The sequence below is a fragment of the Vibrio qingdaonensis genome (assembly GCF_026191675.1).
Lineage (GTDB): Bacteria > Pseudomonadota > Gammaproteobacteria > Enterobacterales > Vibrionaceae > Vibrio > Vibrio qingdaonensis.
Genome location: NZ_JAKRRY010000011.1, coordinates 1 through 57671, shown reverse-complemented (window position 1 = coordinate 57671; position 57671 = coordinate 1). Strand labels below are relative to the sequence as shown.

The following is a 57671-nucleotide window of genomic DNA, read 5'->3' as shown; positions in this document are numbered from 1 at the left end:
TGCGATGTTCGCCAGTAGTAACCAAGTTGCACAAGGTCCGAATTTGTTTGAGCAACTTTTTGCAATTGATAAGTCAGCGATGTCGGTATTACTGATGGTCTCGTCTATCATCTCGCTAGTAACGCTCGACTTGTCTGGACGCCTTCTCAATAAAATGGGGGCCGGGGCTGTTTGGGTCATTGGTTTAACGGGCTATGCCATTATTGGTGGCGTATTATCTTATCTCGTTATCGGTGACGGGAGTTATTTCTACTTGCCGCTTCTCATGCACTTACTTTTTATGCAATTTTTATCGATGGTGGACATGGTGAAACCCGCTATTGTCGCGAAAGTCACGACGTTACCACCAGCTTCTACTCAAGGTTACCTTCTATTCGCTATTGCTGGTGGTTACGCGGCGGGAACAAGCCTAGGTGGCGTGGTAGGGCAACAGTTTGGAATGGAGCGTATGTTTATGTTTGTGGCAGCTTGTGCTTTGTTAGCTCTAATGTTGGCGATAGCTGTACTTACGCAGATAAACCGTTCTGAAAAGTGATTCGTCGTGAAATTATTCAACGACAAATCACAGAATTCGTTCGTGAGTCTTTGGTTGAAAGCCATTGAAGAAAACACCTCAACGTTCAATAGGAGTCTTCGCCAACATTGAATTTAATTTGACGTCATTGGGTTGTATTGACCTATTGTCGCGTGAGTCAATATAACCTATTTTTGTTTGTGGTATTAGGTTAGATATTGATAATAAAGCGATGTCAAAGTTGGAATGGTAGTTGATTAATGATAATCATTAGTAACTACCATGTTCGTGAGGTCGATATGACACAACAATTTCAAACCGTACTTTTTATTTCTAATGTTACTTTGGGTACGACATTATTTTTGATGTTGCTCAGTATCGTTATCGCGTACCCAATGGCACATCATTTTTCACTGACGACTCAAGTGTTCGCACACATCAGTACTATTCTGATTGCTGCGGTATTGAAGGTCAGCTACGTTGGACGCTGCCTCGCGCAGTATAATCTTGGTCTTGAAGTCCGATAATAACGATGGTTCACGTTTTTGATCTCAAAATTGGCTATTAAGCGAGTGGTACCTATGCTTGAAAGGTGTTGATAGAGGAGTTCTAGAGTTTGAAAGTGAAAATTTTGATGCTGTCGATGATGCTAGCCGTAACGGGATGCACAAATACGCTGCCGACACAGGCAGACTATAAGCCGCAAGACAGTTATCGACATTTTTCGGTTGAAACGATAGGGAAGTATAAGGGCGTTTCTTGGTATGACGATGGTTTTAAGCTCGATAATTACTCTGCAGTTGAATTGGGCGCGGTCACCGCAGAGCGTAAAGTCGAGCAAGCATATGTGTCTCAAAATGTAGTTGAAACATTGCGTTCTGAACTCGAACAATTGCTACGAAAGCAAATGGGAAGCCTCTCTGTAGAATCTTCGACTAAGAGCAATCAAATTCTGGAAATTGCCGTTGATGTACAGAACATTGAAGGCGTGTCTGGTGCTGTGAAGCCAACGGATTTTATTCCAATTGGCGCGGTAATCGATTTAGCTAAGGTCGTTTCGGGAACGCGCGATCGTAACTTACGTTTGATCGTTTCGGTCGAACTTATTGAGAGCGAAAGCCAACGAGTCATCGGAAAACGATTATTTGTCATCAATGATAAGGGTGTGTTAGAGAATCGAGACTCAGAAATAACGGTAAAGTTACTTGAGCCAGATGTTCAGGAAATTTCGGATAACGTTTCTTCGTTTATCAGACATTTACACCAGAGAAAATAGCCCGCTATTATGAAGCGGGCTTTAAAGATGAGTAACGAGCTTCTTCTTGAACGTATTATTGTTCTCGATGGCCTTGAAGTCCGATAATCACACTTACTCGGCGTACCAATACCCCTTATTCACCAGTTCGGTGAGCAAAGACACAGCGCTAGTGCAAGGCGCTGGAAGCTGAATTGTTGTATTGTGGCATAACGCCATAATGAGAGGTGCTAGCTCTTCTGGCACCTTAAGCATGTCGCCATTTACATAGAGCATAGAAGGCTCATCTTCATGGTGTAGTGCGCGCAATCCTGCGACTTTCGTTAGCTCACCTGAATCGCTCAAGTGTTGCGCCATTTCTTCTTGTGTCCATTTTGGCTCAGGTGCAATGATGTTTAAATGATGACGAGATTGACTCAGCATTGTCGCCATAAAATCTTTCACTGCCAGTGGGTCATTGAGTTTCGACGTTAGCATTTCGGTTAGTGACGCTAGATCACCAGCAGTAATGGCACCGTGGTTATCTTGTGTACTCAGCTCGGGCTTGTGCATGTGCACATCGCCGTAGTCATTCGCTAGGATGTAGTCAGCAAAATTACTAATCAGTTCTTGTTCTTTTGGTGAACGGAATCCAACGGAGTAGCTCATTGACGGCTCGAGTGCGTAGCCATCGTGAGGAAAGCCCGGTGGAATATAAAGAATGTCGCCTGGCTCCAAGATTTGGTCGATTTCAGCGTCAAAGGATTCAATCTGACGCAGTGCTTCGTGACGGCAGGTTTCTGTATACTGGCCGATGTCCTTGGCACCCACACGCCAATGGCGCTTACCCATACCTTGGATGATGAACACATCATACTGGTCAATATGAGGACCAACGCCTCCGTCTTTGACCGAGTAGCTAATCATTAAATCGTCGAATAGCCACTGTGGCATCGCTTTGAAAGGCGTAACGAGTTGCGCAGCACCTTCATGCCAGTGATTGGCGGCTTGGACGATGAACGACCAATTACTTTGCCCTAAAGACGCAAATTTATCTTCATTGAACGGGCCATGTTCAGCCTGCCATTCATCATTGAGGTTAGACACAAATCGGGAGTCGACTTCCTCTTCCATGGTCAATCCGGCAAGCTCTTCTGGCGAAAGTGGATCTTGAAAGTGAGCAAAGCCACCTTTAATGATGGTGGGTTTCTTCTGCCAGTAAGTGGAAAGAAATTCTTGGAGCGAGAAAGTTAATTGGTACATGGTTTGAGTTCTACTCTAATGAAATCTGAGCGCATTCTAGCAAGAACTGGCCAAGAGTCATAAAGGCGTTGACACCTTTTATTGGATTATTGCAGGTTAAACGCAATGACAATATTTTTTAACGCTGCTGCTATCTCCCATGGCATTGATAGAAATCACTTCTATACTCAAAAGATAGGGAAGAGTACGTGGTGAAGATGTTGAAAAATAGAGTAATTCTACCAGTGAATTGATGTGGGGCTGTCTGAGCGTCTTAGAGACAAAGTGAAGAGATAGTATACGGTAGGCAACAAGAAAAGGTGGCAAATGAAAATAGGGATTTTAACGTGTGGCTACGTCGATCAGGCGCTTTCGAGTGAACACGGGCAATATTTCGATATGATCAAGGCATCGTTAACTGAGGTAAACCATGCGTTTGAATTTGTAAACTTCAATGTGCTGGATGGGGAATTACCCAGCCTTGACGAGTATCATGGCTTTATTGTCAGTGGCAGTGTGCATAACGCTTATGATGATCTACCGTGGATACACAATCTGATGGATTGGATTCGGGCGTGTGAAGCCAGACGTAAGCCGTTAGTGGGGATTTGTTTCGGTCATCAAGTGATTGCGCGAGCGTTAGGGGGAACGGTAGAACAGTCACCCAAAGGCTGGGGGTTAGGTAGCTACGAAGTGTTTGTCACTGCCCAAAAGAAATGGATGAATTTGTCTATGGACACCATTCGCTTGCTAGTGAGCCACCAAGATCAAGTCACGATTGTTCCGAAAGGGGTTCGAGTGATTGCTAGCAATGAATTTTGCCCCAACTTCATGTTAGTCAAAGACAATCATGTTTTAACAGTGCAAGGGCATCCAGAGTTTAGTACTGAGTTCACAACCAAAGTACTGGAACAACGCAAAAAGCTTGTTACGCCCCACCATTATAAAGATGCCTTTAAACAAATTGATAAGCCCCAAGACTCTGTGCTTATTCTGCATTGGATAGACGCGTTCTTTGTACTAGGAAGTCAAAAGCGTCAAGCGGATCCCCTTGATGAAATGACGACGTAATGATTGTTGTAGCGAGTTGGAAAAGACTAGAGTTATTAATGGCCGGATGACGTTAAAAAACGATTCAGAAATTAATAACTCTATGTACAAATTCTCAGGGGAAGTTACGCGAATTCTTTTTGCAGGTAGGTGACGATATCTGATGATTCGTACATCCACTCAACTTGTCCATCTTTTTCAATTTTCAGGCAAGGCACTTTAACACGACCACCGCCTTCTAGCAGTTGCTCGCGTGCAATGCTGTCATTTTTAGCGTCTTTGAGCTCAATATTGACAGACTGGCGCTTCATTTCACGGCGAACTTTGACACAAAAAGGACACGCTTCAAATTGATAAAGCGATAGTGCTTTAGCTTTTTCGTTGGCTTGTTGCTGAGCTTCGCTCGAACGTTTTACACCACGTGGGGTAAACACAAAATTGAGCACCAAAATGATTTTTCCAAGAACAATACGAATGACTTTCATAACGACCTTTGTTGAGCGGTTTTTATTGTGAGGCGATATTAACATTTTATTTACGCTTCAGACATCTCTTTACTGTAACGCTTATGATTCTTGATGCCTTGATGCCTTGATGCCTTGAAGCTAGAAGGCGTCAAAATTCAAGGCCACGGCATCACCCAACCAATAAGCAAAGGTCGTATGATCTTTGATATCGTCCCCTGTGTCAGCATGAATAAGTACGCTTAACCCTTCTCTGTGTTCATCTAACCAAGGGACCAATAGGTCGAATGATTGATTACTGAATAAAATTTGGCAACTCCACTCAGTGTGGGGACCCACGGTTTTTTGGTGAACTCGTCCGATTTCTAGACCGAATTTTTCACCGGCAGCGTGGCACAGTTTAGAAGCAAAAGGCAGGGTGTCTTTATCGAAATAGACGTGAGCGTGGTAGATTTTATGGTTATTAACGGGTCTTGGTGGCGTGTTTAAATGCATGTTGCGGTTTGTCCATTGTATTTGCCCAACTTAGGGCGATATCAGAGTGGTTAAAGGGAAATGACTCGTTCGTATAAAAGACGACTTAGTACAGAACCCTTTTTTAGCGTGTGCGGTTTACTGTATTGTTATGAGCGACAGTATTGTTATGAGCGACTGTACTGCTATGAGCGACTGAATCTATAAGCGACTAATTTGAGGGTTTTTAGAGACAGTAATGCCGAGTCGCTTCGCTAGCCGTATTAAGTTCGCGCGGTCAGTTTTAAGTACTCGGCTGGCTTGAGCCCAGTTGTAATCTGCTTGAATGAGCGCGTCTGAAATGACTTTTCTCTGGAACTCTTCTGTTGCTTCTCGTAAGCCACTGTTGGTGTTAATACTGATAGGAGACTGAGTATGACTTGTGGTGACAGTGGGCGTTGCTTCATCGTCAAATTGTCCGCAGTCTTCAATACTCACTGATATCACTTTCTTATCAAACATACGCGCCTTTGCCTTAAGCGTTGCACGATTGATGACGTGCTCGAGTTCACGTACATTGCCAGGCCAATTGTAGCGATTGAGATATGCACTCACATTTGGGCTCAGTTTTAATTGCGAAATGCCCAGCTTACGCCGCGCTTGTTCCAGGAAAAAGCCTGTCAGTAACTCAATGTCGCCATTACGTTCTCGAAGGGGGGGAACGGAAATAGGGTACACTGTTAAGCGATGATATAAGTCGGCCCGAAATTTTCCTTGTTCCACTTCCTCTTTTAACTCCCGATTAGTCGCAGCCAGTATACGCACATTTATTTTTTGAATTTCATCTCGACCAACAGGCTGAATTTCATTGTTCTGTAATGCGCGCAGTAATTTACTTTGCGCTGCGAGTGGAAGCTCGCCAATTTCATCAAGAAAAAGGGTGCCGCCGTCAGCGAGCGCAAATTTGCCCTTACGATTTTGGTCTGCACCAGTAAAGGCACCTTTGACATGACCAAATAATTCACTTTCGATGAGATTTTCTGGGATCGCAGCGCAGTTGACGTACACCAACGGGTTTTGTCTGCGTGTCGATTGATGATGAAGAGTACGAGCGACAAGCTCTTTACCGACGCCAGTTTCACCATGGATGAGAATATTAAAATCTGATGGGGCGACTATTTCAATATCAGACTTCATGGCTTGCATGGGCGCGCTGTTGCCAATCATTTCCCCGCCGTCTCTTTCCCAGGCTTCTACGTTGAGCTCTTCAAGTAGCTGCTTGGATTGTTTGGCTTGGTACTCTAGCTGAGAAAAGGTCATCGCCATTTTTAGTGTCGAGGCAGCGATGGCGGATAAAACATCAAGGCTTCGTTGAGGGATATCGTCAAATGCGTTCGTCGATAAGCTGTCTAAGGTTAGTGCACCTAACATTTTATCACCGAAGATCAGCGGGAGCCCCATGCAAGAGTGCATCGGTAAATCGCCATGGTGGTCAATAAGCAAGCCATCAAAAGGGTCGGGTAGGTCACTGTCTGCATCAAAAATAACTGGCGTCGTTGAGGCGCAAATTTGTGAGAACCTTGGGTGCTCGGCAATGACAAATCGTCTTCCCATCGTGTCGCGAGACAATCCTTGCATCGCAAGGGGGACCAAGGTGTCACCTTGTTGAGAAAGCAGGGCGACTGAATCGCAGTGAATGGTTTTACGGATAGTGTTAAGCAGAGTATCAAATCGCTGTTGGTCATTGCTACTACTGGCAAGTCCTATCGTCAACTCGACCAGATTGGATGGAGAGAAATCTTGCATGGAAACCGTCACCTAAAGAGAGTGTTAATTGCATTATAGTGTCTAATTGACTTACGTTAAAGAGGTCATTTGGACATAATTGAAATGAAAATAGTAATAACTATCATTATATAGCGGGCGTTGAACGAGTTGGCACGGTATGTGCTGTATAGGCATGCGCAGTATAGATATGCGCTATATAAGTCATTAGCTGAACGACAACTCGGTATGATTCTCAACTTATACTCATCGTTAATCAGTGACATACATAACTATAAACGGTACTGGTGCCTAACATGTCTATTCTGATTCAAGTAGAGCACTCAGTCCAATTTAGAAAGTCAATCTCGTCAACCATTTTAAAGTAAACCATTATTGTCTTAAGGGAGTCCAAATGCTAACTAATCAACATATTGATATCGTTAAAAGTACTATTCCACTATTAGAATCAGCGGGTCCAGCACTTACTCAGCATTTTTATCAAAGAATGTTCTCTCATAATCCAGAACTCAAAGACATTTTCAATATGACGCACCAGAAAACGGGTCGCCAAAGCGTAGCCTTGTTTGAAGCTATTGCGGCCTATGCGAAAAATATCGAAAACTTAGCGGCGTTAAGTTCCGCAGTTGAACGTATTGCTCATAAACATACGAGTTTCAATATTAAAGCAGAGCATTATCAAATTGTTGGATTACATCTAATTGAAACATTGAGAGAGTTGGCACCCGACGCTTTTACCACTGAGGTTGAAGAGGCTTGGACTGCTGCGTACCTATTTTTAGCCCAGATATTCATCGATCGTGAGTCTGCTTTGTACCTTGAAAGTGAAGCGGCTAATGGCGGTTGGGCTGGTGCTCGTTCGTTCATCGTTTCCGACAAAGTAAAGGAATCGGAAGTGGTGACAAGCTTTGTTCTGACGCCGGAAGATAACCAAGCTGTGATTGCATACAAAGCAGGGCAATACATCGGCATTGAAGTGACACCATCGCAAAGCGAACATATTGAAATTCGTCAGTATTCTTTATCTCAAGCATCCAACAATAATAACTACCGAATTTCAGTGAAAAAAGAAGGAGAGGGCTCTCAATTGGGGTTGGTTTCAAATTATCTGCATGACGAAGTGAACGTTGGAGATAAAGTTAACCTAATGCCTCCTGCGGGTGATTTCTTTTACGTTGAAAAGCAAAGACCGGTTGTATTGATCTCTGCTGGTGTGGGTTGTACACCGATGCAGGCGATATTGCAGCAGTTAGCCGGAACGGAAAAAACAGAGCACGTCACTTATCTACACGCTTGTGAAAATCAAACTCAACATGCATTTCTCGACGAGACTGACAGCGCGATAGTGGGCAGAGGTTGGGCAAGTGAGGTATGGTACAACACGGCAACGTTTGAGCTAAACAAGGCAAACACTCATCAAGGATTAATGGATCTGAAAAACGTCGCCAACCCACTACCGCTTGAAGAGGGGGATTTCTATCTTTGCGGCCCAGTGGTGTTTATGGAAAGTATTGTAAAGCAGTTAGAGGCGCTAGGGGTATCGCGAGAACATATTCATTATGAAGTGTTTGGACCTCATGCTTATTTGTAATCGATAGGCTTGATCTCGACTGCTCGCACCCGCGGCATGTGACAGTAATATTTAAATGGTTTAGCCTTTAGTTAAACCATTTTTCAAACCAGCGTTTCCATCCGGTTGCTGGTGGTCTGTTTGCTTCGAAGTAACGCACTCCAAGATAGTAGCTTTCCGTGAATGCGACCCGCTGTTCATCTATGCCGTTCTCACTAAATTGGCTAATGACCTGACTGGTTTGAGCAGCGTGGTCATTGGCTAAGCTGTAATCCATCCCCAAGCAGCCTTGTACATACAGCCACACATGAGTAATCAGAATAAGCTCGTCAAGAACGGGTAGCTTAAAGATTTGTGCTTGATCTTTGCCTAACTTATCTTCAAAGCTTTGCTGCATGGTATGAATTTGATTAGAATGCGCGTCCAATGAGGTCAGTGACTCAATGTTCAACTTAGTAAATAACCCCAACATGATACCAAGATCAGGTGTTTCAGGTTTATTGGCTTTAGCATGCTCAAATAGCGCATTTTCCCGAGCACAAAGCTCAGAAAAACGCGTAGAGTGAGAGGCAATCACCGCGATCTGTTCAACATTGAGGCTGCGTAGATGCGTCTCTAATGGGCTCATTTCTCTTGAAGCTCCTCAACAAGGACTTCCACAGAACCGTTATCACCATCGACGAATAAAGACGTACCTGTAATCATCACGGATAAATCCATTGTTCGAGCCACTAAACCTGTTAAGGCTTCAATGGATTCATTATTGAAGCGATACACGCTGGCGTTGAGGTAACCAAACTTTCCTTGGTTTTGCTTCCACCACACATCACTTTTCGTATTGAAGCTATAAACTTTGGTTTTCTTGGATAAGCGTGTCGCTTTTTTCACGCGCTCTACATCTGGCTCACCAATTTCAATCCACATTTCGGTTTGGTCATCGAGTGTTTTCTGCCAGATATCCGGTTCGTCGATATCGGATAGGCCTTTTGTAAACTGAAGTTCAGGTGAGGCGTTCAAACAAAATGCCATCAGGCGCGCCATCATTCGTAAATGAGTTTCTGATGGGTGTAATGCAACAGTTAGGTTAAGTGAATCGTAATAGTCACGATTCATATCGGTAAGTGCAACGCGGAACTTGTAGATGGTCGGTTTGATAGCCATAGGGGGGTTACAACACAATTAATGAGAAGACAGGGTATCTTACGTAGCTTAATGGCAAATTGGTACAGAATTGGTAGCTTAATGGCCTAAATGGTAAAAAAATAGCCAGCTTGCGCTGGCTAATAGTATCTGGAGTATCAACAGTAATTAAACTGGCATGATCTCTTCAGCTTGAGGACCTTTTTGACCTTGAGTTACTTTGAACTCAACTTTTTGGCCTTCAGCTAAAGTGCGGAAACCGTCTGCTTTGATGTTGCTGAAGTGAGCGAACACGTCAGGGCCATTCTCTTGTTGAATGAAGCCAAAGCCTTTAGTTTCGTTGAACCACTTAACGGTACCAGTTACTGTGTTAGACATAGTGTAATCCTAAAATTTAGTATTTTCTTTTTTGTTTTGCCGATTCGGCAGCTATAGCGCGAAAAAGTAAATTGCTATTGCGTACAACACGACAAGGAATTGCTTTGAATTCAACGAATGTCTTTTGTAAACAACGTAACTTCATTTCTAGCCAGAAATTAATATAAGCCACTATAGAGTTAAGTCAACGATTCTAAGTGAAGCTTGTATGGAATATTTGAACTTAAGCTAGTTTTTTGATTTCAATTACATGACATTTCATTTCTCTGACAAAATGATTAATTAAAGTAGCGTGGGATAATAAGAAACAAATTTTTAACCTTTTGATATAAAAGAATAAATTTTAGCCAAAAATTAATAAATTTGTAAACTTACTGGAACCAATATAAAGCGGTTTGCTCGGGGCTGGACTAATAGTCCGGCCCCGAGTATGACTAACGATCTATTTTAGGGGAGTATAAAGAATAAGCAGTAATTTGCCCTGCAACAATTGCGGAGAACATAAATAATGCGGATAAACCGATGTTGGGGATCGGCAAAATCGATTGTTCAAACACCGACTGACTGGCACTGACCAATACTCGGCTACCAGGGACCAGTATGATGATGCCTTGGACGATATAAATAGAGCCGGTAAGATCGAGTCGTTTGGCTACCCAAGTCCCGTATAACGTAATGAGCACGGTTGTAATCCATGTACCGACAATCCAGCCACTACTAAAGCCAAGATAAAAAGGGCCCCACATACCAAGAACAGCAACGGGTAACCCTAGCAATATATCTTTTGGGCGAGCATTAAAAATCACACCAATAGACGAGGAGATAAGCAGTAGCCCGAAACCGTGCAGCCATAGAGGGACTTCATTGGTGTAAGACAAAGATTCCGCTTGCCCCCACCACGCTTCACCAATATTGAGTCCCATTATCACGCCAATGAACAACTTTATCAGTGTTAATGCACTTTGCCCTAATAGGGCCGTACCAGAGACCAAATCATTAAACGCTAGACATTCCAATGAGTTGGCAATAGAGAGTCCGGGGACAAAAAGCACCACGGTGGCGATACATAATGCCCAAACGGGAATTGCTGCCCCCGTGCTGGCGATAAACGCGACAAAAATTCCGGTTAACAGTGCAGCCACAAATTCGACGGCGATTGAATTGCGACCCTTCACAACCAACTGAGTGAGCCAAACAATTAAACCAAGTATAACGGAATATCCGACGGCTTCTAAAGTGCTACCAACGAGCATTAAGTAGGCCGGTGGAATGCCCATATTAGCCAATGCAACGACCCACTTTGGATAACCAATCGGTTCCGGAACGGGTTCGTTACTGGGTTGATTAATACGAATGATGGTATTAGCCAGTAGGCCAAGGTTGATGGATGCAGGTTTGAGTCGCTTTAATACCACCGTGTTATTTTTATCGGGAAATTGATAATTAATCGCGGTAGGCGTTGCTTGCACCATGACGTCGATACCATGCTTTTGAGCATAGTATTGCGCGTACTTTTCTACTTTATAAGGAGCACAGCCACTGCGGTGTAATGTATCACCAATTTCAACGATTTTTTTTATGGTATGAGGTGAAGGCATAGGTGCATCGAACTCAGGTTGTAACTATGTTGTTAAGTGGCGTCAAAGGTAGCAGAGCTTAGTGGTTTTGACGAGCGCTATTGAAATAATTTACGAGGATTTTTGCGGGCGATTTGAAATGCTTAATAATCGCACAGAAAGGGGGATGACTTACCGTCGCAGTATGTGACTTCTTGTCATGGATTTTACCCGTTTGTCGCATTGTGCAGCAACATATTAGCGTGATTGATAAAGTAGCGAAATAGCATGAATTATTACAATGGAAAGGCGGCAACTATGCAAGAGATCAGGCAAGCGACTGAGCAAGTAATCATGCCAACATCATTGGCGATGTTCAATACGGCAGAATCGTTATGTGACAGGCGCATTGGGCTTCGTGTCTTAAGCGATTCTCAGTCGAAGTTGTCACGTATTAAATGGGGTTGGTTAATGACCAGGAAGGTAACGTTAGCTGGCTCGTTAGTGATTGCGTCGTTTACTCTTTTCGCGGCAGACAAGCAGGGTGCGTTTGTCGGCGGCGCGTTGGGCAACATGCAAACTTATTCAATAGAAAATACATTTGAAGGTGAGCGTTATAATCATTCTAGTCCTGCAATGGCCGTGTATGCGGGCTACCATTTTACAGACTGGTTTGGTTTAGAAGGGCAGCTGCTTGGCGCAAACACCTCGGTTACTGGCTTATCTTCTGTCACGGGTGCTGTTTCGGTGTCCCCTAAATTCTCTTACTATTTTAACGACAATATAGCGGTATACACCAAGTTAGGGTTATCTGGGTTTCTGATGGGCTGGAATGGTAAGCCCAGTAAAGAAAGTACCAATGATTACTCGATTGGCCTTGGTACTCACGCTGGTATTGGCGTTAACATTGCGATGAACAATAGCGTCAACATGAGATTGGATTATACGCACATGATGCCTAATTTCGAACACGGTAGCGGTGTGAACCTGGGCAACGCTGACATTGGCGTGTTTATGGTGGGTGTCCACTATCAGTTCTGATCGTCGGCTTGGGTAAGTCGGCTATAATGATAGATACAATGGTCAGAGAGGAAAACCGTGTCACCCGTCACGGTTTTTGTTGTTTTGAGGTGATGAGACGTACAATCGTTAAGCACTAAGAATAAAAAACGTGCAAACAAACACTTAAGTGTAAAATAACGCTTTTCATTCTTAGCGATTGTGGCATTATCTATCTCGTACCAACGATGTGCGTGCATCGTATAATGGCTATTACCTCAGCCTTCCAAGCTGATGATGCGGGTTCGATTCCCGCTGCACGCTCCAATCTCTTCTCCTTTCGGCACTAACTCCCAAGCAACTGAAAATAAGACGCTTTAATGCGTGTTTTTTTGTATCTGAAATTTGGCTTTTGACGATAAGCGGACGAATGATCACCTTAAATGTCTATTACCTGATCAAATCGCTATAGATACAAATGTAGTTATTCATGATCTGTAGAGTCAGCAAGGTCTAGAAATTGAAGCGAACTTTACTTTTGTTTATGATGACAAGCGTGGCATGAATACTTCAATTATCTATAACGATTTTAATAAGTAACGAAACTAACCCAAGGAGTGGGGCATGGGAATGTGGCGTAGTTGGGTGACTTGCACTGCAATAGCCGTAGGCATGATTTCGAATGTTCAAGCAGAGACGGTTGACTTATCGATGCTGTTTCCTGACAAAAGCGTGCGCTCGTGTGGTACTTCAAGCCAGCCTTTACGAATTAAGAATAATGAACCTTTGGTACTCATTATTCATGGCTGTCTTGCATCGGAAGGTCAGTTTAAAGCATTGTCAGAAGTCTATGAGCAATTAGGGCAGCAGACGGCTTGTTTTGAATATGACGATAGACGTAGGTTGGATGATGTTGCTGGTGAGCTTATTGAGGCGGTAAACACGCTTAGCCCAGTATTAGGTGAACAACAACTCACCGTTTTAGGTCATAGTCAAGGGGGCTTAATCACTCGACGAGCGTCGACTAACCAGCGATCTGATGGCAAAAAAATCACCCACGACCCTATAGAAATAGCGACGATTTCCGCCCCGTTTAAAGGTATTGAAGCGGCTTCACATTGCGGTATCAGCTGGTTAAGAATCGCTTCTCTCGGGGTTGTTGATGCGATTTGCTATGCCGTGACTGGCGCAAAATATCTCGATATTCCACCACAGGCTGATTTTATCGAAACGCCGGGTGAACTCATACCGCAACTCGACCGTCACCTCATTATTAAAACTGATGAGCTAAATACATGCCGAATTGAAGATGCCAAGGGACAGTGTATTCAAGATGATTACGTGTTCTCACTCGTCGAGCAAACCAAATCCATGGTGGACAGTTCGACGCAAGGTCAGCCAATAACCGTCCATGCAGGGCATGCTGAAATTGTGGGGAGTGAAACCGTTACCCCTTGGAAACTGATTGAGGTGTTACAAAGGTATGATTTGATGGCAAAACCGGATGCCTCAGACGTCGAAGCCTTTACAACATCGGTGAATCAAATTTATCAGCGATTTATCTAGCGTTGCTTTATTGCCTCTCATTACGAAAAAGTAAGCGCCACAGGCACTTACTTTTTTAACGTTTACTGAGTAAAAGCATAATGGGTATTAAGTGAGCCAGATTGGGCTTGTCCAGCCGATATTGCGGTCTTTTTGGAATACGCGTAGATAAACATATGACGCGTTAGATCCTAATGCGCAGGCTTTCAGATCGGCGGTGAACTTATGTCCGTTTACCGACCATTTTTCGAATACTTCTCCATCCACTACCAACTCAACTTTTGACATCGGGTCAGGCGTGATGGCTTCAATGACTAAGTGATGAGTGTCAGCTTTCTGAGCATCATTACCGATCGTCGTTTGGTCGATGTTAAGATTTAGAAACATACGAGGGTGTGTGGTGGCAATGGTGTGCCGAGCTTTCATCGAGTCAAAAATGTCCGCGCGAGTGTGTTGCTTGGCTATCACTCCCGTAATACCGCCATAACCTGGATTACCATCGTGACCATCACTATTGGAGACAAATCCGAATTTTTTACCTCGGTTTAAGAAGTCGACGACCGTATTATTTTTTACATTGTTACGGGCTTTGTGGAGCATCGGGTTTTTCGCATACTCAAAACGTCCCCATTGCGCGGAATAGACTTCGATCATCGTTTCATCTTCGCTACTTGCTTCCCAGTTGGCGAGGTCGAAGCCTTTCTCGAATTTTGCATCTTGGTTGTCGACGTGCTTTGGACTGCGACCATTACAAAAGCGATGTAGGTGCGGAATAGTAATGAATTCACGGCCTTTGTAGATATCCCATATATCGTGAATGATGGTGACATCACGATCGGGGTACTTTTCTTGTGACAAAGAATGCTTAAATAGTGCGACGGTATCACCACGGCGACCATGCAGTTCAAAGCCACAAAAAGTCACAAACTCGCCTTCTTGGTTAAATTTGTCACATTCTTCACCAATGGTTTTCCATGTGGCTTTATCAATGTTGAGGGTTCGATCTTCATTGAAGGTAAAGGTCTGTTCTGACAGGCCAACAAAATCTAGTCGCGCCACTTCTTTAGCGTATGCGTAGGCGTTACGTGGGAACGCGCCACAGTCGTTATCTCGAATGTTTGCCGTCAGGTTAGAGTGAGTATGTGTATCGCCCCAGTAGATGTTGTGTTCTATCTTCTCAACCACTTTAATCACTGAGGGGGCGACACGTAGGTCGGTACCTTCAATAGTGGCAAGATAACAACCTTGTTGCAGGGCGCAGTTTACGTTTCCATATTCGACGTTGGAGACAAGAACTTTGTCATCGTTGTCTAAATTGGTGAACACGATGGTAAGCGGCGCGCAAGTGTAGTCCTTAATTGGGTTTTCAAAACGGTCCACTGCCAGCATGGATAGTTTAAAGTTTTCTCCCTGTTGGGCGATAGTCGGCGTAACAAGTGATAACTCGCTTGCTGCTCCTGGTGTTAATGTGATATCTGGGAAGACATTTAAGCGACGTGTGTTTGTCGACCCGCCAAGTGTCATATCAAAAGTCTTTTCAATGCGACATACGTCGTCGTTAAAGGCGCGAATACCGATACGAGTCGGTGCCGCATCGCCTTTAAGATACAGGCGGTCGACGCCTCCGAACTGAACAAAAAATGCTTGTCCGGTTTGGAATTCGTCAATGAGGGTGATGTGAGCTTCACGAGAGGAGTCGTTCCAGCGATTGATGTGACTAAATTCTGTTTTGACTTTGTGAATTGCCACATCAATTTCTAGAGCTTCTTCATCAGCTAATGCATAGAGATAACTGGGTTTCCAGTAGTCGTAGCACTGTAAATATTCATCAGACAATTGATGCTGGTAGGGCTGAACCGTGATAACAAACTTGGTCCCCGCAGGTAAAGTACATTTTGGCTCAACGTCTAGACGCCATTCATATTCACCATTGACTTCAATCGTCGCTTCTTGCGTTACTCGAAATGTCGCGAGTTCATCGTGATAAGTGTATATTTCCATAATTTCACTTTCTCTATATCTATATCGGAATAGTCGTTATTTCGAAGGGTTTCTATGCTGCTATTTAAATATAAATGTGTGTTAGGGCTGTATGATAAGCGTCATAAATGGCAATAAATAAAGACGAGGTCGCAGGGAGTTAGCGAGGTATTTGATCTTGGAATACAAAGATGGATACAAAGGAAGCCAATAAAACTGTGACATGAAGCAAAGAGCAGAAAGTAGATTCAGTAATATTACCGTATTGGTAAATCGCTAAACAGGTCAGTATTGGCTCCAGAAAATAAGCCGTTAGGCACTGATACCACTGCGATTACATTTATTGGGATATTAAATATGAAAAAGCTAGCCGTCGCGATTGCGATGATTCTTTCCGCTCCTGCTATTGCCGAAACAAATAATGCAGGCGTTGTCACTGAACAGTCTTCAGCCGCCAATATTTCTGAACTTTCTTCTACTGCTGACAAGCCTAATAACCTTTATGATTTTATCGAGAATGATAAATTGTCAGGTGTAGCCTATTCTGGCGCTGAGCTAGGTGGCAATGTACTGTTTGATGACCAAAATAACAGTAACTTTGAGCATACCTACATGTTTAAAGTCGGCGCAGATTTAAGCTATGCGGTGACGGAATCCTTTTCGCTTTTGATTGGCGGTGAAGCTCGTTATGAGTGGGCTGGATATGATAAGAAAGTCGAGTCAGTGAACTATGTCGATCGCTTTGTATTTGGTGCTCAATCAGTGGCGGGTGTGACCACGTTTGGTAAGCAATGTGGTATTGCTGATGTCTATCTTGGCTTCGGTGATATTTCGAAAGAGCACGGCATCGGCGCGGAAGCAGATGAGGCGACGTGTACCGACGAGCAATTAAATCATCACTATTTTGGTGAGAATTTTGATATCGGCGCGGCATGGGAACACTCAAACGATGCGTGGGCTGTTGGTGGCTCGACAACGGTAGGCCCTGTTGTGATTGGTGGTACTTACGTTGATATTTCAAAAGGTGAGAACTCGACGGCAGCACAAGATCGTTCAGAGAAGGTGTATACGGTAGGCGCGGTTGCTGTGCTAGATAAGTTTAACTTTGCGGCTAAATATGATTTTGCTGATGTAGAGGCGATTAGCGCAAACAATGAAGAAACGAAAGGCTATGCGCTAGGTATTGCCTATCAAGCAACCATGAACCTATCGATTTCTTCAACCTACAACTCTGAAGATTATAACTTTACCGAGTCAAGCCGTTCATACATGGAAGATGATTGGTTTACCTTGGGAGCGTCTTATCGCTTGAATGAGCATTTAGAATTTGTGACAGATTACAAATTTGCTTCTGAAGATGATGATAAGTTGTTTTTGCGTGCAAACGTAAGTCTGTAACCTTTTTGTCTTTGACGTTTCATTATGAACCTTTTGCCAGTAGCTCTGCTACTGGCTTTTTTTTGGTAAATAGATCTCTTCAATGCAAGGTAATTGACACTGACCTTTATAAAGACTAATTTTTAATTAAAACTGATAGTTATAATGATATGTGTCTTTATCAATGCACCGTTATAAAGTACGTATCGTACGTAAGCTATAGACTTCTCAGAGATGGTAAAAATCATGACAACTAATTTTGAAGCCTTGTTGATGAACCAATCGAATCGACTTACCGCAAGTCGTCCCAACGAATTTTTAGAGAATTTTGTTGGTATTGTCGAGGATGCTCTAGAGTGGTTTAAGCTCGACAGGTTGACTGTTTTTCCAAACTCAATGATCTTACTCAATGATGGTAAGACCATTTCGGTATCAAGGAAAGGTATCCCAGAATTAGACAAGCAACGATTTCTAAAAGGCAATTATAAAGATTACCTAAGGATTCTACGTTCCAAACAACCGTGGCAGATATTTGATAGCGAAGCGCTGGCAAACCATCCGTTAGATCCGATAAAGGAGCTTTACCGAGAAGGGGCGTGCTGGCACGGGATTATTCGTCTGGAATTGTTTGGACAGACTTGGGGCGCGCTGGCGTTTTCACGCTTTAGTTTGGAGGAACCGCCACTTAGCGAAGAGAATTTTAAACGTTTGAAATTACTGTCCGACATGTGGCTTTGCTTTTGGCAGCACGCGACAATGACCAGAAACCTTAGTTTGGATGATAGTTCTGTTGCCGACGAAAGTGAAAAACTGCTACTGCTGAGCAAGAAGCAGTGCACAGTGCTGACATTATTATCACAAGGCTATACGGCAAAACAGTGCGCTGAAAAACTGTTTCTAAGTTCCCGTACCATTGAGTCACACAAATATCGAATGCTTGATATTCTGGATCTCGACAACCACACCGAATTAGTCCAGTTTGCGTTAAGAAATGGTCTAGGTATCGAATCTACCGATCGGTAGATCGTGATAAAAAGCAGTAGTTATTCCCGTATATGGTTGTCGAAGCAGCCGTTATTATCTGAAATAAGCAAACCGTTCAGATAAGGGTGAAACGATGCAAAAGAATATTCTAGTCATAGGCGCATCATCGGGCATTGGTTATGACTTGTGCGATACGCTTGTTAAGCAAGGGCATACCGTTTATTGCGGTGCGCGTCGTCTAGACCGTTTAGAGGGACTGCGAAAACAGGGGGCCCATGTATTTAAAACGGATGTACGCAATGAAGAAGATCTTCACCATATCATCACGACCATGGCTTCAGAGCAAAATAGTATCGACATTGTGTATGCCAATGCTGGTTTCGCTATAGCAGGCCCAATTGAAGAAACACCAATAGATAAAGTGAAGCAACAATTTGATACTAATGTCTATGGTGCCGCACGTATTGCACGGCAAGTCTTGCCTTATATGAGAACGCAAGGTCATGGACGAATCATATTTACCACCTCTATTGCTAGCCGAGTGTCAACAAGCATGAATGGCTGGTATTCAGCAAGTAAACACGCCGTTAATGGCATGGTTAAGGCGTTGGCTCAAGAAGTCGCTGGTTTTAATATACATGTTATGACCGTTGAACCCGGCTGCGTGAAAACGGAGTTGGACGCTGCTCAGTTAGCGGATATGAAGGCGACGACATCCCTTCCGGTGTACGCTGATATCGTGGACAAATCTCATGGATTTCTTAAGCGTGGTTATGATTCTGGCTCGAATTGTGATTCGACGGTAAAGGCGATGCTAACGGCAGGTTTTAGCAAAAAACCTAAACTCAGCTACCAAAGTACATTAGATTCTAAGCTGATGTTTTGGGTGCAGAAGATTATCGGTGAGCAACGAATAGGACAAATCGTGCTAAAACTCATTATGCGTTAAAACTCAATTAACCATGTTTAAGCGATGACCTCGAATAAACCACGTTATGTTATGCGTTAGGATTCTATCTATAACGCATGACCTTTCTATTGCTCTAACGCCTATTTCAAAGCCTCTCTTTTCCGACTTCGTGCAGTAGTTTTACCGATCAATTTGTCGCCTGAACTCTTTAAAATTAGCTTAAGTAACCGCCTAAGCCTCGTCGCTAGATTGTTATGCCAAAGGCTTACCTTAATCCTTACTTGAGCGACTTATAATGAAAAAACACACACTAGCTTTATTGATATGTACACCTCTCGCCAATGCCAGTGGCTTGCTACTTCAAGAAGCTGTTACAGCGAATGCGGGCACGGCTGGAGCCGGTGATGGCGTCCATACAAGTTCGGCCGCGGCGAGCTGGACTAACCCTGCAGCTATGTCTTTTATGGGGGAACAAGTTACCACGGTGAATGCTATGCTGCTCCATCTGCAAATGGACTATCATGATGACAGCCCGCAGAAAAGTGATGGGGAAGCTAAAACGACCATGCCTTCAGTCGGAGTATTTCACGTTCGTCAAATCAGTGATGACATCCACCTAGGCATGAACTTTGGAATCGTCGGTGGCTCTTCTATTGACTATGGAGACCAGTGGGCTGGAGCACCTTATTTAGACAAAGCCTTTATGAGTGGTATGCAGTTAAATCCTAACCTGAGCTACCAAATTAATGACAATCTATCGCTAGCCGTGGGCGCGCAGCTGAGTTATGGCTTACTAGAAGTCTCGACAAGCGGACTGCAAACCAACTTAGACACAGATTGGGCCTATGGTTTTACCACGGGCATTATGTACAATCAGCAAGACTGGGCGTTAGGTCTTAGTTATCGTTCAAAGTTGGAGCATGACTTTTCTGTTACTGCGATATCAGACGCGCCACCACTTTCTATCCCTTTAGACACCGAGCTATTAGTTCCCGCTATCGTTGATTTAAGCGGTCGATATAACCTTAATTCGACCCTCTCTTTGCTAAGCTCCGTCCAATTCCATCAGTGGAGCGACTTTGCGCAAACGCCATTGTATACCGACAAGACAACAGCCAACGTAGAGAGAAACTGGAATGATGTCTGGAAGTTTGCCGTAGGGGCAGAATATCAAGTCAGTGACAAGTGGGCGCTAAAGGCGGGCTTTTCTTATGAGACCTCTCCTCAAGATGATCCATCGCTACAATGGGTGGATTTACCAGTTGGAGAACAGTACCGATACGCATTGGGCGCCAGTACTCGATGGAACGACAATTTGATTGATATCTTTTATGAATTTGCCGACCTTGGAACCATGCCTATTGAGCGACAAGTTGGGCCTAATGCTGGTCGTGGTGATGGTCTGCCGGATCTTAAAGGTTCTTTCGAAGGCCACATCCATTTTGTCGGCGTAAACGTCAGTTTCTAATCCAATTAAGTGACAGGCTCTTTTAATAGCGCCATTCTGGGCGCTATTTTTTAATCTTCACTCACTGCAACAAGCGGTAATTATTACTGAATAACTTACCGAGTCTTTTGTATAGACTGCGATGGAAACGTTCTTTGTTCAATGAACGGTCAATATCCATCTACTTACAAAGGTGTCCTATGTTTTTCAATCGTTACCTTAAACCTTTTCTAGCGATCGGTGGCCTAGTCACCATGTATGCAGGGATATACGCGATTAATCCTGAGTCAGCGCTACGAGATATGAACAACTTGCCCTATGATGCTAACTATGTCTTTTTATTTAGACATTGGGGAATGATGGTCGGGTTAATGGGGTTCTTCATTGCGGCATCCGCATTTTTGCCCAAGTGGCGAGAGCCGATAATACTTTATTCATTTTTGGAAAAGTTGTTCATGGTGTACTTGTATATCTCAAACTTTTTCAATCCAGAAACCGCTCATCTAAATTCGAGTTTTGTTCCATTTGCCATCACCGATATTACGATTTGCACTTATACAGTAGGGTACTGGCTTGAAAGCAGAAGGCAGAGCCGCCGATCATAAAAGTCATCGACAATCCATCACTCATAAAAAACCTCGGCTTCGACCGAGGTTTTTTATGAGTGACAAGAAAGCGGCGTTATTTCATTGGCCAAACGTACTTGAGCCACGACATCATGCGAATGAGTACTCTTCGTACAATTGAAGTGTGTAGGATGTCCCCATCGTGGTTGAGTACGACAGCTTGTCCTTGAACACCCATTGGTAGCTCATAGTCGTTAAGATCTTCGTCTAGCTCAATGATACCAACAGCAAACCCATGTCGTGCGAGCGTAGAGGCCGATACCAGCGTGCCATTGGCTTGTACTTCGCCCTCGCGCATGGCTGGCAATACGCTTAATAATTTGCCGGTAAACACTTTACCTGGTTGCGAATCTAATATCATTTCGGCGTCTAGCCCTGGCTTTAGTCGGCGTAATGAGTTTTGCCAGAACATGCCCGCAATTTGACGTTTTCCAGTGTCAGGGATAAAAACCATTGATGGACGTAGCGGGAGTGTTGCAGCGCGAAATCCAGGTGCAAGGGCTATCTGCGTTGGTGTTCCATTAGTCGGTGCTCGAACAAAGGTATTTTCTAAGTCAAGTTCCGCTTGTTTCACCACTTCAACCAACTGTGCCACGCGGGTATTTTCTCCATCGATATGCGATTCGGAATCAAGGCGTATTCGTTCTTGCTCTGACTCCGCGGCATGTAATGCCGATAGTGCAATATCCACACTCGCTTTTGCCGCATTATACAGCTCTTTTTGGCGTTCAACTTGACCGTCAGTAAATGGTGAGTTGTCTCCTCCTGTTTGATGCGCCTTGGCATAGCGAGTGTAAGAAGAGAGTGAACGTTGCAAATTTGCTTGCGCTTTGGTGACGGCTGCCTTTGCTTTATCTGTGTTGGCAATAGCAGAGTTAAGGCCTTGGTTTTTCTGAAAGGCAACGCTTTTCGCTTCTTCTAAGGAGGCTTTTGCTTTACGTAGTGCTATTTGTTGCTTTTCATTTTCAAGGGTAAAAAGTAATGCTCCTTTTTTTACAGGGATATTGGCTTTTGCATGGACCTCTTTTACCGTTCCGGTAATTTGCGGAATAATAGGGACAGAAACAAATACTTCTTTTGAAAATTTGGCATAAGGGTGGTTGTAATTCATTGCGATCATGATGGTGCTTAGTATTGCAATACCACCTAAAACGGCGGTTGGTACAGACCACTTATTTAATGGGATTTTAAAGAGTTTGAAAATGGCAATACATATTGCGGTGTAGGTAAGAATAATTAACATATCCATAATAACTAGTCCTTAATGCTGTTTATTTTATTTTCTAAACTCGTCAATTCTGATCGTAGACTTTCCAGTTCTGAATGAAATTGTTGTGTCTGTTGCGCGGTAAATCCCCAACCTGTACCGGGTTTGTATAGCGTTGCCCAAATCCATAGAAATGGCCAGATGGCGTGTAAGGTAAACAAGCTGACCCAACCTGCAACATGGATAGCATCTTGGTGTGGGTGATTGCGTTTGTGAGCGATTTCATATGGGATATCATGAATAACAATGATCCCGTAAAAAAGCGTTAAAAATACAAAAAAAACGAGGAATAGGGCGAAGTAATCTAACATAGAGATACCTAAATTTTTGATATTGAAGTGATGCGAATAGAACTAATTAACTTGGGTAGTAAGTCAGGGGGATTCTAAGTAGGGATAGGGGTGTGAAATACAGTAAAACTACTGAATGATGACAGACTGTTACGGCTGAGGTAATAAAACCAACCAAATAATGACGGCAATCAATTTACAATAAATAACGGCTTTTGCTACGAAAGAAGAGAATGAAGTTTAATCTTGATATGTATCAAAGAGTTATTTAATAATAATTAATAATCAGTAAATATACTGATTACCTAGAAAGTAGCATCTTAAATAATAAGTTCGACTTAAATCTAATCCAAGGTCTGAACTATGTTCCAAAAGAAAACCTTTCTACAACTTGCGGTAGGTGCCGCATTGACGGTGACGTCAATGACTGGCTTTGCAACGACAGATACTTCTCGCCCCAACATTCTGGCTATTTGGGGAGATGACATCGGTATCGATAACTTGAGTGCTTACACCAAAGGGCAGGCAGGTCACTGGACGCCAAATATCGACCGTATTGCTAATGAGGGGGTGTTGTTCACCGATTTTTATGGTGAGAACTCATGTACTGCGGGTCGGGCGGCCTTCATAACAGGTCAGCATCCAATGCGCACTGGCCTGACAAAAGTGGGGATGCCAGGGGCAAAACAAGGCTCTAAATCTGAAGACCCGACGATCGCGACTATGCTGAAAGCAAAAGGCTATATGACGGGTCAGTTTGGTAAAAATCACCTAGGTGATTTGGATGAACATTTACCAACGAATCATGGCTTTGATGAGTTCTTTGGTAATCTTTACCACCTTAATGCTGAAGAAGAACCAGAACACGAAGACTACCCCAAAATGCCATGGTTCAAGCAGAAATTCGGACCACGTGGTGTTATCCATTCCTACGCAGATGGCAAAATCGAAGACACGGGGCCATTGACCAAAAAGCGTATGGAAACCGTGGATGAAGAATTTTTGACCGCCGCACTGGACTTTATTGACCGCGCACACGAAAAGAACACGCCATTTTTCGTATGGTTTAACGCGACTCGCATGCACGTATGGACACACCTTAAAGAAGAGTCTAAAGGGCTCTCTAAGCGCGGTGGTATTTACGGTGATGGCTTGGTAGAGCACGACAATATGGTCGGAGAACTACTGGATAAATTGGACGAACTCAACATTGCCGACAACACGATTGTAAGCTACACCACCGATAACGGTGTTGAAAAGCTTTCTTGGCCTGATGGCGGTACCGCTCGATTCCGCGGTGAGAAAAACTCTTCTTGGGAAGGTGGACACCGCGTGCCTGCCATGATGCGTTGGCCAGATAAGATTCCAGCAGGTTCTATTGCGAATGAGATTGCGGCGCACAATGACTGGATGCCAACCTTTATGGCGGCGACTGGTGACACGTCTATTGTCGAGGATCTTAAGGCCGGCAAGAAAATTCAGGGAACAGAATATAAAGTACATCTTGATGGCTACAATTTACTCCCAGCGTTGAAAACTGGTCAAGCAACCACACAGCATAACTTGGCAACGTGGCCACGTCAGTACTATATCTATGCAACGGATGGCGGTGATATTTCTGCGGTAAGGGTTGGGGATTACAAGGTGATGTTCAGCGTGAACAACTGTCATGGTTTAGAAACGTGGAACTGCTCGTTTGAAGAGCTACGAGCGCCTAAAATGTACAACTTGCGTCAAGACCCTTACGAGATTGCTGATCATGAAGGGATGTATACCAAATGGTATATCGAGCACTTGCCTTACTTATACTTAGGCGCAGCGACGACAGGTCAGTTCTTACAAACTTTCCAGGCGTTCCCGCCACGCCAAGTACCCGGTTCATTTTCAATCGACCAAATCGTTGAAAAAATGAATATTTGGCAACGCGCTCAGTACAAGTAATTCCAATAGATATTTAAGGTTAGCCCGGTGTTGTCACCGGGCTTTTTTGTGCTTAAAAATAACAGAACGTTCTGGCTCGCAAGCAGTAAATTTACCGATTACCAGACTCACCTAGCGCGAGATAATAGCGGCTCGATAAATACAAGGAAGCGCTAGTCACACGGTATGTGAACCCAACGCGAGGCTTCAAAATGTCCCAGAAAACACAGTGTTTTGATCCATCTCCATCACTTAGTCAACCAGTTAAGAGAATGAATATTATGACGAAGCCTATTGGCTCTGCTTGTAATATTGATTGCACTTACTGCTATTACTTAAGTAAAGAAGAATTGTTGGGGCATGAAAAAGGTTGTGGCAGCCAAATGTCACCAGACATGCTTGAACACTACATCAAGTCATACATTGAACAGCAAAATTATCCTGAGATTGTGTTTCATTGGCAGGGTGGAGAGCCGACGTTACTTGGGGTAAATTTTTTTCGTGACGTGGTTCGGCTACAAAAAAAATACCGACCGGAAGGCGTGAAAATTGAGAATAACCTGCAAACCAATGGCACGTTACTGAATGACGAGTGGGGCAAGTTTCTAAGTAAAAACAAGTTTATGGTTGGCATTAGTCTTGATGGGCCAGAGATGATTCACAACACGTATCGCACGAACCGGTCTGGCAGGGGAACGTTCAAACAAACGATGAAGGGTGTTGAAATTCTACATAAACATCAGGTGAACTTTGCAACGCTCACTTGTGTAAACAATATATCAGGTGCAAACCCTCATGAGGTCTATCGCTTTTTACGCGATGTCGTTCGCTCTCCGCAAATGCAGTTTATCCCTATCGTTGAACCCAAGTCTTTTCGTGATACAGCGCCACAGCAATGGCCGGAAGCAGACATATTGTTTCAAGGAATGCCAGAAACCGATCCTAAACACCCTCAATCTATAGTTGAGCCGTGGTGTGTTTCTGATGCTCAGTGGGGGCAGTTTTTGTGCACCATTTTTGATGAGTGGTTAGAGAATGATATTGGTCAGGTGAACGTGCCTTATTTTGAAGCGTGTATCGAGTCATGGATGGGGCGAGTCAATCCATTGTGTGTATTAGCACCAATGTGCGGTAAGGGTCTGGCTATTGAACACAATGGCGACGTATTTTCTTGTGACCATTATGTTTATCCGGATTACAAGCTTGGCAATATCAATGATGCGGCATTAGAAGAGCTGCAGTTTTCTAAAGGGCAGCAAGAGTTTGGGAACGCCAAGGAAGGCACTCTTCCAAAACAGTGTAGAGAATGTAGCTACCAGTTCGCGTGTTTTGGTGAGTGTCCCAAAAATCGCTTTATTAAAACGCTTGAAGGTGAGCAAGGGCTTAATTATTTGTGTGGGGGGTGGAAACAGTTTTTTACTCATATCGACCCGTATATTTCGATGATTGTTGCCACTATGGGTTACCCCGTCCATAAGACAATTAACGCTGATGCTATGAAAGTTCGTTTTAACTAGGTGGAGATGAGGATGAAGAACATCGGTAAAATTTTGATCATAATCCTGTTGTTGCAACTTTCCGGTCACGCTGTGGCACAAGACATTGAGCAACGCTTTCCTCCTCAGCAGGTTGAGAAAATCCTTGCTCTCGCGTTCGAGAATAAGAGTATTCGTTACACGTCATTCGCGACACAGTTCAACTTTTGTCAACAGAAGCCTAAGCACTCTGAGTGTGGTGAACCTTATCAGGTTAAGCGCTCAAATTATCAAATCGCGAAAGGAAACCATGATGTGTTGGAGCAAGTTTATCATCAAGAAATGAGGGCGTTGGTGATGCCAGAAATGGCCTATCCAGATTTAGTCACGTCATTGCGCGAGCTGGCATATCTAGAGCAAAAACCTCAAGCCGATCTTTTATACAAAGATACGTTGCACGCCGTCAATGATTGGTTGGCAATACATGATATGCCGCAAACGACAGAAGTCTATTTTTTACATGCGTTAATGATCAAAGCTGAGGCGCTTAATCAGCAAATCCGGGACGAGGAAACGTTTTAATGTGCCGAAGACAAGCGCGCCTGAAAAGCTTGGTTGTTACGTGGTTTATGGTGCTCGCTTGCGTTGTTGCCTTACCCATCTACGCAACGCCTTCTTTTGAACGTCATGAGTCTGTGCTCGCCGAGCAGTCACAAGATATTACCTTACCGATTGAACAACGTATTGCTGCGACGCAAATGTTGGGCAATTACACAGGAGCGAATGCCATTATTGCGATTGGGCGAGCGTCTAGATCAGCAACGCTAGAGCTACGATTAGCCAGTATTTATGCAACGCAGCGTTGGCAAGGCAGGGCGAAATGGGATGTGGTCGCTCCGCTGCTGAATGATGATGCTCCTGAAGTACAAGCATTGGCTGTTCGTACACTCGCGCCACTTTGGCGTCAGGTGCCGGAGCGCTATCGACAGATATTGAATCCGGCGATCGATGATCAATTGATGAAAGTGCAGGACACAGCTAATGGGCGTCTGGACACGGCGTGGTTTTATCGAATGCGCCAGCAATACACTGAAGCGGAGCAGCTGCTACTGCTTGAAACGGAATTAAATAATCAACCGAATGTAGTGATGGCTTTGGCTGCACTCTACCAAGACACAAAGCAAGAGAGCCGATCGTTAGACGTACTAGAGCAGGGAGTATCGAGTTACCCGGACAGTTCTATGTTGCATCAGCGGCTAGCTCTGACCTATTGGCGGACTCAGCAGTATTCTGCTGCCATTGAGCACATGCAAGTGGCTTACCAGATTGAAATAGAGAGTGCCGCGCATGCTTATTTACTTGGTCTTATGTTGGCAAAACAACAGCCAGAGCAAGCCATAGGGTTGTTTGAGAAAGCCTACGGGCAACAGGCAGAACCTCAATATCTCTATTCACTTTGTGAAACCAAACTCGCGTTAACAGCAGAATCCGCTGCGTGTCTTAATGAGCTGAGTAAATGGTATCCAGAACCGGCATTACGCGCACTAACCGAAAAATATGATCATTCCAAACTATCTCTCGCAGAGGACCGATGATGACTCACGTTCCGTACATGCCTATCACTGAGCTTATTGAGCAGGTTAATGGCAATATTGTTGGTCAGCACCATGTGACCAAAGCAATGGTTATTGGCTTGATTACTGGTGGTCACATTTTGTTAGAGGGGCTGCCGGGCACAGCGAAAACGCGAGCGGTAAAAACATTAGCAGACACGCTAAACTTGTCATTTAGCCGCATTCAGTTTACGCCTGATCTTCTGCCATCGGACATTACTGGCACGCAAGTCTATCAGCATGAAGAGGGCAAACTTGAGTTTCAGCCCGGTCCGATTTTTAACGCCATTGTACTGGCTGATGAAATTAATCGCTCACCTGCCAAAGTGCAAGCTGCATTACTTGAAGCCATGGCAGAAGGAACCGTCACTGTTGCGGGTGATTCAAAACCTCTGCCACAGCCTTTTATGGTGCTGGCGACACAAAATCCTCTTGAGCAAGAGGGGACTTATCCTTTACCTGAAGCACAGATGGACCGATTTATTATGAAGGTGTCTGTGGGCTACCCATCAGCACAGTCAGAAATGGATATTATCCGTTTGGTTCGCGGTGAAGATAAGGATAACGAACAATTACCGCTTGATGACGCGAGTGCTGAGCATTGGCATGAGCGTTACGGGTTAAGTACGCTCGTAGCGGCGCGTGAAGCGGTAAAAAACATCTATGTATCAGACTCGATTGACCAATATATGGTGGATCTTGTCATGGCCACAAGACTACCAGATAGTTATCGACATAGTCACTTAGCCAACTGGATTGAGGTTGGGGTGAGCCCACGAGCATCAATCGCTCTCGATCGTTGCAGTCGTGCTCATGCTTATATTTCTGGGCGGGATTTTGTCTCTCCAGATGATGTCAGAGCGGTTGCGCCTTTCGTTTTAGGGCATCGTCTTACACTCAGTTTCGATGCGGTAGCGGAAGGTATCACAACGGCGCGTGTTGTTGATGAGCTGTTACTTCAAGTCGCATTAAGTTAGCGATGCCAGATTGCAGTGTGGTAAATCGCCCTGAGGTAAACAGTTCTGAGGTAAATAGCGCTAAGGTAAATACTATGGATCCCAGAGTCGCGGTAAGTGTTAGTGATTTGATCATGACTAAGCAATGGAGCCACGCATTTTCTTTGCCGTCTTCAAATAAAGTCGCCAGCCGCTTAGCGGGTAGCCATCCATCGTCGTTAAGAGGAAGAGGGCTAGATTTTGAAGAGTATCGTCATTATCAAGCCGGGGATGATGTGCGTAATATTGATTGGCTGGTGACAATGAAAACGAATCAGCCACACGTTCGAGTACATCAGCAAGAGAAAGATCGAGCCGTGTTGTTTTGTGTCGAACAGGGTACAAGTATGTTCTTTTCGTCGCAGCAAACCATGAAATCGGTGGTGGCTGCCCAATTACTGGCTGCTTGCAGTTGGCAAGTATTGAGGCAAGGCGATCGGATCGGGGCTGTCGTCGTTGATGATGAATCGCTGCATTGGTTTAAACCTAGCCAGTCACAAAACGCACTATTACGTTTGTTTCGAACATTAGAAAGTCTCCACCTTAACCTCGTTTCAAATGCATGTAGGCGTCACTCTTTGCAGGGTAAACCTAATTTAAATCGAGCATTGAATCGTATGCTGCTACAACGTACTCAAGGATCATTAGTGGTGGTCATTAGTGATTTTTTCGATTTTGACGACAACAGTTCTCGGCTTATGACTCAACTCAAACGTCACAATGACGTCGTGTGCTTGGCCGTGCAAGATCCTATGGAGCAAGCGCTCATTGTGAATGACACCTCGTATTTTAGCGACGGTGACTATCAGGTCATGGTGGATAGCACGTACCAAACAAAACTTGAAGCTTTCAACGCCACCCGTCAAGCGCATCAGGACAATATAAAGCAGCAGTTACAGTCGAAAGGTATCCGTTATATTCAGTTGGACACATCGGGTCATCATTTCTACCAGCTAACAGAGCAACTCAGCGGATGCGATCATGTCAAAAAATAACATACTTCTAAAAACGTTAATTGACCCAACACTGCCGCCTAGTGTTGATTTTTATCCTGAAACGGTTGGTTGGAAGTTGGTTTTAGTCATTGTTTTCATTGCTAGCGCAAGCGTGATGGTCCGGTTTTTACGGCGATATCGCTCAAATAGATACCGACGAACAGCACTCAAGGCAATAAGACGTTTATCGAAAGCTGACGCTAAAACTTACCTAATGACCATCAACAGTATTTTGAAGCAGGTCGCTTGTTATCGTTACCCTCATACCTCAGTCGCGTCTTTATATGATGAACAGTGGTTGATGTTTTTAACGAGTCAAACCAAAGATTGTGACTTTACGACACCCATCGCTCGTCTTTGGCAGCGTCGCCTCTATACCCCGCAACCAAACAATGAGTGGACGTCGAGTGATTTAATGCAGCTTGAGTCGATGGCGTGTGATTGGATTAAATATCATCGTTAAGGGAAAGGTATGATTGAGTTGGCAAATCCTTGGTGGTTACTCTTGCTCCCTCTTCCGTACGGGGTGTATCGATGGGCACCAAGCTATCAGACAACAAAACAGGCGCTGTTGGTGCCATTTTTTGAGCGTTTGGTTGAATCGTTAGGTTTAGATGCAACAAAAGGAGCGGTGAGTCTTAAGCCGAGTCGCTGGCAGCATGTTTCTTTGCTGATGACTTGGATGATGCTTGTCCTCGCTGCCGCAAAACCGGTTTGGCTTGATACTCCGCAGACGCATCAATTAATTGGCCGAGATTTGATGCTGGTTGTTGACCTGTCCGGTTCAATGTCGGAACAAGACTTTGTCGATAATACCGGTCACTCACAATCTAGATTGGACGCGGCCAAGTCGGTTTTGCAAACCTTTAGTGAACGTCGGCAAGGTGACCGTCTAGGGCTCATCGTCTTTGGAGACACGCCTTACCTTCAAGCGCCGTTCACCGCCGATCATCAGGCTTGGCTGACGCTGTTAGAGCAAGCTGAAGTCGCAATGGCAGGTGAAAGTACCCATTTAGGTGATGCAGTGGGTCTCGCGATAAAAACCTATCTAGGCCGGGCAACGAATAACATGTCTGAAAAAGTAGTGATTGTTCTAACGGATGGCAATGATACCAACAGTCTTGTTCCGCCAATTGATGCCGCTAAGGTTGCTAAGGCTTATGGGGTCCGGCTGTATATGGTGGCGATGGGTAACCCCAATACAACAGGAGAGCAGGCCATCGACTTTGATACGATGAAAGAAATGTCAGCTCTGACGGATGCCGAAGCCTTTTTGGCCTTGTCATCGAATGAGCTTGATAACATCTACCACACTATTTCCGATCTGGATCCAACGCTCTATCAGAGTTTTAGTTATCAACCCAAGACGAGCTTGCACGAGATACCAGTCATCATTGCGCTACTCAATTATTTGCTATTTATGTGTTACCGATTGATAAAAGGCAGCAAACCGCGCACATCGGCTTCAGTGTTGAACAAAGAGCATAACCTGTGAATATCGTAAACATAGAGATGTGGTTTGAGTCGTTTCACTTTTTACGACCATATTGGTTGCTACTTTTCCTGCCTTTTATTGTGATGGTTTGCTTTCGATGGCAAAAACACGAGCAGGCGAACACCTGGTTGCTTGGGTTACCCTGTCACATAAAAAGAGTGTTGATAATAGGACAGTCTAAATGGCACCGAAATAGGCCATTGATGGGCCTCACGGTACTCGGTGTGTTAACGGTCATTATCGCGGCTGGGCCTAGTTGGTATCGTCAACCATCTCCCTTTGCCGAAGATTCGACCCCGTTAGTTATTGTCTTAGACGTTTCAAGTTCAATGCAACAGACCGATGTCGCGCCTAACCGATTATTTATGGCCAAACAAAAAATCATTCAGCTGCTTCAACAGCGAAGCAGTGGCAAAGTCTCGTTAGTGGTGTTTTCGGGCAGCGCTCACTTAGCCATGCCACCGACATTAGACAGGGAAGTGTTTCACTCATTATTGGCAGCAATTCAGCCACAGATCATGCCAAGGGAAGGGAAATTTGTAGAGTACACGTTGCCCCTTATCGATGCGGAACTCAATAAGTCCTCAACCTCGGGCTCGGTAATATTGATGACTGACGGGATAAGTACGGCTGGACTGAATCACTTTCAGCGTTATTTCTCGACAAATCAGCATCAATTGCTGATTTGGGGAATCGGTAGATCGCACGCCGATAGCACCATGCCGTTGGAGCGGGAAAAGTTGTCGGCATTAGCGGAAAAGGTAGGAGGGCAATGGACGCCTTTTACCATCGAACATCGAGATGTGGATGCGATAGCGTCTCTGTTAGAGCAACACGCTAAATTTAACGGTGGTGAAAGTGAGCCTTGGTACGACTGGGGGTATCACCTTCTATTCCCTTTAATGTTGTTGTACTTATTGTGGTTTCGTCGTGGTTGGTTAGTGCAATGGGGGCTGGTGGTCGTTGTCTGTAGTAGTGTTTACAGCCCTTACAGTTACGCCAGTTTCGGTGAGGTTACGTCGCAGGCATGGCTCAATCTCTGGTTTAGCAAAGATCAGCAAGGACAGCGCCTATTTAGGCAGCAGCACTATGAGCAAGCGGCGAGGGTATTTGAAGATAGTTATTGGAAAGCGATCGCCTTTTACTACGCGGCTGACTATCCAAGTGCTCAGCAGTATTTTTTAAGGATCGATAACGTTGACGCGCAGTTAGGTGCCTCGGCGGCATTAGCTCATCAAAGAGAGTACATTGCGGCGATATCACTTTATCAACAGATATTGACACGCGAACCTGCCAATGTTGTGGCTCTGCATAATCTCGACCTTATGGTGAGTATCATCGAACACATTAACGATTTCTCTGAGGGGCAGCTTAGTAGTGGTGAGATGGAGAGCAGTCAGGAATTAGGTCAACAACCGCAAACAGCAGAAGGGGTGACACAAGAAGTGGACCCATCGTTGTTAATAGAAGAAACACTTAGTGCAAAAGAATTGCTCAGCAATAAGCAGGCTCACGAAAAGTGGATGAAGCGTGTCGATAGTGATTTAGGGGTGTTTCTTGGCTATAAATTTCACCGTCAATTAGAGTTGGGAGCAGCCACGAAGACGCTGACAGAGAGCGCCAATGACTGATTTATTGAATATGTGCGCGCGCGTGTTATTGGTTTGGATATTGATGGCAATGGCTGCTCAGTGCCATGGCAATGAGATAGCCAACTTAAATGAATCGGCAAAGGTGATGGTTTCTGCCAAGCTCGCATCCAATCAACCCGTCGCATTACATCAACAAGTGGTGGTTACCGTTGAGGTAGCGACCGATACTTGGTTTACGAAGGGCACGAAAGTCCATCGTTTCGAGGTTGAAAACGCACTGGTCGCAACGCGTAGCGCGTTTGCGGTGAATTCTACCCAGCGGCGCAATGGGAAAACGTATGCCGTCCAACAGTGGGATATTGTGCTGTACCCGCTAGCGACAGGTGAGCTGCTTATCCCCAGCATTGTGGTTGAGCTGCAAGTGAAATCGGAGCAATCGAATATCTCGGGTTACCTAACAACCACGCCGATTAAGTTTGAGGTAATCAAACCCTCTGCGTTCATGAACCCGGACAATAGTTGGCTGGTTAGCCCGGATGTCACACTTGAACAAACGTGGCAGCGTATTTCTTCGTTATCGGATGAAACCGAATTGTTGGTCGGTGATGCCCTGATTCGTGAAGTGAGTATCGAAGCGTTACAAACCAGCATTATGTTCATGCCTGATAGGTTGATAAAAGAAGGCGCCAATAACGGTTATCAACGCTATCGTCAGCAGATCACGTTATCAGACTCCGAAAATCGAGGGCTGCATATTGCAAGGTTTAAGCGGCAATATACGTATGTGTTTGAACAGCCGGGTCGCTACACGCTACCCACGATTGAGCTTTATCAGTGGCATCCCGATACGAATCAAATGCATGTATTAAAACTTGCTCCTAAAGAGGTTGTTATTAAGCATACATTGGTCAGTTATGTTCGCAGTTATTGGCAGTGGATAATGACGGTGTTGATAGGACTGGTCTTGTCACTTTGCGCCTTGATTACACTCTGGAAACGCTATCAATGCGCTAAAAGGCAACAAAAATTGCCGCTCTTTTGGCTGTACTTGTTAGCTGTAGTGGGGATGGAAGAGGTTGAACTTGAAGTATTACTGTTTAAAAAGCGACATAGCCAAGGTCACTACCAATTCATGAGTATTTCTGCTGACACTCAATATCATCGATTAATTGCACGAATACAGGTCAAGCGATACGCATCAACAGGAGGTTTGATGGTCACTACTTTGTCGCGATTTGAGTGGCTATGGTTGTGGTGGATGGTGAGTAATGGTCTTCGAACGCGTTTAGTTCGGGTCTAAGTTCGCGTTTTAGACGTCGCGTTTAGTCTATTTAAAAACGATGCATTATCGTGTCGTAAAATGACAAGTGCGTGGATTGATTTTTGTTTATGGTGCGATGGCCTATAAAACAAGAAGAGATGATATGAAGAGTGCGACTCACAGTATTCCCCTTATTAGGGCAAATAGTTTGCACGATTTAGGGGAGCTTTTTAAGGAGCAAAATCCTGACATTCACGCTCTGATTGCAAGTATCAGCGCTCCATTGGATGTTCAACAATGCCATCAAGATTTCCTACCTGAAGCGACACTACGTAGTCTTATCAAGGTCTTCGGAGAAAGTTGCTCGCCGCAAGCGTTCATCATAGCTATACAACACGCTTGTAAGACGCGCTATATCCCCAGCGTGATCGCGCAGCTAAGCCAATATGGGCCGATGACGGTTAGGTCGGCGCTGGAACAATTTAATGAAATCATTAGTGACCACTCAAGCGGTGCTCGACTATCTCTCAAGCACTTTAATGGGGATGACTGGTTTGTTCGTGATAAAGAGGGCGTGTGTGAAGATTGGTTTAAATATGCGGAAGTGTTCTCAGTCATCTTTATGGATGAGTTGGTATCAGCGTTATCCGGACGTCGCCATTGGAATAGATACGTGACATTAAGAAGCTCAGACATGGAATCCTTTATTACCTGTCCACAGCTGGCTCATATCCAATTTTTTACGCATCGCTCTGTAACAGGCATCCGTTTAGATGCGTCTATTCTGAATACCGACGCCTTGCTACATCGCTATCCTTCGAACCATGCCGCGCAAGTACTCCGCCCAATACCCATTCAGTTTGTTCCTGCCTTTAAACAGTCACTGCAACCTTATGTACGTATGGGTAAGCTGCCACTGTCACAAGCATCAAGGATTTTATGCTTACATACCCGAACCATTCAAAGACGTCTGCATGCCGTGGGCCTGACATACCGTGATGTTATTGAAGAAATCGTTCTTGAGCGTGCACAAGATCTGTTGCTCAACTCTTGCTTATCCATAACGGCGATCGCCGCGAATATGGGGTATGGTGACTCTGCTAATTTTACTCGATTTTTCAAACGGAAAATGGCCATGACGCCTTCCCAATATCGGTGTCAAAAGAGCGCTAAAGCGGGCGTTAGTCGGGATAGAAGATAAGATTGAGCTGGTGGCACGAAATGACAATTTTCCTCACGTTGAATTCCATATTATGAAGACACACAACGCAAAGAGAGAAATTATCATGACACATCGCTTTAATGAATATCGTTCACCACTTGAGCAATCGCTAAAACATTCGGTTTCTTACTTAGAGTCTTTGGCAGACAGACCGGTAGATAAAGGGACGAGTTCACAAGCATTACGGACGGCAATTGGTGGACGTTTGCCATTAAAACCGACTGACCCATCACAAGTCATCGATGACATGGTGAAGAATGTTGATGCAGGACTTATCGCGTCAGGCGGTGCTCGCTTCTTTGGCTATGCGATCGGCAGTTCATTTCCAGCATCACTCGCTGCAGATTGGTTAGTAAGCGCATGGGATCAAAATGTGCCTTACTACGTGTCGAGCCCAGCAATGTCAGTAGTTGAAGAAACAGCAGCCGACTGGATGGTTGAGTTACTGGGGTTAAGCCAAGGCACCGCGGTAGGCTTTACCTCTGGTGCACAAGAAGCCATTTATACCGGATTAATTACGGCTCGAAATACCTTGCTTGAACGAGCAGGCTGGGATGTGGCGACACAAGGTCTTTTTGATGCGCCAAGGATCAATGTGGTCGTGAGCGACCAAATTCACTCTACCATCAAACGCGCGCTTTCTATGATTGGCATTGGTTTGGAAACCATTATCACAGTGCCGACGGATGATAATTTGCGGATTATTCCAGATAATCTCACTGAAACTATCGGGCTGCTAGAAGGGCCAACCCTTGTCTGTGCACAAGCGGGATGCATTGATTCTGGTGCCTTTGACCCGTTTAATGAACTGGCTGATGCAGTAGAAGCGCACGGTAACGCTTGGCTACATGTTGATGGCGCGATTGGTTTATGGGCGGCGGCAAGCGATAAACAAAAACACTTACTCGCGGGTATTGAACGAGCAGATTCTATTGATACCGATGGGCATAAGTGGTTCAACATGCCTTATGACAGCGGCATGATTGTCGTAAAAGATGCGGCGGCGTTGTCCAAAGCAATGGGCGGCAGCAATATGGGTGATTACTTGAATGACGCAATGGACAAGCCTGATCGTAATGCGATTAATTTTGGTATTTCTGCGTCTCGACGTGCTCGTGGTGTGCCAGTTTACGCGGCGTTTAAATCACTTGGCAAGGAAGGAATCGTTGAGCATATTGACCACTGTACCGATTTAGCAAAACGTATGGCGAACACACTGGCAGACATAGATGGGATTACCGTTCTCAATGATGTGGTGTCTAATCGATTCTCTGCCCAGTTTGGTCATGGCGATGACGAGTATCGTAATGAACTTACCGCGCGTGTGGTCCATAGGTTGCAAGAAGAAGGCACGTTATACCCGTCAACATCAGGATATAAAGGGCTGAAAACCATGTTATTTTCTGTCTTGAGCTGTCATACCTCTGTCGCCGATATTGATTTGTCTGCAGAAAAAATTATTGAAGCCTACTTAACGGAACAAGAGTGTATGAAGGGTTCGATACGTGGGTAAAATGATACGTTGATACGTTGATAGTTAAAAGCCCCAACGCTAGGTTGGGGCGTTTGTGTATCGATGAGGGCACATAGCAACGATTAGTCGATTACGCCTGCGCGTCTGGCTTGGTTCCTTTTACTTTTTCACGCATCGATTGAAGCATGACGTAAAAAACGGGCACCAAACATGTACCGACGATAGTGGCGGCAATCATGCCACCCATTACTGCGTAACCTAAGGAAACACGGCTTGCAGCGCCAGCGCCTGTCGCAATAACCAGTGGGATAACCCCAAGAATGAACGAGAACGCCGTCATGAGTACTGCTCTAAAACGCAATCGAGCGGCTTTCACTGCAGCGTCCGTAATACTCATGCCTCCTTCGCGTAATTGCTTGGCGAACTCCACAATCAAAATGGCGTTTTTACAAGCAAGTCCAATCAGCAGTACTAGACCAATTTGAGTGTAAAGGTTGATATCTGAGCCCATAATCCAGATGTACACAAAGGCGCCTAATATGGCAACCGGGACAGCTAACATAACGGAAACGGGTACGGTCCAGCTCTCATATTGCGCCACTAAGAATAGGTAGGTGAATATGAGTGCCAAACTAAAGATAAACGGGGCGAGGTTGCCCGCTTTGAGTTCTTGGTAAGTTTGTCCTGACCATTCATAGGTATAACCGTTAGGGAAGGTTGTATCAGCAATACGTTTTACCGCTTCAATCGCTTGCCCAGAGCTATAACCAGGGGCAGGGAACGCATTTACTTTTACCGCGCCGTAAAGGTTAAATTGGTTTATATACTCGGGTCCAAGTTTTGGTTCAACCGTCACCAGAGTATTGAGTGGCACCATATTCCCATCTTTATTGCGAATATAGAACTGAGCGATATCAAGCTCAGAATCCCTAAATTCCGTTTCAGCTTGCATGTTGACCCTAAACACTTTACCGAAACGGTTAAAGTCATTGACATACATAGAGCCAAGCATGGTTTGTAATGTGGTAAAGATACTGCTTAGTTGAACGCCTTGAACTTTGGCTTTTTGTCGATCTACGTCAACAAATAGCTGAGGTACATCCGCTTGGTAGGTACTAAACGCCGCGGCAAGTTCTGGCTCTGTTGTGGCTTCAATAGACGTTGCTCGCATGACGCTTGCTAAGCTTGCAGGTGAGCGACCCAATGTATCTTGAATGTAAAATTCAACACCTGACACCGTACCAACACCAGGTAAGGCTGGTAATGAGAAACCAACCGCTTGTGCTTCACTATAACGAGCAAGGACGCCATTAGCACGCTGAACGATCTGTGACTCAACCAGTGATGGGTCTTGTCGCTCATCCCAGTGAGAGAGGATCACCACCATCAAACCTGCATTCGAAGAGACAGCACCCGAAATGATGGAGTAACCACTTGCAGAAATAACGTTCGTTACGCCTTCAATCTGGTTAAGGTCATCCACCATTTTGGTCATGACTTCTTTGGTTCGGTTTATCGACGCCCCGTTTGGTAGTTGTACGTCAACGAAAAATGCTTTTTTGTCTTCGGTGGGTACAAAACCCGATGGTAACGAAGTGGCAAGTAGCCCAGTCGCTCCAATGAGTAGAGCGTATACCACCCCAACTAACATGAGTTTACGAACCATGCCGGAAACGAAGCCGGTATACTTATCGGTTGCTTTATCAAACACCTTGTTAAATTTCGCATGAAAACCCGTTTCATGAGTTTTAGGTGGGCGTAATAAAGAGGCACACAATGCGGGGCTGAGCGTGAGGGCGTTGACCGAGGAAATTAGAACCGCAATACAAATAGTGATGGAAAATTGCGCATACATTTGTCCGGTAATGCCCGGCATGACCGCTGTCGGAGCGAACACCGCAAGCAAAACTAGTGTTGTAGCGACAACTGGACCCGTCACTTCTTGCATCGATTTTGTCGTTGCATCGACAGCATTTAACCCTTCATCCTGCATGAGGCGAGTGGTGTTTTCGACCACAACAATGGCATCATCTACCACAATACCGATGGCGAGGATAAGTGCGAAGAGGGACACTGTGTTTATGCTCATACCCGTTGCAAGTAGGAAGGCGAAGGTACCAATGAGCGACACGGGAATCGCAATCGCAGGAACCAAGGTTTGCCGAATATCTTGCAAGAATATATAGACAACAAAGATAACTAACGATACCGCGATGAGCAGAGTCTCGATCATCTCATCAATGGAGGTTTCGACAAACTGGGTTGTGTCATAGAGAACCTTGTAGTCCATATCTTCTGGAAACTGTTCTCGTAATCGTGACAGTTCTTCATGAACGCCTTTGGCAACTTCTAGCGCGTTAGCACCACTGGCTTGGTATATAAACAAAAGTGCTGACGCTTTGTTATCGAGCATGGCTTCGGCATCGTAGCTTGCTGCACCGAGCTCGATTCTTGATACGTCTTTTAGGTAGACGGCGCTACCATCTGGATTGGAGCGAATAATGATTTCTTCAAATTCTTCTGGATGACTCAGGCGTCCTTTGGTTGAAAGGGTGTATTGGAACTGCTGATCCCTTGGTACTGGAGCTGCCCCAATTCGCCCAGCAGCCACTTGTATATTTTGCTCTTGAATGGCAGCAATGGCTTCTTCTACCGTGATATTTAGACTTGCCATACGAGTAGGGTTGAGCCAAATACGCATCGAATAATCCATACCACCGATAATACTGACTTTTGAAACGCCATTAACGCGGGCAAGGTTGTCCTTAATATTGATGCCCATATAGTTATTGAGAAATAGGTTGTCGAGTGATTCGTTGGGAGAGACTAGGTTTAGCATCATTAGGATGTTCGGGTCTTGTTTCTCAACTTTGACACCGTTGCGTTGAACCTCGGACGGCAGTCGGGGCATGGCTTGCTGCACCCGGTTTTGCACGTTGACCTGAGCCATATCGACATTACTGCCGACTTCAAAGGTCACACTCAAGTTGTAGCTGCCATCGTTAGCGCCTTTGGACTCCATGTAAATCATGTTTTCCACGCCATTCACTTCCGCTTCAATCACTTTTGCGACCGTATCGGCGACGACTTCGGCGCTTGCTCCAGGGTAGGAGGTGGTGACTGATACCATCGGAGGCGAAATGTTAGGAAACTCTGCGACCGGTAATACCGGAATAGAGAGCAAACCCGATAAAGTCAAAACGATTGAAATGACAAACGCAAATTTGGGGCGATGTATGAAGAACTTACTGATCATAGTGGTGCCTTCCTACTTGTCTTCAGAGAACGGTTGCACGGTGTCCATTTCGTGCTCGACTTCGGCGCCTATTCTGGCTTTTTGTAAGCCTTCAGTAATGATGAGTTCACCTTTTTCTAGACCTTTTTCTACTTCCCAATCAATACCATAGCGTTTTCCGAGTTCAACATTTTTGCGCTTAACGATACTGTCTTTATCGACGGTAAGAATATATCGCCCTTGCTGATCTTCTTGCACCGCTTTTTGAGGGACCAGCATAACTTCTTCAACGGCAGGTGCTTCAATAATCGCGGTCACATAAAGCCCGGGAACGATGATATGTTCTTTGTTAGCAAGCTCAGCGCGTACAGCCAACGTGCCGGTACTTGCATCAACACGGTTATCAATAAAGTCAATCATGCCGACTTCATCAAACATGCTGCCATCTGGAAAGCGCAGTTTTATGGGGAGATCTTCGATTTTATAATTTGAAGTCGATGACTTGTGCGCGCGTTGCGCGTTAATTAGCACTTTTTCAGGAAGCTGAAAGTTGACCCAAATTGGCTCCATCTGTACAAGATTCACTAACTCGGTTTGATCGGGGATGATTAAGTCACCAAGAAAGACTTCGGCACGACCAATTCGTCCACTAAACGGCGCGTAGATTTTGGTGTAGCCAAGTTCTAATTTTGCGTTGTCTAATTCGGCGTTAGCACTTTGCAGCGCTGCGGCGGTCTGTAGCTTCTTCGATAAAAGATTGTCGTAATCGGATTGGCTAATGTACTTATCTTGTATTAACCCTTCACCACGCTTGAAGTTTCTAACCGCTGTGTCATAAGCGGCGCGAGATTGCGCAACCAAGGCTTTCGCCGCTTTCAATGCCGCTTGGTATTGCTCAGGGTCAATTTCAAATAACAGTTGGTCTTTTTCTACGTTACTGCCTTCTTCAAAGTTGGTTTTAAGTAAATTACCACGAATTTTTGCCTTAATTTGGATATCTTGCGTGGCTTCTGTACGCCCAACAAACTCTTCGGTTGGCGTAATTTCTTTCACAATGACTTTGAGTACTTTTACGCTTGGTTTAACCGCCTCTGGAGCGGGAGGGGCGGTGTCACACCCAACAAGAATAACAATAGGTATAAAAAGGGCCGAGACTCGAGTAACGAAACGCTTGGCGCTTGGAATGTAAGACATAAACAATCCTTTGTTTGTAATTAGTTAGATAATTATCAATTAAGTCTATATCAAGATGGAAAAAAAACAGGTTCATTTTGCGCGTAATAACCCATATTTGTTAATAAGTTACGTAATAAGAAACGTTACCTCATGCTATATGGTTATTTGTGCTGGTATATCATGCCATAACTCGCGGTTGTATAAGAAATGAGCTATAGGTTGTATTGCAGGATGCATAACAATAACGGATAGAGGTTTCTATGATACAGAAGTATGGTGTAAAACGTCGTTTGGCTGTCCTTACCATGGCGCTGATGGGAGCGACGAGCGCGATAGCCGCTGACAAACCAAACATTCTAGTAATATGGGGTGATGATATTGGGCAGTCGAACGTCAGTGCCTATACATTTGGTTTGATGGGCTACAAAACGCCGAATATTGATAGCATTGCTAAAGAAGGCATGATGTTTACCGATTACTACGCCGAACAGTCATGTACAGCAGGTCGCTCAACGTTTATTACTGGTCAAAGTGTGTTAAGAACAGGGTTGAGTAAAGTTGGCCTGCCCGGTGCAGACATTGGTCTTCAGGCAGAAGATGCCACCATCGCCGAACTACTAAAACCTATGGGGTACATGACGGGGCAATTTGGGAAAAACCATCTGGGCGACAAAGATGAATTCTTGCCCACGGCCCATGGATTTGATGAATTTTTCGGCAATCTTTATCATTTGAATGCTGAGGAAGAGCCAGAAAATATTGATTACCCGAAAGATCCTGAGTTTCGTAAGAAGTTTGGTCCTCGTGGGGTCATTAAATCATCCGCCGATGGAAAAATTGAAGATACGGGACCTTTGACCCGCAAACGTATGGAAACGGTTGATGAAGAAACACTAGAGGTTGCTTTAGACTTTATGGCTCGTGCGGTAAAAGCCGATAAACCATTCTTTGTGTGGTGGAATGCGACGCGAATGCACTTTAGAACCCATGTAAAAGAAGACAACTTGGGTAAAACTGGCATCAGTTATTACGCCGATGCAATGGTTGAGCACGATAGCCAAGTGGGCGAGTTACTTAAGCAAGTGGATGACTTAGGCATTAAAGACAACACCATCGTCTTTTACTCAACCGATAATGGCCCTCATATGAATTCTTGGCCAGATGCTGGCGCAACGCCGTTCCGTGGTGAAAAAAATACCAACTGGGAAGGGGCGTATCGTGTGCCTGCAATGGTTCGCTGGCCGGGCAAAATTGAAGCTGGTACTGTTTCCAACGAAATTATGCATCATATGGACTGGATGCCGACTTTCCTAGCGGCAGCAGGTGATGACCAAATCAAAGAGAAATTACTGAAAGGACACCAAGCGGGCAATAAAACCTTTAAAGTCCATTTGGATGGTTATAACTTTTTACCATATTTAACCGGAGAAGAAGAGAAAGGTCGCCGTTCTGAAATTTTCTATTTCACTGATGATGGCGATCTCGCGGCGCTGCGTTATAACCATTGGAAAGCCGTGTTTATGGAGCAGCGAGCTACAGGCACCATGAAAATATGGGCAGAACCGTTTGTGACACTGCGTTTACCTAAGTTGTTTAATTTACGCATGGATCCTTATGAGACGGCGGATATAACCTCAAATACTTATTATGATTGGCTTCTTGACCACGCTTATATGTTTGTTCCTGCTCAGGCGTACGTAGGAGAGTTTTTGCAAACCTTTAAGGAATTCCCTCCTAGACAAAAAGCGGCAAGCTTTAGTTTGGATCAGGTCATGGACAAGCTACAAGAATCGCCCAATAAATAACGGGTAGATGGGTGTTATGAATAGAAAGAGCTCAATAGAGCTCTTTTTTGATTCAGCTATTCATTTCAGCTAAAAATCTGTTAATGACTTGTCTAGTAAAGAAAAAGTGTCCTATCTTTCAGCGTAGGAGTGAAAGAAATTTACGTTTGTTCCTTCTGTGATGCGTCGCGATAGATAACAAGGAAGGTTATGAAGAAGTGTGGTGGTAAAGTGTTGGATAGCCGTTTTATGGTCAGTACGTTTGGGCTTATATTGTTATTGATGTCGACCAATATTTTGGCGCAGCAGCCTGCTCCTTCAGGGCTTCAAGCAACGTTTGTAGGAAGTGAGTCGTGTGCCGAGTGCCACCAACAAGCGACGCAGGCATGGCAGGGCTCTCATCATGATAGGGCAATGAAGCATGCCGATAACGAGAGTGTACTTGGAGACTTTAACGACCAGACAGTCGAGCATCAAGGAAAGCGCAACCGCTTTTTTCGTAAGGGCGATGAGTTTTGGGTTAACATTGAAGGTCCCGACGGCCAGTTCCATGACTATCAAATTCACTATACGTTTGCCTTTGAGCCGTTACAGCAATATATGGTGCAATTTGCTGATGGACGTGTACAGCTTATCCCCTTTGCTTGGGATTCAAGAGCGAAAGCGCAAGGGGGGCAACGCTGGTTCCACTTATACCCAGATATGACACCAACAGACGAATTCTATTGGATGAACGCCGGACAGAATTGGAACTTTATGTGTGCCGATTGTCATTCCACCAATCTACAAAAGAACTATGAACCTGCGACGAATACCTACAACACGAGTTGGTCGGAGGTTAATGTAGGATGCGAAGCCTGCCATGGCGCGGCGAGTGAACATATAACGTTGGTGAACCTCGTAGGAAAGACACCAGAAACGTTAATTCCGAAGCATTTTGGGTTTGATCGTGATCTGTCCAAACCGGTAAAAGAATGGGTCTACCAGCAAGGCAGTAAAACGTTACAGCCGAAAGAGATAGTGGCGACAAATCAGCTTCAAACGTGCGCGCAGTGCCACAGTCGTCGGACACAATTGAATGAAAGTGGCGATCATGTAAATGGCTCGTTTTTTGACCGGTACCGTCTTAGTTTAATTTCTGCTGAACTTTATTATTCAGACGGACAGATTTATGACGAAGACTATGTTTATGGGTCTTTCTTACAATCTGCAATGGCAGAAAAAGGCGTTACATGTACCAACTGCCATGACCCCCATAGCGCCAGACTCTCCATCCCAGAAGAAGCCGTATGTGGCCAGTGTCACAGTGCCGCAGAGTACACGCCAGAAAAACACACCTTCCACTTAGTAAACAGTGAAGCATCACAATGTACGACTTGTCATATGCCGGAAACCACTTACATGCAGGTTGACCCGCGTCGAGATCATAGTTGGCATGTTCCAAGAGCCGATTTAAGTCAGCATACTAAGACGCACAATGTATGCACGCAATGCCATGATGATAAAACGGACCAATGGGCTGATGAGCAGATAGGGGAGTGGTTCCCAGCCTCACGTTACCGGAATCAACAGCATTTTTCTGTTGCTTTTAATGCCGATACGATAGGGCATCAAGCCGCACCGGATGCATTGGCATACGTTGCTCAAGATGCGACGTTAAGTAACATTATTCGGGCCTCTTCTTTGGAACGAATGAGCGGTAATAGTGGTAAGAACACACTTATCGCACTAGGTCGCGCTGTCAAACATGAAAATGAAATGATCCGACTTGGCGCGATTGCGGGCTCATCTGGGTATAACGGTGTAGACCGATGGCAAATTCTTAATCCTTTGTTAGCGGATCCTGTGCTATCGGTACGCGCTGAAGCCGCAGGAGCACTTGTGCGTTACTGGCGTGAATTCAACCCTGCGCAAAAACAGACGCTAAATAAACCATTGAATGACTATATTGCTATTCAAGAATTCAATTCTGATAGAGGGTTTGGTCGAACCAATCTCGGCAATGTATATCGTGATATTGGTGAGACAGAAAAGGCGATCAACTACTATTTGGGGGCGATAGACATAGAGCCTTACTTTGAAAATAGTTATGTCAACTTGGCAGATTTGTATCGAGGACAAGGTGATGAACGCCTAGCGGTAGCCACTCTAAAACGGGGGATAGTCGCGCAACCTAAATCGAGTGTTTTGCCGTACAGCATGGGTTTGACTTTGTTGAGACAAAAAGAGTATGTCGAAGCAAGAAAATACCTACGACGGGCTGCCGAGCAAGCCAGTAATGATTCGCAGTATTGGTATGTCTACGGATTATCTCTTGAATCAGTGGATGTACTGGCTGCAGGAGAGGCTCTCAATAAAGCGTATCGATTAAGTGGTAATCCCCAGCACTTGTATGCGCAGTGCGACGTCTTAGCGAGAAATGACCAGAAAGGCGCTATAGCAGCGGCTACTGAGCAATGTTTTAATACACTAAGTACTGTTGTTCCTTCTAGTATTGTTGAGCAGTTGAAGGCAAAGTCACAGCGTAAGTAATGGATGTTGCCTGTGTTGGGATTGGCCTACGAAAGATGAACGAAGCATAAAGGCTTATATTCTAGGGTCTAATGGTATCGGGTAAATTATTGGTATCTGTTATGATTGGCTGGTTTTTAGAATTAAATGTTGAACGTTGTGCGCATTACTAAGGGTGGGTTCGTGTTAGATAATCATATTCGGAATTATATTTCACAAAAGTTATCGGCGGTGGGTATTCATAGCGATCCATATGGTATCGAGTTGACCTCAGTGTTTATATTGGCGAGCCTTGCCGTATCGGCCATCTTTTATTTGGTAATACATCATTTAATAGTACGGTCGGTAAAAAACGTATTGCAAAAAACCAACCCCTCATTGAATGACAGTTTAACCAAATACGACTTACTGGGAAAAATAACGTTGCTGATACCCATTATGGTATTGGACGTGTTGATTCCCATCGCTGTGGGTCACTACGATATGCTGGCGAGTGTGTTTGACCGCATTTTGGGTATCTTGGTTTTATTTATGATTGTCTGGATTGTTTTTTCTATTCTAGATGTCCTCAATGACATTGCGACGTTTAGAGGTATTACTCGTCGAATGCCAATAAAGAGTTTTGTTCAGCTGACTAAATTGTTTACGTTCTTTGTCGGCATTGTGGTTTCAATGTCGATGCTAGCGAACGAATCCCCAGTGATATTCTTGTCTGGATTGGGGGTAGCAACAGGTTTCGTCATGCTGGTTTTCAAAGATACGATCTTAGGGTTTGTTGCCGGTATTCAGCTATCGGCAAATCGCATGATCAGCTTGAATGACTGGATTCAAATGAACGCCTATGGTGCCAATGGCACGGTGGAAGAAATTTCGTTGACTACCGTTAAGGTTCGCAACTTTGATAATACAGTGACGATGCTTCCTGCGTACGCGTTAGTGCAAAATGCGTTTATTAACTGGCAAGGAATGTCAGATACCGGTGGGCGACGTATAGAACGCTCGCTGAATGTTGATGTCACTTCGATTCGTTTTATGTCAGATAATGAGATCGAAGAAATGAAAAATATTCGTATTTTGCGGCAGTATATTTATGAAAAGTCACGTGATATTAACGATTACAATGATGGGTTGGATGGCGCCGATGGAATAGGAAATATACGTAGGATGACGAACCTGGGTCTATTTCGTGCTTACATTAATGCCTATTTACGAGTAAACAAAGATATTCATCAATATATGTTGATTATGGTTCGCCAGTTGCAGCCTACGCCACAAGGTATTCCGCTTCAAGTTTACGCGTTTTGTAATAATACTGATTGGGCTATTTATGAAGGCGTTCAGGCTGATTTATTTGACCATATTTATTCAATGATGCCTCACTTTGGACTACGCCCATATCAAGCTTTTACTAGTCATGACGCTGCTCAAATAGGGCCTGGTCAATTCAAGTAAATGCAGGCGACGGACGATTGCTGAATAACAGTCTTTATTGATTCACGACCTCTATTGAATCACTATCTCTACTGAATGAACGTATGAGGCATGGTTTCTAACGCCATGCTTCTACCATTGAACATTAATATTAGTTCTCACGTCTGATTAATGTCGGTAATAGACATGGTATGGGTATTTCATCAGTACTTCTCTGACCCCCTCCTGTTATTGAAGCGTTAAAACATGCTTCACATCAAATTTTTGTTATTGAATTTTACAAATAAAAACATGTTACTTTTTATCATTGGTGTTGTTGTGGTTTTGTAACTCTTTGATTTTTATTTTAATTGTGACTTGTTACTTTCTAACTCTCTGGTGACTGCGTGAATTTGGCTTGTTGCGATTAAATGCTTTAAATTCAAGTGCTTACCTTGATACTTCTTGATTTATGTTTGAAAGTATCATGCTTTTATTCTTTTGTGACCGCTGTCATTTTTACTGACAAATTTAATAGGTAGAGTGCAATGACCTGATGAGGAAACGCATTATTTCGATGATTTATCTTTCTATAGGTTTGTATTCAACGGAAAGGAATAGGGCTTATGACATTACCCAATAATATAATTACCACAACAAAGCTTCGGTTGAATAAAGCCAATCAACTGTGCGTCGGGATATTGACGACATTACTTATTCTTGATGTTTGGTTGGGCGTTCTTGATCGTTATATTTTAAAGCTTCAGCTTGTCTGGGTGGAAGAAATGGCTCGTTACATCATGATATGGGCAATTTTGATGGCCGTTCCATGCTGTACCGCAGGTCGAGAGCATATGGGATTGGAGTTTGTGACAAAACGCTTTCCTGATTTAGTGCAACGTATTATCAAAATAATTGTCGGTGCGATTACGTGTGCTTTCTTTTGCTATATCGCCTATTTGGGTTACGCATTTGCAGAAAAAGGGGCCAGTCAGTTATCCACTGTATTTTCAATGCCAATGTCCTATGCCTACGCTGCGGTCCCGGTGACATTTGCACTATCAGGGTTCCAAGCTTTTCTTGTTTGGTTAGAGGATTTGTACGCATTCAAATTGAGTTTATCTCAAAACATCGTTGCCATTGAAGGAGAGCAGTCATGATTGGATTCATATTTGCAGGGCTTATGTTAATTGGTGCTCCCATAGCAATCGCGCTCGGTATTGCTGGGTTAGCCGGAATGTATGATGTTGGTGGTGCACACTTTACTTCTTTGGCACCAAGTAAAATATTTAATGGTTTGAATATATTCCCATTTCTAGCGATGCCATTTTTCATCCTCGCGGGTGAAATAATGAATCATACAGGCATCACAAATCGTTTAGTGTATTTAGCTGAGGCTTTAGTCGGGCACTTTCGGGGCGGGTTAGCACATTCAAATATGGTTGCATCGGTTTTCTTTTCAGGTATTACGGGCTCCGCCACAGCAGATGCTGCAGCCTTTGGGCGCACATTGGTGCCCGCGATGGTCAAGCAAGGCTATACCAAAGACTACGCCTGTGCTGTTACCGCAGCAGGTTCCATTATTGGGCCTACCATTCCACCATCTGGCTTAATGGTGGTCTACGGTTCACTCATGGGAGTGTCGATAGGTGGCCTATTTGCTACAGGGATCCTACCGGGAATATTAGTCTGCTTGGTGTGTATGGCAATCATTGCATCCATGGGTAAGCGAAAAAATTTACCAAAAATGAGCGAGCGAGCCACGCTTAAAGAAGTACTCGACCACTTTAAAAATTCTGCTTTAGCCTTGTTGATGCCACTTATCATTCTGGGTGGCATTGTGTTTGGCATTGTTACCCCAACGGAAGCGGCGTCTATCGCGGTGGCATATGCACTCGTTATTGGTACGTTTATTTATAGAAACCTGACCATTAATGCCTTATTTCAAATGATTGTACGTACGTCGCAAATATCAGCGGTTATCTACCTGATAATTGGCTCGGCGTCGATTCTTGGCTGGTGGTTGAGCTTTAACCAAATCCCTCAAATGATCGCAGATATGTTCATCGCGCTATCAGATAACCCAAATGTCATCTTGGCGCTGATCATTGCATTGCTTTTGACGGTTGGCATGATTATGGATATCAATGTCATGCTGGTGATTTTAGCCCCTATTTTGGTGCCGCTAACGGCAGAAATCGGCATGGACCCTTTACATGCTGGTATCGTATTCATCTTGGCTTTGAATATCTCGCTGATGACACCGCCAATAGGCGCTTGTTTATTCGTACTCTCATCCGTGACAGGCGCAAAAATTGAAGGTATCTCTAAGGAACTAATGCCGTTCTTAATTGGTCAATTGGTTCTGTTATTTGCCATAGCGTTCTTCCCTGACATTGTCTTATTTATTCCAAGATTACTTGGTTACTAACGCCTTGGATTATTTATCTAGCGGGGGAGTTGCGAGCTTGTTACCCCTCCGCTATATGAACAACAAACATAGACGCTGACGCCCAAACAGCAATGGTAGGCAAACGTCGATAAAAAAGAAATTAGAGTTAATACAACACACCCCCTACACAAAACCAGTTCATAGAAATGGAGTCATTATGAAAACACTAACCAAAACGCTCGTCGCTGCTGCTCTTGCTGCAAGTTTTGTTACTGCCCCTTTTGCCATGGCAGAGAAAGTATTGCGTATCGGCCATGACAACAAAGCTGACATTATGGAAAACCCAGCTCACGCGTTTACTGGCGTATTTAAAAATATCGTCGAAACGGCAACAAACGGGGAGATTAAGGTTCAAGTTTTCCCGAGCAACCAATTGGGTAATGCTAAAGAACATATTCAAATGGTTCGTGATGGACAGTTACAAGGTACGTTATCACCAGTAGGACCGTTAGCGGGCTACTACCCAAGGATCGGTGTGCTGGATGTGCCTTTTGCGTTCGATAATAACGCGTCTACCTATCAAGTGCTCGACGGTCCGTTTGGGCAAACCCTAGCTCGTGATATTGAAGCTGAAATGAAAGATGTGAAAATACTAGGCTTCCCTGATACAGGCGGTTTCTTCTCTGTGACTAACTCAAAGCGCCCAATTGAAACGCTGGAAGATTTTAAAGGTTTGCGCATTCGTACAATGACTTTACCGACGCACCAAAAAATCATTCAGTCACTGGGGGCGGAAGCGTACCCATTATCATGGGGAGAAGTATATTCATCTTTGCAGACAGGTGTTATCGACGGTCAGATGAACCCAGTACCAACAGTCTCATTCGCTAAGTTTAACGAAGTACAACAATACTTAACGTTAACGAATCACCTTTTTGCCCCATATACCTTTATGGTGAATAAAGACTTCTATGATGGTCTAACGGCGGATGAACAAAAAATTGTTGCAGACGCTGTAGAGATTGCATTAAGTGCAAACCGTGGTCTATCGCGTTTGATCGAAGCATCTGATGATCGCGGCTTAGCTGGCCTTAAGAAAAAAATGAAGATTAATTCATTAACGAATGAGCAGCGTGAGGCGATGCGTCAAGCCACTCAACCAGGTGTGAAGAAGTACGTCCGTGAAACTCACGGTGAAAAAGGCGCTGAGTTGCTCGATCTATTCCTGAGTGAAGTCGATAAAGCAAACAACTCAACGTACCTACAATAAATAATTAGCATTAGCCCGACATGATATTGAACAAGCCTTAATTTATGTTAAGGCTTGTTTTTATGTTATTAAAATGTCGGTACTATAGAACGGCTGTGGTTGATTCATTCGTGATGGCGCGCCAACCCTCCCACCTCAAAAATAATCCTTGCATTCATTTATTTTCCATTAGTAGCTAGTAAGACTTAGTACTATTAAGTCCTTAATATGATGCCTTTATTCCTCGCTTAAATATGAATCTCTGTTTTCAGCGCAAATGGAGAAGGCAGTGAAAGGCAGTGGTCAAAAACCAACTCGATTGGTGCGCACGGAGTTGGAGTCGCCAGTGTATTGGCACCATGCCTTCAGTACCCGTTCAAAGGTTAACGACCACTTGGCGTCGACAAAACTGAGCGACCTTTTTGGCGGTGGCGAAGGTTAGCACCGTCTAATTAATACTGTGATGGAATTGAATTTCTCTAATTCATCGTCTAATAACGCGTATTACTCCAAAATTGTCACCATTTATAATTTTGGAGATTTCCATGTCTGTTACAACGCTATGTCGCTCATTCATTTTATTGAGTCTTTCGGTAATCCTTGCCGGATGTTCGAGTGAAGAGAGCTCGTCGACAGTGAAGACGCCTCGACCGGTACGTTTAACGGAAGTCGTGTTACTTGATTCACAAGAGATCCGTCGTTTCCCTGCACAAGTACTGGCTTCCAAGGAGGTTGAATTGTCCTTTAGAGTGGCTGGCGAGGTGGTGGAATTTAATATCAAGCCTTCGCAGATAGTTAGCAAGGGGCAGGTAATCGCTCGCGTAGATGACCGAGATTTTAAAACAGACGTTGAATTAAAGGTGGCAGATTTTGATTTGGCAAATCGAGAATTTGAACGAGCTAAATCAATGCGAGAGAAACAACTGCTCGCACAATCCGACTTTGATAGTGCTCAAGCACGTCTTAATGTCGCAAGTGGTGCGCTTACCCTTGCTAAAGATCGTCTAAAGGACACCATTATTCGCGCGCCTTTTTCTGGAAGAGTAGCGTCGACACAAATCGAAAACCACCAGGTGGTTCAAGCGCAGCAACCGATAGCTCTACTTCAAGATGACCGCAATATCGATATTACTATTCAACTACCTGAGCATATTTTAAGCCGAATTAATCGTATTGGGATGGACAAAACGTATTCGCCAGTTGTGACATTTAACAGCTCTGAGCATGCTTATTCTGCGTCATACAAGCAGCACAAGACATTGGCCACACAAGGTACTCAAAGCTATGAAGTCACATTCACTATGCCGGCGCCCAATGCTGAGTATACGGTCTACCCTGGGATGGGAGCGACCCTTCATCTTAACTTAGGTAAAATCGTTGCCCAACCAAACTCCACGGTACGCTACGTCGTGCCCGCGACCGCTATATTAAATAATGACATGACTGGACAAACACAAGTTTGGGTATACGACTCTGGTCAGGTTTCTGCAGTGGACGTGACCACCGAAAAAATCACCTCGCGTGGCGTGGTCATCTCTGCGAAATTGAAACCAGATTCACGTATTGTGAGCGCTGGTTTAAACAAGCTCTATGACGGCATGTCTGTTGTGTCGATCACTCGCGAAAGGGGCCTGTAATTTATGAATTTAACCAATTACGCGCTCAAAAATAGAGTCATAAGCTTGCTTGTCGTGTTGATTTTGTTGGTGGGAGGCGTATTTTCATTTCGCAGCTTAGGCCAGTTAGAATTTCCCGCGTTTCCAATTCCGCAAGCGCTAGTGAATACCAGCTACCCCGGTGCATCTGCTTTGCAAGTTGAAGAAGAGGTGACACTTCCTATAGAGCGCGCCATATCGGAATTAGAATATGTAAAAGACGTTGAGTCTTTTACCAGTGCGGGGTTGTCACAAATTACGGTAGTGTTAAAGGAAACGGTGCAAGCACAACAGCAGCCTCAGGTATGGGATGAATTGCGCCGTAAGGTTGGTGACGTACAACAACGTTTACCTCCGGGCGTAGTCCCGTCAAGAGTCGTGGACGATTTTAGCGATGTCTTTGGTATTTTGTATAACGTCACAAGTGATGAATACGACTACCGTGAGCTGCAAAGTTACGCTGAATACCTTCAACGTGAATTACTAGTGATTAAAGGTGTGAAGAAAGTCAGTCTGGCTGGGCTGGTTTCAGAGCAGGTTGTCATCGAGATTTCTCAGCAAGATTTGAACACCTTAGGGCTAGAGCCTGCATGGCTCTCACGCCTAGTTCACAATCAAAATATGGTATCAAATGGTGGTGAGCTGCTTGTTGATGGGCAGTCAATTCGGATTCATACAACGGGTGAATTCGACGAAATTGAATCGCTAAGAGCGTTTAAGTTCAGTCCTCCGGGAAGCAGTGAACTGATACAACTTGGCGATATCGCGACCGTAAGCCGTCAGTTCCAAGATACACCCACCACACTGTATCGAAGTAACGGAGAACGTGCGGTTTCTTTAGGCGTTTCGTTTTCAGATGGTGTAAACGTTGTAGAGGTGAGTAATCGCGTCGAAGAAAAATTACAAGAAATTGATTTTAAACGGCCTATTGGTATCGAGCTTGTCAATGTTTATGACCAAGGTGCGGTGGTTGCCGAATCGGTGTCTGACTTTGTGGTGAGCTTGGTTGAGGCGGTCTTGATTGTGATCGTGGTGTTGTTATTTGCAATGGGACTTCGTTCTGGCTTGCTGATGGGCATGATTTTGCTGCTTACTATTCTCGGTACGTTCATTGGGATGAAGCTGTTGGCAATAGAAATTCAAATCATCTCACTGGGTGCATTGATTATTGCGCTCGGTATGCTGGTTGATAACGCGATTGTCATTACCGAAGGCGTGTTAATTGGCCTCAAGCGAGGGCAAAACAAAAGTCAGGCGATTCAAACCATTGTTAAGCAGACGCAGTGGCCACTATTAGGGGCAACATTAATAGGCATTATTGCCTTTGCTCCTATCGGATTGTCAGCGGATGCGACAGGAGACTTTCTGGGATCGCTTTTCCAAGTATTGGCGATTTCGCTGATTCTAAGTTGGCTCCTTGCCATCACCCTGACGCCATTATTTTGTGAAATAATGTTTAAAGAAGAGATAGCTAAAGGAGAGAGCGCGTCTTCTGACCCATATAAGGGCATTATCTTCACGTTGTATCGTTCGATCCTTATGAAAGCACTAACTTATCGCTGGGTATCGGTCGCGATGACGATGGGATTGCTGTGTCTTGCCGTCGTGGGGTTTGGTTCGGTTAAGCAAGCCTTTTTCCCACCTTCAAATACACCGATATTTTATATCGATGTTTGGATGCAACAAGGGACCGATATTCGTGAAACGGAAGAGCAAATTCGCGGCGTGGAGCAACTCGTTGAATCCTTTGATGATGTCGTGAATATTACCACCGTCATGGGGAGCGGCGCGCAGCGATTTATTCTCACTTACGCCCCAGAAAAAGCATACAGCAGTTATGGGCAGCTTATGGTCGAAGCAAAGGACTTAGCGGCCATTCGAGCGATATTGCCAACAATGCAATCAAAATTAGACGCGCTTTATCCAGCGATTGATTTCAAATTTAAACTGATGGACTTAGGGCCATCTCCTGCTGCAAAAGTAGAAGCTCGCTTTTATGGGGCCGACCCTGTGGTACTTAGACAATTGGCCTCGCAGGCAAAGGACATCATGAATGCCGAGCCGAAGGCAACCGCCATTAGGCATTCGTGGAGAGAGCAAACCACCGTCATTGAACCTCAATTGGATAACGTTTCAGCGAGACGCGTAGGGATCACCAAGTCTGACTTGGATGCCACGTTACTGCGTAATTTTAATGGTGAACAAATTGGTTTGTATCGAGATGGTAGCCACATTATGCCTATCACTTTGAGAGCGCCCGACCATGAACGCTATGACGTTGACCGACTACCAGAAATTCAGGTTTGGAGCACCGAGCAAGGACGTTATATCCCGATCACCCAGGTCGTATCTAGTTTTGAATTAACGACCGAAGATTCGTTGATTGTGCGTCGAAATTTCAAGCGTGTTATTTCTGTGATGGCGGATGTTGCACCATTTAGTGATGACACGGCGGAGTCGTTACGACGTGCTGTTGCCTCCGATATCGAAGCGATTCAACTTCCTCCTGGTTACCATTTTGAGTGGGGAGGTGAATATGAAAGCCAAGCAAAAGCAACGTCAAATCTCATGGGTTCGTTACCTACGGGTTACTTTATGATGTTCTTGATTACCGTTTTGTTATTTAACACAATACGGGCCCCAATCGCGATTTGGTTGACCGTGCCTTTAGCTTTGATTGGCGTAACTGCGGGCTTGTTGTTACTGAATATTCCATTTTCATTCACGGCGCTACTGGGCTTACTCAGCCTATCTGGCATGATCGTGAAAAATGGCATTGTTTTGGTTGAGCAAATTAACATTGAAACGCAAGAAGGAAGTGAACTTTCCAGCGCTATCATTGACGCCAGCGTAAGCCGTGTTCGCCCCGTATGTATGGCAGCAATCACGACAATGTTAGGAATGATTCCACTCGTCTTTGATGCCTTTTTTCAATCGATGGCGGTCACCATTATATTTGGACTTGGCTTTGCTACGCTCTTAACGTTACTTGTTCTACCCGTGTTCTATTCATTAATGTATCGAGTTTCCCACTGATAGGTCCTTCCGGGTTGATGCTCATTTCATTGGTCTGAATTGAGTATCAACCGAAATAGACAACAATGGTCACCTGCTTATCAAGGTGATATATCATAAAGTACCGTTTAAACAATTACATATGCAGTTATGTGCTCTACAACGTTAAGTGTGAATACCTAGCCTATCGTTGAAAATAATCCTATATTAAGAGGAGTGAAATTGAGGGTTGAGAATGAAAAATAAGCTGCGAGATTTAGACTTAAATCTGATGAAACTTTTAAAAGCGGTCGTTGAAACGAAAAATACTCACCTAGCGGCAGAACAGTTAAAAATATCACAGACGAGCGTGAGCCGTGGTTTAGCCAAACTGAGAGAAACATTTGGGGACCAACTTTTTTTACGTAAAGCGCATGGCGTTGAACCTTCAGAATTGGCAGAGAAGTTGGCTGAAGCTGCAGATGAAATGTTAAACCCTATCGCGAAGGTGATGGAATCGTATTACCAGTTCGATCCTAAAACGTTTGATGGGAAAGTTTCTATTGTTGCGTACGCCTATTTATTAGATATTGCGGGTGCTGAACTGCTCAAAACATTGCAGTTGGCTTTACCCAACGCTAAGTTTGAACTCGATCATTGGCAGTCACATTCGTTGGTCGATATACTTGACGGCAAAATTGACTATGCTATCCAATTAGGTCAATTTCCATTCCCGCAAGGTGTCTATACACACTTACTTGATGAGCATTGTTTGGGTATTGTTGCTAGAAAGGATCACCCGGTGTTATGTCAATCTAACGATTGGGAAGAAATCTACCAGCTCCCTGTTGTTCAATTGTATCTGGCGGGTATTAACTATAATAAGAGTGCCTTAGAAGAGTTTTATTCTGCTAGAGGTAAACAAGCTAATGTTATATTAAAAACACACAGCCTGAAAGCTGCTGTGTATCAACTCATTAGTTCTGACTCAATCTGTTTTTCTGGTCACTACATGAGTGATTTGGATGATCGCTTACAGTTGTTCACACTCCCTGCTAGCGCACAACAAAACACGCAGATTGTGGGGGGGTATTTACAAACCAGAAGAGGGTACCCACTTCAACAATACTTACATCAGGTACTTCAGACGTTTTTTGATGATTTATCTGAAGGGAAAGCTATTGCTGTTGGGTAAAGTAACCGTTTAATGCGTCACTCTAATCAGTGCGGGTGCGTAAGCCTCCTAATCTAGGAGGCGCCTAATTTATTTATTAATATAGAGAAGTAGGTTAGGTATCCTATTGCGACAATTAATATAGGTATATACTTCATGATTGTTTTTCGCTGATGATATCATTTTTTTGAGGTGCGTAGCGTGGGCCTAAAGCAATCACTATTTCTCTTTGAATTGGTTTGTTAATGTAGTTACTTTCTAGTGATATATCATCTAACCAATAGACATCGGCAAGTAAATGAATGTCATCAATTAACTCTTTACAGCGTTGCGAGCTAAGGGAGGAGACATCCGTTGGAAAGTCCTCTGTCAAATCTATCACAATGATACGCTGATGTTTTTTTAGAATATTCGATACTATATCTTCTAATTTAAGTATCCCTTCTCCACGATGAAAAATAAACACGACATTCTCACCTTCTCCGATGTCATGAATGTGATACTTCCTATCATTTAAATAAATGTCTTTTGACATTACCGAAGTGGATCTTATTGATTTCATGTTGTTATTTATAGTCATGTTATGGGTGGGACTAGTGTGACTTATTATGCTAGTGAGAGCTAAGAATTACAGAAATTCAATTGTGCATGTTTTAGTGCAAATTTGAATTTCTGTAATCCATACTCCAATGTTGCGACTGTCGTTATTATATAGATATGTCGTTGTTCGTAAAACTCATGATGTCAAAAAGCTGGTTGGGATGCTGGGAATCGATATAACATTAAGTGTTTAGTATGATGATAAATAAAGTAATTTATTTTAATGTCGGATTTTTAATTGGGGTGCTCATTTGAAGTTAATCAATTTCATTTTTAAACCGTTTGTTTTACATAAAAGAAGCGATAGTAAACTCTATATTGGAGTGCTTTTAGCCTATGCTTTAGGAATTTATGTAATCGTGAAGTGATAATTATGGTAAGACAATGAGTGATAATTTAAAGAAAGTAAATAAGTTTTTAACCGCCATCGGTTGTAGAGATTTAAAAGCAATATCTTCTGTTTGCCGTGATGACTTCGTCTATGAGGTAGCATCAAAATCGATCGAGTTTAACACCCTTAAGGGAGATGAGGCTTTTCTGTTTTTATCAGTGATGTCAGGTGAGTTTTATCAAGATATGACATTTGATTATCAGATTATACGGAGTGTCGAAACGCTAGAACTGATGGTTGTTGAGTT

49 protein-coding genes and 1 tRNA gene (1 of these 50 running past the window's edge) are annotated in these 57671 nt (G+C 44.2%); 36 read left to right on the top strand and 14 right to left on the bottom strand.

All coding sequences use genetic code 11. The features are described from left to right. From MD535_RS10305 to MD535_RS10295, 3 genes are all read left to right on the top strand, one after another. A protein-coding gene (locus MD535_RS10305) for an MFS transporter (RefSeq protein WP_265674951.1) crosses the window boundary here: on the top strand, positions 1-535 show its final stretch. It extends 644 nt beyond the left edge of the window; 535 of the gene's 1179 nt are visible here — the last part of the coding sequence; the start codon falls outside the window, past its left edge; the stop codon is at positions 533-535. A 278-nt stretch (positions 536-813) separates the two neighbouring features. Then, positions 814-1041 (top strand): hypothetical protein, encoded by a 228-nt coding sequence (locus MD535_RS10300; protein ID WP_390902923.1) that lies wholly within the window; start codon positions 814-816, stop codon positions 1039-1041. 95 nt (positions 1042-1136) lie between these two features. Continuing rightward, positions 1137-1790 (top strand): DUF3313 family protein, encoded by a 654-nt coding sequence (locus MD535_RS10295; RefSeq protein ID WP_265675011.1) that lies wholly within the window; start codon positions 1137-1139, stop codon positions 1788-1790. Positions 1791-1883: 93 nt separating this feature from the next. Here MD535_RS10295 and MD535_RS10290 read toward each other — a convergent pair whose 3' ends face one another. After that, a complete protein-coding gene (locus MD535_RS10290; RefSeq protein ID WP_265674949.1) occupies positions 1884-3011 on the bottom strand; it encodes a ribosomal protein uL16 3-hydroxylase in 1128 nt (375 codons plus the stop codon). A gap of 306 nt (positions 3012-3317) precedes the next feature. On the opposite strand from MD535_RS10290, the gene MD535_RS10285 reads away from it, so the two are divergent. Continuing rightward, entirely contained in the window at positions 3318-4061 is a 744-nt protein-coding gene (locus tag MD535_RS10285) for a type 1 glutamine amidotransferase (RefSeq protein WP_265674948.1), read from the top strand. A 104-nt stretch (positions 4062-4165) separates the two neighbouring features. Here the strand turns inward: MD535_RS10285 and MD535_RS10280 are convergent, their stop codons facing one another. The 3 genes from MD535_RS10280 to norR form a co-directional block, all read right to left on the bottom strand. Beyond that, positions 4166-4525, bottom strand: a complete 360-nt coding sequence (locus tag MD535_RS10280; protein ID WP_265674947.1) for a glutaredoxin family protein — start codon at positions 4523-4525, stop codon at positions 4166-4168. A gap of 120 nt (positions 4526-4645) precedes the next feature. Further along, complete coding sequence (locus MD535_RS10275; RefSeq protein WP_265674946.1) at positions 4646-4999, bottom strand: DOPA 4,5-dioxygenase family protein; 354 nt, start codon at positions 4997-4999, stop codon at positions 4646-4648. Positions 5000-5179: 180 nt separating this feature from the next. Continuing rightward, entirely contained in the window at positions 5180-6763 is a 1584-nt protein-coding gene (gene norR, locus MD535_RS10270) for a nitric oxide reductase transcriptional regulator NorR (RefSeq protein ID WP_265674945.1), read from the bottom strand. A 373-nt stretch (positions 6764-7136) separates the two neighbouring features. Between norR and hmpA the strand changes: the two genes are divergently transcribed. Continuing rightward, a complete protein-coding gene (gene hmpA / locus MD535_RS10265) occupies positions 7137-8333 on the top strand; it encodes an NO-inducible flavohemoprotein (RefSeq protein ID WP_265674944.1) in 1197 nt (398 codons plus the stop codon). Positions 8334-8400: 67 nt separating this feature from the next. On the opposite strand, the gene MD535_RS10260 is transcribed toward hmpA, so the two are convergent. From MD535_RS10260 to MD535_RS10245, 4 genes are all read right to left on the bottom strand, one after another. Further along, positions 8401-8940: a hypothetical protein gene (locus MD535_RS10260; RefSeq protein ID WP_265674943.1), complete on the bottom strand. Its 540-nt coding sequence runs from the start codon at positions 8938-8940 to the stop codon at positions 8401-8403. Further along, the gene (locus tag MD535_RS10255) at positions 8937-9473 is read right to left on the bottom strand and encodes a YaeQ family protein (RefSeq protein WP_265674942.1); all 537 of its coding nucleotides are present in this window, start codon (positions 9471-9473) and stop codon (positions 8937-8939) included. The genes MD535_RS10260 and MD535_RS10255 overlap by 4 nt, the downstream gene beginning before the upstream one ends. A 147-nt stretch (positions 9474-9620) precedes the next feature. Further along, a complete protein-coding gene (locus tag MD535_RS10250; RefSeq protein WP_102469409.1) occupies positions 9621-9830 on the bottom strand; it encodes a cold-shock protein in 210 nt (69 codons plus the stop codon). Between the two features lie 434 nt (positions 9831-10264). Further along, positions 10265-11428 carry a threonine/serine exporter family protein gene (locus MD535_RS10245; protein ID WP_265674941.1) on the bottom strand — a complete coding sequence of 388 codons (1164 nt, stop codon included), beginning with the start codon at positions 11426-11428 and terminating at the stop codon, positions 10265-10267. Between the two features lie 276 nt (positions 11429-11704). On the opposite strand from MD535_RS10245, the gene MD535_RS10240 reads away from it, so the two are divergent. The 3 genes from MD535_RS10240 (at position 11705) to MD535_RS10230 (ending at position 13951) form a co-directional block, all read left to right on the top strand. Continuing rightward, a complete protein-coding gene (locus MD535_RS10240; protein ID WP_265674940.1) occupies positions 11705-12427 on the top strand; it encodes a porin family protein in 723 nt (240 codons plus the stop codon). Positions 12428-12637: 210 nt separating this feature from the next. Then, positions 12638-12712 (top strand) — tRNA-Gly (locus tag MD535_RS10235). Between the two features lie 297 nt (positions 12713-13009). Beyond that, the gene (locus tag MD535_RS10230; protein WP_265674939.1) at positions 13010-13951 is read left to right on the top strand and encodes an esterase/lipase family protein; all 942 of its coding nucleotides are present in this window, start codon (positions 13010-13012) and stop codon (positions 13949-13951) included. Positions 13952-14038: 87 nt separating this feature from the next. On the opposite strand, the gene MD535_RS10225 is transcribed toward MD535_RS10230, so the two are convergent. After that, positions 14039-15931, bottom strand: coding sequence for a DUF3604 domain-containing protein (locus MD535_RS10225; protein WP_265674938.1), 1893 nt, complete (start codon positions 15929-15931; stop codon positions 14039-14041). Between the two features lie 336 nt (positions 15932-16267). On the opposite strand from MD535_RS10225, the gene MD535_RS10220 reads away from it, so the two are divergent. From MD535_RS10220 to MD535_RS10200, 5 genes are all read left to right on the top strand, one after another. Beyond that, a complete protein-coding gene (locus MD535_RS10220; protein ID WP_265674937.1) occupies positions 16268-17308 on the top strand; it encodes a hypothetical protein in 1041 nt (346 codons plus the stop codon). Between the two features lie 225 nt (positions 17309-17533). Beyond that, on the top strand, positions 17534-18310 hold the full coding sequence (locus MD535_RS10215) for a helix-turn-helix transcriptional regulator (protein ID WP_265674936.1): 777 nt from the start codon (positions 17534-17536) through the stop codon (positions 18308-18310). 94 nt (positions 18311-18404) lie between these two features. Next, positions 18405-19220, top strand: a complete 816-nt coding sequence (locus MD535_RS10210; protein WP_265674935.1) for an SDR family NAD(P)-dependent oxidoreductase — start codon at positions 18405-18407, stop codon at positions 19218-19220. A 256-nt stretch (positions 19221-19476) separates the two neighbouring features. Continuing rightward, positions 19477-20649: an OmpP1/FadL family transporter gene (locus MD535_RS10205; RefSeq protein ID WP_265674934.1), complete on the top strand. Its 1173-nt coding sequence runs from the start codon at positions 19477-19479 to the stop codon at positions 20647-20649. A 179-nt stretch (positions 20650-20828) separates the two neighbouring features. Next, on the top strand, positions 20829-21233 hold the full coding sequence (locus MD535_RS10200) for a hypothetical protein (RefSeq protein ID WP_265674933.1): 405 nt from the start codon (positions 20829-20831) through the stop codon (positions 21231-21233). 76 nt (positions 21234-21309) lie between these two features. Here the strand turns inward: MD535_RS10200 and MD535_RS10195 are convergent, their stop codons facing one another. Further along, positions 21310-22503: an HlyD family secretion protein gene (locus tag MD535_RS10195; protein ID WP_265674932.1), complete on the bottom strand. Its 1194-nt coding sequence runs from the start codon at positions 22501-22503 to the stop codon at positions 21310-21312. A gap of 5 nt (positions 22504-22508) precedes the next feature. Continuing rightward, complete coding sequence (locus MD535_RS10190) at positions 22509-22832, bottom strand: DUF3302 domain-containing protein (RefSeq protein WP_265674931.1); 324 nt, start codon at positions 22830-22832, stop codon at positions 22509-22511. A gap of 342 nt (positions 22833-23174) precedes the next feature. On the opposite strand from MD535_RS10190, the gene MD535_RS10185 reads away from it, so the two are divergent. The 12 genes from MD535_RS10185 to MD535_RS10130 all read left to right on the top strand — a co-directional run bounded on the left by MD535_RS10185 (position 23175) and on the right by MD535_RS10130 (position 36892). After that, the gene (locus tag MD535_RS10185) at positions 23175-24752 is read left to right on the top strand and encodes an arylsulfatase (RefSeq protein ID WP_390902919.1); all 1578 of its coding nucleotides are present in this window, start codon (positions 23175-23177) and stop codon (positions 24750-24752) included. A gap of 191 nt (positions 24753-24943) precedes the next feature. After that, the gene (locus tag MD535_RS10180) at positions 24944-26248 is read left to right on the top strand and encodes an anaerobic sulfatase maturase (RefSeq protein WP_313897274.1); all 1305 of its coding nucleotides are present in this window, start codon (positions 24944-24946) and stop codon (positions 26246-26248) included. A gap of 12 nt (positions 26249-26260) precedes the next feature. Further along, positions 26261-26788 carry a hypothetical protein gene (locus MD535_RS10175; RefSeq protein WP_265674929.1) on the top strand — a complete coding sequence of 176 codons (528 nt, stop codon included), beginning with the start codon at positions 26261-26263 and terminating at the stop codon, positions 26786-26788. Further along, complete coding sequence (locus MD535_RS10170) at positions 26788-27801, top strand: tetratricopeptide repeat protein (RefSeq protein ID WP_265674928.1); 1014 nt, start codon at positions 26788-26790, stop codon at positions 27799-27801. Before MD535_RS10175 ends, MD535_RS10170 begins: the two co-directional genes overlap by 1 nt. Next, complete coding sequence (locus MD535_RS10165; protein ID WP_390902921.1) at positions 27801-28796, top strand: AAA family ATPase; 996 nt, start codon at positions 27801-27803, stop codon at positions 28794-28796. Before MD535_RS10170 ends, MD535_RS10165 begins: the two co-directional genes overlap by 1 nt. A 74-nt stretch (positions 28797-28870) precedes the next feature. Beyond that, a complete protein-coding gene (locus tag MD535_RS10160) occupies positions 28871-29809 on the top strand; it encodes a DUF58 domain-containing protein (RefSeq protein WP_265674926.1) in 939 nt (312 codons plus the stop codon). Further along, a complete protein-coding gene (locus MD535_RS10155) occupies positions 29796-30272 on the top strand; it encodes a DUF4381 domain-containing protein (RefSeq protein ID WP_265674925.1) in 477 nt (158 codons plus the stop codon). Before MD535_RS10160 ends, MD535_RS10155 begins: the two co-directional genes overlap by 14 nt. A 9-nt stretch (positions 30273-30281) precedes the next feature. Continuing rightward, complete coding sequence (locus MD535_RS10150; RefSeq protein WP_265674924.1) at positions 30282-31304, top strand: VWA domain-containing protein; 1023 nt, start codon at positions 30282-30284, stop codon at positions 31302-31304. A gap of 203 nt (positions 31305-31507) precedes the next feature. Then, positions 31508-32935: a VWA domain-containing protein gene (locus tag MD535_RS10145; protein ID WP_265674923.1), complete on the top strand. Its 1428-nt coding sequence runs from the start codon at positions 31508-31510 to the stop codon at positions 32933-32935. Beyond that, a complete protein-coding gene (locus MD535_RS10140) occupies positions 32928-34196 on the top strand; it encodes a BatD family protein (RefSeq protein ID WP_265674922.1) in 1269 nt (422 codons plus the stop codon). Before MD535_RS10145 ends, MD535_RS10140 begins: the two co-directional genes overlap by 8 nt. Before the next feature lie 124 nt (positions 34197-34320). Continuing rightward, on the top strand, positions 34321-35358 hold the full coding sequence (locus MD535_RS10135; RefSeq protein WP_265674921.1) for a helix-turn-helix transcriptional regulator: 1038 nt from the start codon (positions 34321-34323) through the stop codon (positions 35356-35358). A gap of 85 nt (positions 35359-35443) precedes the next feature. Then, positions 35444-36892 carry a pyridoxal phosphate-dependent decarboxylase family protein gene (locus tag MD535_RS10130; RefSeq protein ID WP_265674920.1) on the top strand — a complete coding sequence of 483 codons (1449 nt, stop codon included), beginning with the start codon at positions 35444-35446 and terminating at the stop codon, positions 36890-36892. 91 nt (positions 36893-36983) lie between these two features. Here MD535_RS10130 and MD535_RS10125 read toward each other — a convergent pair whose 3' ends face one another. Both MD535_RS10125 and MD535_RS10120 read right to left on the bottom strand, forming a co-directional pair. Beyond that, on the bottom strand, positions 36984-40109 hold the full coding sequence (locus tag MD535_RS10125; protein WP_265674919.1) for an efflux RND transporter permease subunit: 3126 nt from the start codon (positions 40107-40109) through the stop codon (positions 36984-36986). Between the two features lie 12 nt (positions 40110-40121). Beyond that, positions 40122-41282 carry an efflux RND transporter periplasmic adaptor subunit gene (locus MD535_RS10120; protein ID WP_265674918.1) on the bottom strand — a complete coding sequence of 387 codons (1161 nt, stop codon included), beginning with the start codon at positions 41280-41282 and terminating at the stop codon, positions 40122-40124. A 242-nt stretch (positions 41283-41524) separates the two neighbouring features. On the opposite strand from MD535_RS10120, the gene MD535_RS10115 reads away from it, so the two are divergent. From MD535_RS10115 to MD535_RS10070, 10 genes are all read left to right on the top strand, one after another. Then, positions 41525-43069: an arylsulfatase gene (locus tag MD535_RS10115; protein ID WP_265674917.1), complete on the top strand. Its 1545-nt coding sequence runs from the start codon at positions 41525-41527 to the stop codon at positions 43067-43069. Positions 43070-43330: 261 nt separating this feature from the next. After that, on the top strand, positions 43331-45580 hold the full coding sequence (locus tag MD535_RS10110; protein WP_265675009.1) for a multiheme c-type cytochrome: 2250 nt from the start codon (positions 43331-43333) through the stop codon (positions 45578-45580). Positions 45581-45742: 162 nt separating this feature from the next. Further along, a complete protein-coding gene (locus MD535_RS10105) occupies positions 45743-47011 on the top strand; it encodes a mechanosensitive ion channel family protein (RefSeq protein ID WP_265674916.1) in 1269 nt (422 codons plus the stop codon). A gap of 584 nt (positions 47012-47595) precedes the next feature. Further along, positions 47596-48129 (top strand): TRAP transporter small permease, encoded by a 534-nt coding sequence (locus MD535_RS10100; RefSeq protein WP_265674915.1) that lies wholly within the window; start codon positions 47596-47598, stop codon positions 48127-48129. Next, on the top strand, positions 48126-49400 hold the full coding sequence (locus MD535_RS10095) for a TRAP transporter large permease (RefSeq protein ID WP_265674914.1): 1275 nt from the start codon (positions 48126-48128) through the stop codon (positions 49398-49400). The genes MD535_RS10100 and MD535_RS10095 overlap by 4 nt, the downstream gene beginning before the upstream one ends. 178 nt (positions 49401-49578) lie before the next feature. Beyond that, positions 49579-50631 (top strand): TRAP transporter substrate-binding protein, encoded by a 1053-nt coding sequence (locus MD535_RS10090; RefSeq protein ID WP_265674913.1) that lies wholly within the window; start codon positions 49579-49581, stop codon positions 50629-50631. Positions 50632-50899: 268 nt separating this feature from the next. Beyond that, positions 50900-51052: a hypothetical protein gene (locus MD535_RS10085; RefSeq protein ID WP_265674912.1), complete on the top strand. Its 153-nt coding sequence runs from the start codon at positions 50900-50902 to the stop codon at positions 51050-51052. Positions 51053-51155: 103 nt separating this feature from the next. Then, positions 51156-52247 (top strand): efflux RND transporter periplasmic adaptor subunit, encoded by a 1092-nt coding sequence (locus MD535_RS10080; RefSeq protein WP_265674911.1) that lies wholly within the window; start codon positions 51156-51158, stop codon positions 52245-52247. A gap of 3 nt (positions 52248-52250) precedes the next feature. After that, complete coding sequence (locus MD535_RS10075) at positions 52251-55301, top strand: efflux RND transporter permease subunit (RefSeq protein ID WP_265674910.1); 3051 nt, start codon at positions 52251-52253, stop codon at positions 55299-55301. A 214-nt stretch (positions 55302-55515) separates the two neighbouring features. Beyond that, positions 55516-56454, top strand: coding sequence for a LysR family transcriptional regulator (locus MD535_RS10070; RefSeq protein WP_265674909.1), 939 nt, complete (start codon positions 55516-55518; stop codon positions 56452-56454). 133 nt (positions 56455-56587) lie between these two features. On the opposite strand, the gene MD535_RS10065 is transcribed toward MD535_RS10070, so the two are convergent. Continuing rightward, positions 56588-56968 (bottom strand): hypothetical protein, encoded by a 381-nt coding sequence (locus MD535_RS10065; RefSeq protein ID WP_265674908.1) that lies wholly within the window; start codon positions 56966-56968, stop codon positions 56588-56590. Positions 56969-57417: 449 nt separating this feature from the next. Here MD535_RS10065 and MD535_RS10060 point away from each other — a divergent pair. Continuing rightward, positions 57418-57671: hypothetical protein (locus MD535_RS10060; protein WP_265674907.1), on the top strand; the 254-nt coding region annotated here is incomplete at its 3' end.

Excerpts from the sequence above, each read along its gene's own strand:
- MD535_RS10170 (WP_265674928.1), top strand. The coding sequence starts at position 26,788 with ATGTGCCGAAGACAAGCGCGCCTGAAAAGCTTGGTTGTTACGTGGTTT.
- MD535_RS10210 (WP_265674935.1), top strand. The coding sequence starts at position 18,405 with ATGCAAAAGAATATTCTAGTCATAGGCGCATCATCGGGCATTGGTTAT.
- MD535_RS10185 (WP_390902919.1), top strand. The coding sequence starts at position 23,175 with ATGTTCCAAAAGAAAACCTTTCTACAACTTGCGGTAGGTGCCGCATTG.
- MD535_RS10150 (WP_265674924.1), top strand. The coding sequence starts at position 30,282 with ATGATTGAGTTGGCAAATCCTTGGTGGTTACTCTTGCTCCCTCTTCCG.
- hmpA (WP_265674944.1), top strand. The coding sequence starts at position 7,137 with ATGCTAACTAATCAACATATTGATATCGTTAAAAGTACTATTCCACTA.
- MD535_RS10300 (WP_390902923.1), top strand. The coding sequence starts at position 814 with ATGACACAACAATTTCAAACCGTACTTTTTATTTCTAATGTTACTTTG.
- MD535_RS10125 (WP_265674919.1), bottom strand. The coding sequence starts at position 40,109 with ATGATCAGTAAGTTCTTCATACATCGCCCCAAATTTGCGTTTGTCATT.
- norR (WP_265674945.1), bottom strand. The coding sequence starts at position 6,763 with ATGCAAGATTTCTCTCCATCCAATCTGGTCGAGTTGACGATAGGACTT.
- MD535_RS10290 (WP_265674949.1), bottom strand. The coding sequence starts at position 3,011 with ATGTACCAATTAACTTTCTCGCTCCAAGAATTTCTTTCCACTTACTGG.
- MD535_RS10245 (WP_265674941.1), bottom strand. The coding sequence starts at position 11,428 with ATGCCTTCACCTCATACCATAAAAAAAATCGTTGAAATTGGTGATACA.
- MD535_RS10165 (WP_390902921.1), top strand. The coding sequence starts at position 27,801 with ATGACTCACGTTCCGTACATGCCTATCACTGAGCTTATTGAGCAGGTT.
- MD535_RS10115 (WP_265674917.1), top strand. The coding sequence starts at position 41,525 with ATGATACAGAAGTATGGTGTAAAACGTCGTTTGGCTGTCCTTACCATG.
- MD535_RS10280 (WP_265674947.1), bottom strand. The coding sequence starts at position 4,525 with ATGAAAGTCATTCGTATTGTTCTTGGAAAAATCATTTTGGTGCTCAAT.
- MD535_RS10285 (WP_265674948.1), top strand. The coding sequence starts at position 3,318 with ATGAAAATAGGGATTTTAACGTGTGGCTACGTCGATCAGGCGCTTTCG.
- MD535_RS10120 (WP_265674918.1), bottom strand. The coding sequence starts at position 41,282 with ATGTCTTACATTCCAAGCGCCAAGCGTTTCGTTACTCGAGTCTCGGCC.
- MD535_RS10180 (WP_313897274.1), top strand. The coding sequence starts at position 24,944 with ATGTCCCAGAAAACACAGTGTTTTGATCCATCTCCATCACTTAGTCAA.
- MD535_RS10260 (WP_265674943.1), bottom strand. The coding sequence starts at position 8,940 with ATGAGCCCATTAGAGACGCATCTACGCAGCCTCAATGTTGAACAGATC.
- MD535_RS10140 (WP_265674922.1), top strand. The coding sequence starts at position 32,928 with ATGACTGATTTATTGAATATGTGCGCGCGCGTGTTATTGGTTTGGATA.
- MD535_RS10075 (WP_265674910.1), top strand. The coding sequence starts at position 52,251 with ATGAATTTAACCAATTACGCGCTCAAAAATAGAGTCATAAGCTTGCTT.
- MD535_RS10160 (WP_265674926.1), top strand. The coding sequence starts at position 28,871 with ATGGATCCCAGAGTCGCGGTAAGTGTTAGTGATTTGATCATGACTAAG.
- MD535_RS10205 (WP_265674934.1), top strand. The coding sequence starts at position 19,477 with ATGAAAAAACACACACTAGCTTTATTGATATGTACACCTCTCGCCAAT.
- MD535_RS10110 (WP_265675009.1), top strand. The coding sequence starts at position 43,331 with ATGTCGACCAATATTTTGGCGCAGCAGCCTGCTCCTTCAGGGCTTCAA.
- MD535_RS10200 (WP_265674933.1), top strand. The coding sequence starts at position 20,829 with ATGTTTTTCAATCGTTACCTTAAACCTTTTCTAGCGATCGGTGGCCTA.
- MD535_RS10090 (WP_265674913.1), top strand. The coding sequence starts at position 49,579 with ATGAAAACACTAACCAAAACGCTCGTCGCTGCTGCTCTTGCTGCAAGT.
- MD535_RS10095 (WP_265674914.1), top strand. The coding sequence starts at position 48,126 with ATGATTGGATTCATATTTGCAGGGCTTATGTTAATTGGTGCTCCCATA.
- MD535_RS10155 (WP_265674925.1), top strand. The coding sequence starts at position 29,796 with ATGTCAAAAAATAACATACTTCTAAAAACGTTAATTGACCCAACACTG.
- MD535_RS10275 (WP_265674946.1), bottom strand. The coding sequence starts at position 4,999 with ATGCATTTAAACACGCCACCAAGACCCGTTAATAACCATAAAATCTAC.
- MD535_RS10070 (WP_265674909.1), top strand. The coding sequence starts at position 55,516 with ATGAAAAATAAGCTGCGAGATTTAGACTTAAATCTGATGAAACTTTTA.
- MD535_RS10065 (WP_265674908.1), bottom strand. The coding sequence starts at position 56,968 with ATGTCAAAAGACATTTATTTAAATGATAGGAAGTATCACATTCATGAC.
- MD535_RS10230 (WP_265674939.1), top strand. The coding sequence starts at position 13,010 with ATGGGAATGTGGCGTAGTTGGGTGACTTGCACTGCAATAGCCGTAGGC.
- MD535_RS10175 (WP_265674929.1), top strand. The coding sequence starts at position 26,261 with ATGAAGAACATCGGTAAAATTTTGATCATAATCCTGTTGTTGCAACTT.
- MD535_RS10145 (WP_265674923.1), top strand. The coding sequence starts at position 31,508 with ATGGGCCTCACGGTACTCGGTGTGTTAACGGTCATTATCGCGGCTGGG.
- MD535_RS10240 (WP_265674940.1), top strand. The coding sequence starts at position 11,705 with ATGCAAGAGATCAGGCAAGCGACTGAGCAAGTAATCATGCCAACATCA.
- MD535_RS10100 (WP_265674915.1), top strand. The coding sequence starts at position 47,596 with ATGACATTACCCAATAATATAATTACCACAACAAAGCTTCGGTTGAAT.
- MD535_RS10135 (WP_265674921.1), top strand. The coding sequence starts at position 34,321 with ATGAAGAGTGCGACTCACAGTATTCCCCTTATTAGGGCAAATAGTTTG.
- MD535_RS10220 (WP_265674937.1), top strand. The coding sequence starts at position 16,268 with ATGAAAAAGCTAGCCGTCGCGATTGCGATGATTCTTTCCGCTCCTGCT.
- MD535_RS10190 (WP_265674931.1), bottom strand. The coding sequence starts at position 22,832 with ATGTTAGATTACTTCGCCCTATTCCTCGTTTTTTTTGTATTTTTAACG.
- MD535_RS10195 (WP_265674932.1), bottom strand. The coding sequence starts at position 22,503 with ATGGATATGTTAATTATTCTTACCTACACCGCAATATGTATTGCCATT.
- MD535_RS10250 (WP_102469409.1), bottom strand. The coding sequence starts at position 9,830 with ATGTCTAACACAGTAACTGGTACCGTTAAGTGGTTCAACGAAACTAAA.
- MD535_RS10130 (WP_265674920.1), top strand. The coding sequence starts at position 35,444 with ATGACACATCGCTTTAATGAATATCGTTCACCACTTGAGCAATCGCTA.
- MD535_RS10255 (WP_265674942.1), bottom strand. The coding sequence starts at position 9,473 with ATGGCTATCAAACCGACCATCTACAAGTTCCGCGTTGCACTTACCGAT.
- MD535_RS10080 (WP_265674911.1), top strand. The coding sequence starts at position 51,156 with ATGTCTGTTACAACGCTATGTCGCTCATTCATTTTATTGAGTCTTTCG.
- MD535_RS10225 (WP_265674938.1), bottom strand. The coding sequence starts at position 15,931 with ATGGAAATATACACTTATCACGATGAACTCGCGACATTTCGAGTAACG.
- MD535_RS10215 (WP_265674936.1), top strand. The coding sequence starts at position 17,534 with ATGACAACTAATTTTGAAGCCTTGTTGATGAACCAATCGAATCGACTT.